Below are 55,428 nucleotides of genomic sequence, written 5' to 3' on the forward strand. Positions count from 1 at the left end.
CCGAGCACGGTGCCGACGATGTTGACGTCGCACATGCGGCGCGCGTCCTCGGCCTTGATCTCGGCGACCAGCGAGGTGATCTCGATGCCGGCATTGTTGATCAGGATGTCGTAGCCGCCCAGCGTTTCGACCGTTGCGGCGACGGCCCGCTCCCATTGCGCGTCGTCGGTGACGTCGAGCTTGACGAAGCCGGTTTTCACCCCGGCCTTGGCGATCTCGGCGGCGCTGGCCTTGCCGGCGTCGTCGAGGATGTCGCTGATCATGACCGCGGCACCGGACCGCGCCAGCGCCTGCGCGATTGCTGCGCCAATCCCCCGGGCGCCGCCGGTGACCAGGGCTTTCCTGCCTTCAAGGCTCTTCGCACTCATGACGTAATCCTCCCTTTGCTTGGTGATTGATCGGTGCTTTGGCGATCGACAGCACGCTCGGCGGCCTTGCGCATTCTGAGCGCATTGGTGGTCACGGCCGGCGTCGGCGGGGCGCAGCATTGGCGCGCCCGGCAGTGCATTTCCTCCTTGATGTCGTTAGGTCAGCCGTCTTGACGGTTGTCCAAATTATTGCGCCAACCCTCGTCCAGGAACTTGACACTTGTCAAGCCTGAATTTGACAAGTGTCAAAGAGGATGATTGTGAAGAGATGGAGCGCGCTGCGGTTCGCGCGGTATAAGTTGCTGCAGGGAAGAGACAGGAAAGGCACGAGATGGCGCGGCAAGCGACAGGAGCGGCCCAACGCGTGGCGGTGGCGGCCGAGACGCTGCGCGACGAGAAGTTCAACGCACGCCGCATCGAGCTTGCGGAAGCCGCGCTGGAAACGCTCGGCGAACTCGGCTTTGCGCGCACCAGCCTGCGCGAGATCGCACAGAACTCCGCGTTCACGCACGGCGTGTTTCACTACTACTTCAGCGACAAGCTCGATCTGATCTGCTGCTGCGTCCGTCACTACAAGGCGAAATGCGTCACGCGCTACGACGAGGTGGTGACGACGGCACGAAGTCGCGACGAATTGACCGAAGGCTTCCTCGCCAAGCTCGCGGCGACGTTGCAGGACGAAGCCCGCATGCACCGGCTCTGGTACGACCTGCGCTCGCAGGCGATGTTCGAGCCCGCGTTTCGCAAGGACGTGCTCGAGATCGACAAGAGCCTGGAAGCGATGATCTGGCGCATCGCCACGCGCTACGCAGAGTTGGGCAACAGGAAGCCGGCATCGTCTCCGGCTGCGCTCTACGCGCTATTCGACGGCCTGTTCCAGAGCGCGCTGCTCAGGCACCTCGCCAGTGACGAGAAGGCGATCCCCGATCTGCTCGACGAAGTCCGCCGCCTGCTGCCGACGATCTGTTGAGAGAGTCGCGAACGAAGCGCAACGAAATTCGGGATTTGCGCGGCTTGCGAGATTTTCCCCGGATTGCGCTTCGCTTCATCCGGGCTACGGCGATCGAAATGATCGCGCGGTGTCGCGCGCCATCGCGTGACGAACGAACTATGTCTTGATGACAGTTGCGCGAACGAATTCGCGAATGCGGGAGATTAGGCCGCGCTCGCCGGCGGCAGCGCGAGCACCGAGTAGATCGCCTGCGCGTCGCGCGAGGCACGCAGCTTCTTGGCGACGTCCTGGTCGCGCAGCAGGCGGGCGATGCGCGCCAGCGCCTTGAGGTGATCGGCACCGGCGCCTTCCGGCGCGAGCAGCAGGAAGATCAGATCGACCGGCTGGCCGTCCATCGCCTCGAAATCGATCGGGCGCTCGAGGCGGGCGAAGAAGCCGAACAGCTTCTCCAGCTTGGGCAGCTTGCCGTGCGGAATGGCGACGCCATAACCGACCGCCGTGGTGCCGAGCTTCTCGCGCTGCAGCAGCACTTCGAACACCGCGCGTTCGTTCTGCCCGGTCAGCGCGGACGCGCGCGCCGCGAGTTCCTGCAGCGCCTGCTTCTTGCTGATGACTTTCAAAGCCGGGAGAATCGCCTCGGGTGCGACCAAATCGGTAATCGGCATTGGGACGTTCCGAGGTGAATGAACCGTCAGGTTGCGAAATAGGCTTTACAGCGGCGGCGTCAAGAAGTTGAGGTGGGATGCGGGCTTAGCCCGGGTCCAGTTGGCAGGGCTTCTACTCCAACGTATCGGCGGTGCCAACACCTGCGAACCCTGTTCCGCCCCCTTATTCCTGGAGGCGGCGGACCATAAGCAGGGCTAGCTTCGGACGTCAATGCCATGGGCCAACTATCCTCAGGGGCTCACCGCCGGCGGATCGACCCAGCCGACATTGCCGTCCGTACGGCGGTATATGATGTTCAACCGGCCACTGCCGCCATGCTGGAATACCAGGCAGGAGGCGCCGGTCAGATCGAGCTCCATGACGGCTTCGCTGACCGACAGCCGCTTCAGCGCGGTGGTCGCCTCGGCAATGATTACCGGGCTGTATTCGGTGACCTCGTCCTCGTTCTCGGGCGCCTCGATGACGTAGCTCGGCGCGTCGAGCCCGACGCCGTTCAATTCGGCAAACGCAGCGTTCGCGGTGTAGGTCTTACGGGCCGAGCGGTCCTTGAGCCGGCTCTTGTAGCGGCGCAGGCGCTTCTCGATCATCAAGAGCGCGGCATCCGCGCTGGCATAGGCATCGGCGGCGTTGGATTCGGCTTCCAGCGTGATGCCAGAATCCAGATGCAGCGAGCAGTCGGTTCGGAAGCCGAAGCCATCCTTGCTCAGCGTGATGTGACCGGAATAGTTGCCATCAAAATACTTTCGCAGGACCTCGTCGGTGCGCTCGCTGACGCGCGCGCGAAGCGCCTCGCCGATGCTGATGCTCTTTCCCGAGATTCGAAGGGTCATTTGATGCCTCAATTGCTGGATGCCTCGATCACTCTTGCAGGAGCATGATGTTTGCTGGGCTTCCGTCACCTCCCTTGCTGGACGACGCTTCGCCAGGAAAGATTGAGACTATCGCGATTTGACGCGAACGCAACGAGGGCATGATCCTGCCCGTACTCGGACGGGGTCGCACCCAAGAAGTAACCTAAACGGGGGCTGTATCGCGCGAGCGGTCGGGCGAGGAGGCAGGAGCCGATAGGGCATTACCGAGCATGCTCTGTTTGTCACGGCGGCGCTGCACCGAGGATGGTATCCGCATCGCCTCGCGGTACTTCGCGACGGTGCGGCGGGCGATATCAATGCCTGAAGCGCGCAAACGTTCCACGATCGTGTCGTCGGACAGGATCGCCGACGCCGCCTCGCCGTCGATTAATTGCTTGATGTGGTGACGCACCGCTTCGGCCGAATGCGCCTCGCCGCCGTCGGCGGAGGCGATCGACGCGGTGAAAAAATACTTCAATTCAAAACTGCCGCGATTGGTCGCCATGTATTTGTTGGCGGTGACGCGCGACACCGTCGATTCATGCATTTGGATCGCATCCGCCACCGCCTTCAGATTGAGCGGCCTTAGGTGCGCGACGCCATAGGTGAAGAATCCGTCCTGCTGGCGGACGATCTCGGTTGCGACCTTCAGGATGGTGCGGGCGCGCTGATCGAGCGCGCGGACCAGCCAGGTCGCGTTCTGCAGGCAGTCGGTGAAGTACGACTTGTCACCGTCCTTGCGGATCGTCTTCGACAGCTCAGAGTAATAGGTCTGGTTGACCAGGACGCGCGGCAGAGTGTCGCTGTTGAGCTCGACATGCCAGCCGCCGTCGGGGCCCGGACGCACATAGACGTCGGGCACCATGGTCTGCGTCCGCGCGGTGCCGAACTTCAGCCCCGGCTTCGGATCGAGCCGGCGGATCTCCGCGATCATGTCGGTGATGTCTTCGTCGTCGACGCCGCACAGCTTTCGCAAGGCCGCGATGTCGCGCTTGGCGAGCAGATCGAGATGCTCGACTCAGCGCCTGCATCGCCGGATCGTAGCGATCGAGCTCGCGCAGCTGGATCGCCAGGCACTCGCTCAGGTTTCGCGCGCACACGCCCGGCGGATCGAACTTCTGCAGCACCGCGACGACTTCGTCGACCGCCTGCTGCGACGCACCGAGCCGCTCGGCGGCCTGGCCGAGATCGGCCGGCAGGTAGCCGGCGTCGTCGACCAGGTCGATCAGATACTGCCCGATCATGCGCTGCGCCGGCGCCGAGAATGCCACGGCGAGCTGTTCGGCGAGGTGATCGGCGAGCGTCAGCTCGGCGGCCACGAAGGCTTCGAGATTGTATTCGTCGTCGCTGGAGGCGCCACCACCCCATTCGGTATAGACCGACGGCGGCGCGTCCTGCGCGGCGCGCGCGGCGGCTTCGGCCGGCTCTTCGGAGAACACGTTGTCGAGCCCGGTATCGAGCGTCTGCTCGATCTCGGCGCGGGTGCCGAGGTCGCGGTTCAGCCATTCCTCCTGGCCGGGCTCAAAGGCGGCCTCGCCGCCCGAGCCTGCGGTCATGTCGGACGCCTCGCCGTCGTCTCCGTAGCTCGAGGAACCATCGGAATCGCCGTAGTCCGGCCGCTCCATAGCCGGCTCGCCCGCCACCGGCGGTTCCGGCCCGTCGGCGGCCCGCTCGAGCAGCGGATTGCGCTCCAGCTCTTCCTCGACAAAGGCCGACAAATCCAGGTTCGACAGCTGCAGCAGCTTGATCGCCTGCATCAGCTGCGGCGTCATCACCAGCGACTGCGACTGGCGGAACTCTAGTCTTTGCGTCAGCGCCATGGAGGCAAGAACGATCCCAAAAATTGGCTCGATTCTTGCTTATCTTAGTCCGCTTGGGATGTACACGGCTTGACGGATGCAAAATTTGGGCTACAGGCGGAATTCCTCGCCAAGGTAAAGCCTGCGTACATCCGGGTCGTTAACGATCTCCTCCGGGCTTCCCTCAGTCAAGATCTCACCGGCATAGACGATATAGGCACGGTCGGTCAGGCCGAGCGTCTCGCGGACGTTGTGGTCGGTGATGAGCACGCCGATGCCGCGGTTGGTGAGATGGCGGACGAGGTCCTGGATGTCGCCGACCGCGATCGGGTCGATGCCGGCGAACGGCTCGTCGAGCAGCATGTAGTTCGGGCGCGTCGCCAGCGCGCGCGCGATCTCGACGCGGCGGCGCTCGCCGCCGGACAGCGCGATCGACGGGCTCTTGCGCAGCCGCGTGATGTTGAACTCGTCGAGCAGCGAATCCAGCTCGTGCTCGCGCTTCTTCTTCGAGGGCTCGACGACCTCGAGCACCGCGCGGATGTTCTGCTCGACCGTCAGGCCGCGGAAGATCGAGGCTTCCTGCGGCAGATAGCCGATGCCCAGCCGCGCGCGCTGATACATCGGCAGCTTGGTGACGTCGTGGCCATCGAGCTCGATCGCGCCGCGATCGGCCTTGATCAGGCCGGTGATCATGTAGAACACGGTGGTCTTGCCGGCGCCCGTTGGGCCCGAGCAGGCCGACCGCCTCGCCGCGGCGCACATAGATGCTGACGCCGCGCACGACCTGGCGGCTGCCAAAACTCTTTTCCACGCTATGCACAGCCAGATAGCCCGGCCGCTTGATGAGCTGCGGCGCAGAAGCGACGTTGTTCTTAGCCGGATTCTTGGCCGGCCTCGCCCGCGCTGGGGCGGACGCTGCCGCGGGTTGAGATCGCGGCAGCTCGACGGCGGGAACCGGAGCGGCGCGCGCCATCGGCGGCGCGTCGCGCACCGGTGACGTCAGCATCTCGCCGAACTGGTCGCCGAGCGCCGTGATGTCGTCATGCGCGCGCGCAAATCCGGAACTGCGTTTCGCAGGGCGCCGCCGGAACATGCCGAGAAAATCCACCATCCCCGCTTCGCTTCAGCCTTTCACGGTGATCCCGCGACCTTGCCTGCGCACCAATCGATTCGCACGCCAAGGCGCCAGCATGCGCCGGAAAACTGGATACCGGCCTTTCCTCGCGACAAAAGCGGACGCGTCTGCGCGGAGATCATGCTCAAACAACATGGCAAGGCGCGATCACCCGCGCCTTGAATGAATGGATGCCCCTGTCCCGGCCAATATAACTCCCCCTCAAAGGCACATCGTCCGGCCGGGCCGCTGGAGTAGATACAGTCTCGCCCCGCGCGCTTCAACCTCGCGGTCGCAAAATATTATCTAACTTATTGATTCTACTTCACCTTACGTGAAGCTTACTTTGTGAAGCCTATTTCGACTTGCTACCCGGAAGCAGTTGGAGCGGCGACGGGGCTGCGCCGGGGGCAGCCGCCGTTCCGCAGCCGCCCTTGCCGTTCTGTCCGCCCTGCGACTGGATGAACAGGCCCTGCACCTTGCCGCTGTCGGATTCCACCCGCGAGACGCCGGTGGTCATGTCGACCAGCAGACGGTCGCCGCGCAGCACGTTCTGGCACTGGGTCAGCACCACCTGGCCGCCGCCACCGCCGAGCATGGTGATCAGATTGGTCTTGGTGTCGAAGATCGCGGTCTCGCCGGTAACGACCTGATCCTTCTGGGTGACGACGACATTGCCCTTCGCCTCCAGCCGCTTGATCGAGGAGGCGCCGCCGGGGCCCGGGGTCGCCGATTGCATCGGCGCACTCTTGGGCGCGGCGGCAGCCTTGGTGCCGCCCGACGTACCGCCACCCGTGGCCGACGCTGGCGCCGGCGTCGACTTATCCTCGTAGAACACCACCAGCACCTTCGAGGTCATGGTGGTGTCGCCCTGCACGACCTTCACATTGCCGGCAAAGGTCGCCTCCTTCTTCTTGTCGCGCATTTCGAGCGAGGCCGCCTCGATCTGGATCGGCTGGTCGCGGTTCTGCGAAAAGCCCTGCATGGCGTTGGGAACGCCACTCATCGAGCCCTGCGCGGACGCAGCGCCGGCTGCGAACAGCGTGAGCAGAAAGGCCGCAATTGCTGAGCCGAGCGGAAAACGTCTCATCATCAAATTCATTTCGGGTTGGCGGACTTGCGCGGCTTCGGTGGCGGCGGAGGTGGCGCGGGCTCGGCGGGCGGGCTCGGATTGTTGTCGCCGAGCTTGTCCAGGTTCATCACGACATTGCCTTCGAACCGCACGAGCTCGCCGCTGTTGTAGATCCTGAGGCGGTCGGCGGTCAGCGTGCCTTCGAGCAGCTTGACGTCGACATGCTCGTCCGACGACACGTTGCCCTTGTTGATGTCGACAAAGGCCTGCGTCAGCTTGGCCTCATAGCCGGTGGACGACTGCAGGAAGATATCCTCGCGCAGGTCGAGCAGCTGCTTCTTGTTGTCGAAGAAGCCGGTGCGCGCATCCATCGTCACCGTCGACTGATCCTGCTGCGCCACCTTGGCGCGGATCGTCTTCAGCTCGGCATGATCAGGATCGGTGACGTCCTGGATCGCCGCCTTGGCCCACATCTCATAGGGCCGGCCGTCGGCCGAGAAGCCGGCGATATGCGGCGATTCCATCGTGATCTTGGTGCCTGACACCACGAGGTTGTCCATCTCGACCGGCAGCTTGGGGATCATCTCGCGGAATGGATTGTAGACCGAGACGAAGATGATCGAGGCCATCGACAGCCCGACCACCGCAGGCACCGCGATGCGCAGGATCCGCACCATGCGGCTGTGCCGCGCGGCGGCGGCAAAGCGCGCCTCGAGGCCCGTGACATAGGCTGGATTCTGAACCGAATTCACCTGAGCTCCAGAGGCGCGGAATTGCCCCTATTCTAGCCGGAGCCGCCCCAATATGCAGCCCGGACCTCGCGTCGCGCCCCCCAAGCCGACTTCAAGGCGGACCACGCGTGAACAGTTTGGCCGAAACGGGGCGGAACCGGCCCGGCTGCGACGAATTCGGCGCCCATCATGAACGGACGAAATCACGAATGGGCGAAGATGTCCTCGGCCTCCCAGCCGTCGAGATCGAGCCTGGCGCGGGCGGGGAGGAAATCGAAGCAAGCCTTCGCGAGATCCGTCCGTCCCTCGCGCGCCAGCATGACATTCAACTTGTCGCGCAGCGCATGCAAATGCAGCACGTCGGACGCGGCATAGGCGAGCTGGGCCTCGCTGAGGCTTTGCGCACCCCAGTCGCTCGACTGCTGCTGCTTCGACAATTCGACGTTCAGCACCTCGCGCACCAGATCCTTCAGGCCATGGCGGTCGGTATAGGTGCGCGACAGGCGCGAGGCGATCTTGGTGCAATAGACCGGCGCCGGCATCACGCCGAACGTGTTGTAGAGCACCGCGACGTCGAACCGCGCGAAATGGAAGATTTTGGTGATCGCAGGATTCGCGAGCAGCGCCTTCAGGTTCGGCGCATCGGTGTGCCCCTTCGGAATCTGGATCACGTCGGCGGTGCCGTCACCGTTCGACATCTGCACCACGCAGAGCCGGTCACGGTGCGGATGCAGTCCCATGGTCTCGGTGTCGATTGCCACGGAATCGGTGTAGCGGGACAGATCAGGCAAGTCGCCGCGATGCAGGCGGATGGTCATGCTGTCAAAAACCTCGTCGAATCGCTCTCGGGACAAGCTATCGTTCAATTCCCCGACAGGCGAGCGTGCATCAAGCCTCGCTGCGTCTCGGTGCAAAGCCCATCAAGGGCTGAGCACCGGCAACGCGAACCTCATCGTGCACGCACAGATGGTTCAGGGTTTAGCGCCGTTGTGCAGCGGAGACAATGGCTTGCGCAGTCCACAGCGCCCACGCAAGTGCGCCATTATTGCCAGCTGACGCGAAGCCCGAACCGGCCGGTGATGTCGTCACGGCGGGTGCTGTCCACCGACGTCGTGTAGCCCGCGCTCGCATAGGCGCTGATCGTGCGATTGAGCTGCGCGGAGACGCCGGCGCCGATCTCGACCGCGGTGCCACGGCTTTGCACGCCGATCAGGTCGGTCGTCGCGAAGGCGATGCTGCGGTCATTCGCAGCCGTGTGCCAGAGATTGGCCTCGAGATAGGGACGCAGTTCGGCGGTGCCGACGGTGAAGGTCGCGGGAACGCGCACGCCGAGCCGGCCGGTCAGCGTATCGGCGCTGCCGGGCGCGACGCTCGAGAAGATGTCGTTGAAGCTGTCGAACGACTGGCGCTGCCAGATCAGTTGCGCCTGCGGCTCGATCGAGAGAAAGCGGTTCAGTGGGATCGGCACGCCGGTTTCCAGCGACGCCGCGACGCCGGTGCCGGACACGAGCGCGCCGACCTGACGATCCGACTGCGGACTCGCACCATAGAAGCTGCCCATCAGCACGGCGTCGACGTACCAGCCTGAGGGACCGATATGGGTCCAGTAGCCGCCGACATTCTGACTGTTGATCGAGAGCGCCCCGGTGCGGACGTTGTTCATGCCGAGCGCGAAGCCGTTGACGGTGCCGCTGGCCCAGCCATACGCATAGAACAAGCCCGCGCGATCATGATGCCCGGGCGCGGACTCAAAGCGCAGGATATCGACGCCGACCTGTACGCCGGCCATTGTGCCGTCGAAGGACGGGCTGACCGTGCCGGCCCAGCCCTGCGAGCTGTGCGAACCGTACGCGCGCGCCCACGCCGCCGGCTGTTCGCCGCCGCCGGTCAGCATGGCCTGATCGCCCTGGCGCTGATGGAAGGTGCCGAGCGTTGCGAGCCCGAGCTTCTGCGCGACCTGCGGCAGTGCCGAATAGACTGCGACTTCCTCGCGGTAGAGCTCGACGGGCGCTGCGCCTGCCGGCGGCGGCGTCAGCGACGACAGGTCCTCGGCGGGCAGCATCGCGGGCGGGGGCACCACGTTGGGCGATGCCGGCGGCGTTGGTGCGGGTGCAACCGGCGGCGCCGGCGACGATGTGCCGGGCAACAGCTGCGAGCGCAGATACCAGTTGTCGGCGCTGCCCGCCGACACGCCACCGCGAAACAGCAGATATTCGTGCGCGCCGGCCACAACGGCATTGGAGAGGCCGAATGCACCTGCGGCCGTGCTGCCGCCGTTGACGGCCTGCACCACCATGATGCCGTCGGCGTTGGTCAGCGCGCCCGCGCCGCCGGCATTGGTGACGGTCACCGCGGTCGAGCCCGACGCATTGCCGCCGGAAATCACGAGCCGATCCGACGGCGAACCGTCGCCGCCGAGCACACTGCGCAGATAAAGCCCGCCGCCAGTGCCGACATAGTTGCCCGCTATCGTCAGGCTGTTCGCTGCGGAGGCGCCGCCATTGGTGAGATTGATGACGCCGGCGTTGGTGACGGTGATCGGCGGCCCGCCCGGAAACGACGTGATCGACGGATTGGCGCCGTTACCGGCCAGCAGGCTGGTGCCCGCCGCGATCGAGACATTGCCGGTCAGCGAGGTCTGCAGCGCCAGCGAACCGCTGTTGATGAAGGTGTTGGCGAAGGTGCCGGTGCCGGCCCAGGTCCAGTCAGTGCCTTCCATCGTCAACGTCTGGAAGCGCGCGAACGCATTGTCGGCCGTGCCGCTGCCTTGCAGCCGCACCTGGTTGCTGCCGCCGCCGCCATCGGCAAGGCCTGATATCTGCGAGCCGGTTTGCAGGATCATCGTCACCGCGCCGCCGCCGCCCGCGAGCGCCGTGCCGCTGTTGCCGGCGATCAGGCCGGCATTGACGATGGTGGTGGCGCCGTTGAGTGTGCGGATCGCGGGCCCGTTCTGGCTGATGATCTTGCCGCCGGCGAGGTTCTCGATGCGCGCGGTGAACGACGATCCCGCGGTGTTGGAGAACACACCGTCGGCATTGACGCCACGCGCCTCGATGGTGCCGCTGTTGCGCAGGACGGCGGCATTGCCTTGCATGAAGACGGTGTTGTTGGCGGTGCCGCCCGCATCGCCGCCGGTCGTCAGCAGCGTGCCGGTGTTGGTGACGGTCATGAATTGTCCGGCGGAGAAGATCGCACGCGCACCTGCGCCGGCCGTGGTGATGGTGCCGCTATTGGTGAAGCTGTTGCTGTCGCCGGTCTGCACATAGAGGCCGTGCGACTGCGGGCCCTGTGTCGTGATGGTACCGGTATTGATCAGCGTATTGTTGTTGTGTTGCGTGAGACCGGTGATGGCAAGCCCGCGCGAGGTACCGTTCTGGGTCGTGATCGTGCCGTTGTTGATCAGCGTGTTGCCGTTGCTGCTGGCGGCGACCGCATTGCTGCCGGCGCCCGTGGTCATGATCACACCCGACGCAGCATTGGTGAAGACATTGCCGTCGCCGCTGCCGAAGATTCCGGTGCCGCCGCCGCTGATGGTCAGCGTGCCGTTGTTGGTGGCGGCGCTGCTGGAGACAAGGCCGATCGCGGTCGCACCGGCGCCCGGTGTGATGCCGGCGCCCCGCAGCACGTTCACAGTGACGTTCGAGCTGCCGGCTGCGGCTTGCACGCCAGCGGGCGAGGGATTCGGCGCTGTGGTCGAGCAGGTCACCGTCTGACCGCTCACTGGTGCGAGACTGTCGCAGGCGGCAAACGCCTGCGAGACGGATAGAAGACAGCCGCCACCCAACGTGCACGACAGGATCGCCGCGAGCCGCGATGAAACCATGCCCTTACTCCAACCTCGGCGCGAGCCCGACCCCCGGCCTCACGCCACCCGTTACCCCCTGCCCCGCTCTCAGCGTCGGCTGATCCGCCCCGTTCAAGCTTGAGACGATTTGCGACGATCTGTTGCTGGATCGCCACAGACGGAACCTTCAGCTGTATTGCTTCGATTCACATCCTTTGCGTGCATACGCTTCTGTGTCCGTGATGTACAGAGCGCCCGCATTGCAAGTCTCCCCGGCCACAAGCCGGTACGCGCTTCACCTCTCGCGAAGCCGCTCGGACACAGATTTGCTGGCGCGATGGCCCGCCGACCGGGCCGATTCCGGTGGAACTTGTGACGTGCAGCCCCTGAAATCGGACCAGGCGATCCCTATTTGTTGCCGGCCCGCACTTACCCTTCAGTGAAATGAGCCTCATGTCAGAACAGACCATCGCCGCGCCGATCGACGAGCCGCAGGAACGCGGCTTCTCGCGCTACCAATCGTTCCTGATCGCGCTGCTTGCGTTCACGCAGTTCACCCTGATCCTCGACTTCATCATCATGTCGCCGCTCGGCGCCATCCTGATGCCGTCGCTCAACATCACGGCGGGGCAGTTCGGCGTCGCGGTCTCGGCCTACGCCTTCGCGGCCGGCATTTCCGGCATCCTCGCCGCCGGCTTTGCCGATCGCTTCGACCGCAAGCGGCTCTTGCTGTTCTTCTATGTCGGCTTCACGTTCGGCACCGTGCTGTGCGCACTGGCGCAGAATTTCCATGTGCTGCTGCTCGGCCGCATCGTCACCGGCCTGTTCGGCGGCGTGATCGGCTCCGTCGTGCTTGCCATCGTCACCGACCTGTTTCCGCTGCATCTGCGCGGCCGGGTGATGGGCTTCATCCAGACGGCGTTCGCCGCGAGCCAGGTGCTCGGCGTGCCCGCCGGGCTTTTCCTCGCCAATCACTGGAACTGGCACATCTGCTTCGTCGCCATCGTCGGCCTGTCGATCGCGGCAATCGCCACCATCGCGCTGGTGATGGAGCCGGTCGACGGGCACCTCAAGCTGCAGCACGACAGCAACCCGTTCCAGCATTTGATCTCAACCGTCGCGCAGCCGCGCTACACGCTAGCCTTCCTGGTGACGACGCTGCTGGCGACCGGCGGCTTCATGCTGATGCCGTTCGGCAGCGCCTTCACCGTGCACAATCTCGGCATCGACATCGTCCATCTGCCGACGATCTACCTGGTCTCCGGCCTGTTCAGCATCCTGATGGGACCGCTGGTCGGACGCGCCAGCGATGCGTTCGGCAAATACCCGACCTTCATCTTCGGCTGCGTGGTGTCGGCCATCATGGTGCTGATCTACACCCATCTCGGCCACGTCTCGCTGCTGACCGCGATCATCGTCAATGTGCTGATGTTCGTCGGCATCTTCTCGCGCATGATCCCGTCGCAGGCGCTGATGTCGGCGATCCCCGATGCGAGCCAGCGCGGATCGTTCTGCGCGATCAGCGCGTCGGTGCAGCAATTGTCGGGCGGGCTCGGCTCGGTGGCTGCAGCCGCGATCGTCGCGGAGAATGCGGACGGCTCGCTGCTGCATTTCGACCGGATCGGCTATGTCGTCGTAGCGAGCTCGATGATCTCGCTGATCGCGATGTATTTTGTGCAACGGCCGATTGCGCGGCGGGCCGGACGACGCGTCGTGTGAGGGGTGGGCGTTGGAATGAAGATTGGGGATAGGGTTGAAGTTGTGGCAATTCCGGAAGCGCTGCCGGAAGACATGGAAACGCGGGCACTATTCATGAGGTGCCTCGGCCGTCACTTCCCGATCGTCGATCTCAAGGGACGCCTGGTCGAGCTCGAAGTCGGCGAGGTCGTCCAGGAGCCAAGCTACATGCACTCCATTTGGATCGAACAAGATTACGTCCGTCTCGCCTAACGCTGGAAAATGCGCAAACGATCGCGATCACCGCAAACTGAGGCCGATGCGGCCGAACTCGGTTTGCACGAGCTGAATACCTGGATCAGCGGCGCCGAATTTCGGGCATTGCACCTTAAAGCCTTCTGCCTCGCTAAAGCAGTCGGCAATGAAACGCTTGGTGTGGCTCGAAGCCCAACGGGAAAAGGCTTCACGGTGTGCCTGCCCCCGATCGAGGCCCAGTCTGATTTTCCCCAACGCTAGGCGGGAAACCAATTACCCCAAATCGGGGATTCGGCGCACAGGACGAGGCGAATGATCGCCGTCGCGCCGCGCCCCCGGCGGGTCACGGCTTCGCGCACCCCCTTACGGATGCTGAGCGATTTCAATCGCTTAAAAAGGAGGTGGTGCCCAGGAAAGGACTCGAACCTTCACGGCCGTTAAGCCACTGGCACCTGAAGCCAGCGCGTCTACCAATTCCGCCACCTGGGCATGTGGAGCGGCTTAGTAAGGATCGGTTACGCGCTTGTCAAATTCGCGATTGGAAATTCAAATAGCCTGTACAGGATTGGGCTGATGGCGTATCGCGAAAGGCTGTAAATACGCCCAATCGCTCTCGAATCCGGCAGGAATGGACCTCATGGCATCGAACCTGGAAACGCTCGTCACGGTCTTCGGCGGATCGGGTTTTCTGGGACGGAACGTGGTCCGGGCGCTCTGCAAGCGCGATTACCGCGTGCGAGTCGCGGTGCGGCGGCCTGAACTGGCCGGCCATCTGCAGCCGCTCGGCCGCGTCGGGCAGATTCATGCGGTGCAGGCCAATGTGCGCTACCCGGCCTCGGTCGAGGCGGCGATGCGTGATTCGCATATCGCCATCAACCTGGTCGGCATCCTGGCCGAGGGCGGCGGGCAGAGCTTTGACGCCGTGCAGGTGAAGGGCGCCGAGACCATCGCCAAGGCGGCAGCCGCCGTGGGCGGGCGGATGGTCCATGTCTCGGCGATCGGCGCCGATAAGGATTCGCTGTCGGGTTATTACCGCGCCAAGGCGGAAGGCGAGCAGGCGGTGCAGGCGGCCCTGCCGCAGGCCACCATCATGCGGCCGTCGCTGCTGTTCGGGCCCGAGGATCAATTCACCAACCGCTTTGCGGCGCTGGCGCGGATGTCGCCGATGCTGCCGCTGGTCGGCGGTGGCGTCAACAAGGTGCAGCCGGCCTATGTCGCCGACGTCGCGGACGCCGTGGCCGATGCCGTCGACGGCAAGGCGAAGCCGGGCGCGACCTACGAGCTCGGCGGGCCGGAAGTGCTGACCATGCGCGAGGTGATGCAGATCATCCTTCGGATCACCCAGCGCGACCGCATGCTGGCGCCGCTGCCGTTCGGCCTCGCCAAGCTGCAGTCGTATGTCCTGCAATTCGCGCCGGGGCCGTTCACGCTGACCCCGGACCAGGTCGCGATGCTGCGCTCGGACAATGTGGTGTCCGACGCCGCCATGGCCGCCGGTCTCACTTTCGCGGGCCTCGGCATCACGCCCGATTCGATGGAAGCGATCGCCCCGCAATACCTCTGGCGCTTCCGCGCGACGGGGCAGTTCCAGAAGAAGAGCGCGTAAGCACTCTCCACCCGTCGTTCCGGCGAAGGCCGGGACCCATAGCCACAAATGTCCGCTTTGTGCGGAGCTGTGGCCCCATCTCGCGTAACCAACAAAGACTTGGGTTGATGGTGTGGACGGCCCCCTACGGCATCAGTGTGCCAGAATGAGGTTGTTGTAAATCTCAGACAAGGAGACCGTCCGTGAGAGAGATTATCCGTATTGGGATGGATACGTCGAAGCATATTTTTGTGCTGCATGGAGTTGACGCGGCGGAACAGCCGGTGTTGCGCAAGAAGCTGTCGCGCAAGCAGGTGCTTGAGTTTTTTGCCAAGCTTCCGCCGACGGTGATCGGGATGGAGGCCTGCGGGGCGTCGCAATATTGGGCGCGCGAGCTTTCCAGGCTGGGCCATGAGGTGAAGCTGATGGCGCCGCAATTGGTTAAACCCTACGTGATGCGGAACAAGAATGACGGGCGTGATGCAGAAGGCCTGTGTGAGGGCGATGAGCCGGCCGAGCATGCGCTTTGTGCCGGTGAAGACGGCCGAGCAGCAGGCTGCGCTGATGCTGATGGGGGTCCGCGACGGACTGATCGCCCGGCGCACCCAATTGACCAACACGATCCGCGGCCATGCGGCGGAGTATGGCCTGATCGCGCCCAAGGGACTGGAGGCGATCGAACCACTGCTGGCGCGGATCGCGCAGGACGAGACGCTTCCCGCTCTGGCGCGCGAGCTGTTTGTCGTGCTGGGTCGGGAGTGCGTCAGGCTCGAGGGCGAGTTGGAGGTGGTTGAGGCCAGGCTGATGGCCTGGCACCGCGGCGATGCCACGGGCCGGCGCCTGGCTCAGATCCCCTCGGTCGGTCCGATCATTGCAACGATGCTGGTGATGAAGACACCTGATCCGGGCGCGTTCCGCTCCGGTCGTCACTTTGCGGCTTGGCTGGGATTGACACCCAAGGACCATTCCACCGCAGGCAAGACCAGGCTCGGCAAGATTACCCGGGCGGGCGATGAGGACCTGCGCCGTCTGCTGGTCGTCGGGGCCACGGCGGTGATCCAGCAGGCCAGGCGGGGGCGCGGTCATCACTCGCGCTGGCTGCTGGCGCTGATCAAGCGTAAGCCGCCGAAGCTTGCGGCCGTAGCGCTCGCCAACAAGGTGGCGCGCATCGTCTGGAAGCTGATGGTGACGGGTGAGAGTTATGACGCCGCACGGCTGAATGCCGCGACGACGGGTACCGCTTAACAGATTGGCCGGCTGGCGGGCTCGCTCGTCAGCCGACCCGGAGCTGCAAGAGCAGATGGAGCGATCGATCGAGCAACGATGCGAGACAATCCGTGGGACCCATCGGCCGTCAACAGGTCGCGTGGTTGTTTGGAACTCGCATCGCGCAAACCATCTTGGCCAGCGATCCATTCGATCGCACTCAACAGGCCGGACATATGGATGCAAGCGATCCGATCAATCCCAGAAAGCTCTTGTGCCACGGGGGCCGTCCACATATGGGTCCCGGCCTTCGCCGGGACGACGAGCTAGGCCTTACCTTCCCATCGCCAGCGCGATCAGGCCGAGCGTGCCGACGATCACGCGCCACCAGGCGAAGAACGTGAAGCCGTGGCGGGTGACGTAGTTGAGGAACGTCTTCACCACGACCATTGCAACGATGAAGGAGACCACGAAGCCGACCGCGATGACGCTGAGATTGTCGGACGAGAAGTCGGCGCGGTTCTTGTAGAAATCATAGGCGAACGCGCCGACCATGGTCGGGATCGCGAGGAAGAACGAGAACTCCGCCGCCGAGCGCTTGTCGGCGCCGAGCAGCATCGCAGCCACGATGCTGGCGCCGGAGCGCGACACGCCGGGGATCATCGCCAGGCACTGCGCGACGCCGATCCAGAAATACATCAACAGCGGGAACCGGGTCGCGTCGTCCTCGTACACTTTGAGATCGAGCTGATCGACCCAGAGCAGGACGGCGCCGCCGACGATCAGCGTGAAGCAGACCACCCACGGATTGAACAGGAATTCCTTGATGTATTTGCCGGCGATCAGGCCGATCACGACGGCGGGCAGGAACGCCACCAGCACGCCGATGACGAAGCGGCGGTCGTCGGGATTGGAGAACATGCCGAGCGCGACGCGCCACAATCTGGTGAAGTAGAGCGCGAGGATCGCAAGGATCGCACCGAGCTGAATCAGGATCGCGAAGCTTTTCCAGAAATTGCCTTCGCCGAGATTGAAGAAGCGTTCCGCGAGCAGCAGGTGGCCTGTCGAAGAGACCGGCAGGAACTCCGTGACGCCCTCGACGATGCCGAGAATCACCGCCCGCAGCATATCCGTCATCATGATCTGATCTGCCCTGTGTGGAAAACCGAATTCTTCTCGCTTATTCGCAGATAGGCCGCAATCGCAAAGAATCGTCAAACAATGGGTTACCCGGCCGATTTGCTGGGCTATAGCGTTTTTGTGACCCGCACCATCTGCGGGGGTGGCTACCGGTTTGCGTGCCGACGCGACATAGAGACGAGCGGAACTGGTCTGGCCAAATCACAGGTTCAGGTCACACAGGTTGATGGTTTCTTAAGCGCCACGACACTACCAAGGGCTTCATGTATACGCTGTATCACCATCCGTTCTGTCCGCATTCGCGCTTCATTCGCCTCGTGCTCGGCGAGTATGGCCTCGATCTGCGCCTGGTGGAGGAACGGGTCTGGGAGCGGCGCGAGGCGTACCTCGCGCTCAATCCGGCGGCCAACACGCCGGTGCTGATCGCCGAGGGCTTTCCGCCGATTCCGGGGGCGCCCGTGATCGCCGAATATGTCGACGAGACGCATGGTCTCGATGCCGGCGAGCGTCGGCTGCTGCCGACGTCTTCGGCCGAGCGCGTCGAGGTGCGCCGGCTGATGGCGTGGTTCAACGAGAAATTCTTCGAAGAAGCCTCCAACCCGCTGGTGACCGAGCGGATCTACAAGCGCTTCATGAGCGAGGACAATGGCGGCCGGCCCGCCGGCCCCCGACATCATGCGCGCCGCCAAGGTCAATGTGCGCTATCATTTGAACTATATCGGCTGGCTGGCGAAGACGCGGAACTATCTCGCCGGCGACCGCCTGACCTACGCGGATCTCGCCGCCGCGGCGCACCTCTCGGCGATCGACTATCTGGGCGACGTGCCATGGAGCGAGGACGACGCGGCAAAGTCGTGGTACGCGCGGGTGAAATCCCGCCCGTCGTTCCGCCCGCTGCTCAGCGAATGGCTGGCGGGGGTGCCGGCGTCGCGCACCTATGTGGACCTCGACTTCTGAACCGGGCGGTCAGGCTCTCTCCGTCCGATCTCAAGGAAGCGCTTGGGCGCGAGGCGCGCGCGCTCGGCTTCGATGCCATCGGCTTTACCGATCCGGATGCGACGCGCGCGGCCGGACAATATTTTTTGGAATTCCTCGGCTCCGGCGGCCATGGCGAGATGGACTGGCTCGCGGCCAATCCGGAGCGGCGCACGGACCCACGCGTGCTGTGGGGTGGCGTGCGCTCGATCATCATGCTCGGCGTCAATTACGGGCCCGACGACGATCCGCTCAACATTCTCGCGCGCCGATCGCATGGCGCGATCTCGGTCTATGCGCAGGGCGACGACTATCACGACGTGATCAAAAAGCGGCTGAAGATTCTGGCGCGCTGGCTCGCCGCGATGACCGGCGACGAGGTGAAGGTGTTCGTCGACACCGCCGCTGTGATGGAGAAGCCGCTGGCGCAAGCCGCGGGCATCGGCTGGCAGGGCAAGCACACCAATCTGGTGTCGCGCGAATTCGGCTCGTGGCTGTTTCTCGGCGCGATCTATTCCGCCACCGAGCTGCCGCGCGATGAGGACGAAGCCGATCATTGCGGCAACTGCCGCGCCTGCCAGGACATCTGCCCGACCGCGGCGTTTCCTGCCCCCTACAAACTCGATGCGCGGCGCTGCATCTCGTATCTGACGATCGAGAACAAGGGCCCGATCCCGCACGAATTCCGCAAGGCCATCGGCAACCGCATCTATGGCTGCGACGACTGCCTCGCGGTGTGTCCGTGGAACAAGTTCGCGATGGCGGGACGCGAGCAGAAGCTTGCGGCGCGCGACGCGTTGCGCGCGCCCGCGCTCGCCGATCTCGCGCGGCTCGACGACGACGCGTTTCGCGCGCTGTTCACGAAATCACCGGTCAAGCGCATCGGCCGCGACCGCTTCATCCGCAATGTGCTGATCGCGATCGGCAATTCCGCCGATGCAAGTCTCGCCGCCGAAGCGCAGCGCTTGCTCGACGATGCGAGCCCGCTGGTGCGCGGCGCTGCGGTGTGGGCGCTGTCGCAGCTGATCGCCCACGATGCGTTCGCGGCGCTGGCGTCACGGGCCGGTGGCGAGCCCGACCTCACGGTGCAGCAGGAGTGGCGCGCGGCCGCCTCTTGATTTCATCGCGCCGTTCCCGTCATGGTCGACAACCATGACAAACCAGCCCTTCTTCACCAGACATCGCGACGGCTTCATGCCGACGTCAGTTGCGAACGGACCGTGGAGCCCGGAATCGATGCACGGCCGCGTCGTGATCGGCCTGCTCGGCTTCGTCATCGAGGAGCGCCACGGCTCCGACGACTTCGTCCCGGCACGGCTCACGGTCGACATGTTTCGGCTGCCCAACATCACGACGCCGGTCGAGGTCACGACCAAGCTGGTGCGCGATGGGCTCCGCATCAAGGTGATCGAGGCCGAGTTCGTCTCCGGCGGCACCAGCATGGCGCGCGCCTCCTGCCAGATGTTGCGCAGGACGGAAAATGCACCCGGCAGTGTGTGGTCGCCGCCGAACTGGAAGGTGCTGGCGCCCGCGGAGATCCCGAAGCCGGCCGATCCGAGGCTCGGCATGAACGGCAAATGGGAGACGCGGCCGATCATCGGCCACATGGGCTCGCTCGGCGAGCGCAGGCTCTGGATGAGCGAAGTCCGCGAGCTCGTCGCGGGCGTGAAGATGACGCCGTTCGTCCATGTCGCGACCGGCGCGGATTTCGCCAGCCCCTTCGCCAATGCCGGCGACCAGGGCCTCGGCTACATCAACAGCGACGTCACGATCTATCTGCATCGTTTGCCGGTGAGCAACTGGATCGGCTTCGAGGTCGTCAATCATCACGCCACCGACGGCATCGCGATCGGCGAATGCTGGCTCTATGACGAGCAGGGCCCGATCGGCACGTCTACCGTGGCGGCGCTAGCCCAGCGCAAGCCGATGAGCAATCCGCCGCCGCCCTAACCGTCATTCCGGGGCATCGCGCAGCGATGAACCCGGAATCCATCGGGCCACAGAGACGCACGGAGAAATGGATTCCGGGTTCGCGCTTCGCGCGCCCCGGAATGACGAGGGTGAGAGGCGATTACATCAAATGCCGCTTCATCTCCGGCCGCGCCCGCAGCGCGGCGCCCTGCTTGCCGACGATCTTCGCGATCCGCTCCGGCGCGAAATTCAAATCGACGAAGGCGGGCGCGGTGTTGGCGACCTCGTGATAACATGTGATCTTGCCGTCACGCAGCCGCATGATCGCGACGCCCTCGAACATCGCACGCGCCCCGTTTGCCTCCGGCAAGGTCGAGCGGTAGCTGAACGTGTAGCGCGCGTAGAGCGTCGCGCCGTCGGAGACCGGATCGTGCATGACCCAGCGGAAATCGGTCGCGGTCCGGTAGAACCAGTCGTCGATCATCTCGGCGATTTTGGCGTGACCCTCGAACGCGCCATAGAACACGTCGTGGTAGACGCCGTCCTCGGTGAAGAGGTTTGCGAAGGCCTTGCCGTCGCGCTGTTCGACCGCGTCGCAGAATGCGCGCAGCATGCTTGTTGTATTATCCATTGGCTTCTCCCTTTAAGGAGAGCCTAGCCGATCTCCGCCACCGCGGCGATGATCCGCGCGATGTCCTGCGGACGCGACAGGCGGTGATCGCCGTCCTGGATCATGGTCAGCACCACGTCCTCGGCCGGCAGCCGGTGCACCAGCGCGAACGCATGCTTCCACGGCACGTCGGGATCCTGCGCGCCCTGCAGAATGCGTACCGGACAGCCGACGTCGATCTTGCTGCCGAGCAAGAGGTGGTTGCGGCCCTCCTCGATCAGATTGCGGGTGATCGGATAGGGCGAGCCGTCGCCATATTCGGATGGCCTGAGCCAGACGCCCTTGGTCTCGATCTCGGCGCGGATCTCCGGCGAGAAGCCCTTCCACATCAATTCCTCGGTGAAGTCGGGCGCCGGTGCGATCAGCACGAGACCGGCGAGTTGCGCCTTCGCGTTCCCGCGACGCATGATCTCGCGCGCCAGCAGCAGCGCCATCCAGCCGCCCATCGAGGACCCGATCACGACCTGCGGCCCGCGGCAGAACTGCGAGAACATCGCGACGCTCTCCTCGAGCCAGCGGCCGATCGTGCCGTCGGCGAACTCGCCGCCGGATTCGCCGTGGCCGGAATAGTCGAACCTGACGCAGCTGCGGCCATGCTCGGCGGCCCATGCATCGAGCGCGATCGCCTTGGTGCCGGTCATGTCGGACTTGAAGCCGCCGAGCCAGACCAGGCCGGGGCCACTCCCAGCCCGGGCACGCACCGCGATCCGGCGTGCCCCGCGGCCCTCGCCGACCTCGATGAACGCGGGTTCCTGCTCGGATGTGGCGGTTTGGCTCATGGTTTGGTCACTCGCGTGTCAGATGTCCGCTTTTCAATCGTCGCGCGGCAGCGGTCAACGGCAGCAGGCCCGCCTTGCAGAGCAGGCGCGCCCGCTATATGTGCCGGGCGTGGCCAAAATGCCTCGCAATTGACGGTTTTGCCGCGTAAAAGAGCGAGTTCGCTTGCCCGTCGCAGCGTCTTGCTTCAAAATATCCGCCTTCCCTTTCACAACTTTGGAGAGTTACCCATTCGCCGTCCCAATAGAGCCCCGCCCACAGTCGCAAAAGACGGGCCGCGCACCAATGATGAGATTCGCAACGCGCAGATCCAGCTGATTGATTCAGATGGTGTCAACCAGGGCACCGTCGAAACCATGGTGGCCATCAAGATGGCCATGGAAGCCGGCATGGATCTCGTCGAGATTTCGCCGAACGTCAGTCCCCCGGTCTGCAAGATCATGGACTACGGCAAGTACAAATATTCCGCGCAGAAGAAGGCCGCCGAAGCTCGCAAGAAGCAGAAGGTCGTCGAGATCAAGGAGATCAAGCTCCGCCCGATGATCGACGATCACGACTATGACGTGAAGATGCGCGCGATGCAGCGCTTCTTCGAGGAAGGCGACAAGGTCAAGATCACCTTGCGCTACCGCGGTCGTGAGATGGCGCACCAGGAGATCGGCACCAAGCTCTTGGACAAGGTGAAGGCCGACGTTGCCGAGTTCGCCAAGGTCGAGCAGGACGCGAGGTTCGAAGGCCGCCAGGTCGTGATGGTGCTGGCGCCGCGCTAATTCGAGTTTGTCGCTTTGCTAAAAATGGAGCAGCCCGTCAGACCCTCTGGCGGGCCGTTTCGTGTCTGGGGGGCTCCATTCGGGCTACGGTTCCGTAGTTTAGCTACCTGAAACGTTGCAAAACCGCCGATCCTCTGTCATAAGCCGGGCCTTCGTCGCCCGGCTGATCAAGGGCTGCCGTGGCGACGTCCAGTGCAGGTTCTTTCAATTCGGAAAAAACCATAGCACTTTCAACGCTCTAACGAGCATTTTAGCCGACCGAACGCCTCTTTGGGCGATATTCGTGTTGGGCGACAGGAGAGCTAAATGCCCAAGTTGAAGACCAAGTCGGGCGCTAAAAAGCGCTTCAAGGTGACTGCCACTGGCAAAGTCATGCACGCCCAGCGCGGCAAGCGCCACGGCATGATCAAGCGGACGAAGAAGCAGATCCGTCAGCTCCGCGGCACCCGCGTGCTGTTCAAGACCGACGGCGACAACGTCAAGAAGTACTTCTTGCCGAACGCCTGATCGCGCTCATCTGCTTGAACCCGGCCGCGCCTGGCGCGGCGCCCCGTCACTTCTTCTAGATCTCAAGGATTTCCGTCATGTCTCGCGTCAAACGCGGTGTGACCTCTCACGCCAAGCACAAGAAAGTCTTCAAGGCCGCCAAGGGCTATTACGGCCGCCGCAAGAACACCATCCGCACTGCCAAGCAGGCCGTCGAAAAGGCCGGCCAGTACGCCTTCCGCGACCGCAAGCGCAAGAAGCGCACCTTCCGCGCGCTCTGGATCCAGCGCATCAACGCCGCGGTCCGTCCGTTCGGCATGACCTACAGCGTGTTCATCAACGGCCTCTCCAAGTCGGGCGTCGTGGTCGACCGCAAGGTGCTGTCGGATCTCGCGATCCACGAGCCGGTTGCGTTCCAGGCGATCGCCGAGAAGGCCAAGGCCGCGCTGGCTGCCTGATCCTAGCGGGCCTTCTGGCCCGCTTTCAGCGCCTTCTGCGAATAGCGCTGGGCGACCTGCGCCCGGCAGAACGCCGTAAACGAGATGTACATGGTGCCGGATTCATTCCGGTACTTGCGGTCGCAGACCTGCATCTCGTGCTGATACGCCCGCTTCGGCGCACCCTTGAGGCCGGACAGGAAGTCCGCCTCGCATTTCTTCTCTACGACAGCACCGAACTGGACGTCTCCGCTGGCGCCGTATTCGCACGCCTCGAAGATCTTCATCGCGCGGTTGCAGCTCGGCGCCTTCTCCAGCACCGCGATGATGTCGTCCATCTGGGTCGATTTGGCGGGACATTCCTCGGTCGCGGCATGCGCCGTGCCGAGCATGAACAGGACCGCTGGCACGGCCAGGCAAGATCGCAGCAACATCGCTTGGGTCTCCTTGAACTCCCCTTGGGTAGCCCGACCTCCGCGCGGGGTTCAATGCCGCCGGCCACAAGCCCGAAATGACCGGCTTTTTGCTTGACGTTACGGCCTTCGGGCGGCGACAACCCAGCCGAATTTTGGCGCATGGTTCGGAAGCCGGTTCTTCCCGCCGGATCATGCTCAGCGCAGGAATTGACCGTGTCCGACCTCGCAACGCTCGAAACATCCATCCTCGACCAGATCGCCTCGGCCGCTGACGAGCCCGCCCTCGAGGCGGTGCGCGTCTCGGCGCTCGGCAAGAAGGGCTCGATCTCGGCCCTGCTTGCCACCCTCGGCAAGATGTCGCCGGAGGAGCGCAAGACCGAGGGCGCCAGGATCAACCTCGCCAAGAACGCGGTGACGCAGGCGCTCGCGGCCAGGCGCGATGTGCTGAAAGCGGCCGCGCTCGATGCACGCCTTGCCGCCGAGACCATCGACGTCACGCTGCCGCTGCGCGAGACGCCGGCGGAGACCGGCCGCATCCATCCGCTGAGCCAGGTGTGGGACGAGCTCACCACGATCTTCGCCGACATGGGCTTTGCGGTCGCCGAAGGTCCCGACATCGAGACCGACGACTACAACTTCACCAAGCTGAACTTCCCGATCGGCCATCCCGCCCGCGAGATGCACGACACCTTCTTCTTCAATCCGAAGGAGGACGGCTCGCGCATGCTGCTGCGGACCCACACCTCGCCGGTGCAGGTGCGCACCATGCTGACCCAGAAGCCGCCGATCCGTGTGATCTGCCCGGGCCGCACCTACCGCATCGACTCGGATGCGACCCACACGCCGCAATTCCACCAGGTCGAAGGCCTCGTGATCGACAAGGGCTCGCATCTCGGCCACCTCAAGTGGATCCTGCACGAGTTCTGCAAGGCGTTCTTCGAGGTCGACCACATCAACATGCGGTTCCGGCCGTCGTTCTTCCCGTTCACCGAGCCCTCGCTCGAGGTCGACATCCAGTGCCGCCGCGACAAGGGCGAGATCCGCTTCGGCGAGGGCGAGGACTGGATGGAGATCCTCGGCTGCGGCATGGTGCACCCGAACGTGCTGCGCGCCTGCGGCATCGATCCCGACGTCTACCAGGGTTTTGCCTGGGGCATGGGCATCGACCGCATCGCGATGCTGAAATACGGCATCGCCGATCTCCGCCAGCTGTTCGAGAACGACATCCGCTGGCTCAACCACTACGGCTTCAAGCCGCTCGACATCCCGACGATCGCGGGAGGATTGAGTACGTGAACTTGGACTTCGTTCCCACCGTGAAGGCCCCCACCCTAACCCTCCCCCGCAAGCGGGGGAGGGAATGGATAGGACTCGCTCAAGTGGATACGAAGACTCCATCGCCGCGGATGGTCGGGCTCCCTCTCCCGCTTGCGGGGGAGGGCTGGGGTGGGGGTCTGTCCACAATGGGGCTGCCGATGGTCGATCCCGAACATCCGGATTGGAAGGTGTCCGGTACACTCCGGTCCAACGCCCGCGCACTTCGCAAGAACTCGACCGATGTGGAGCGAATGCTTTGGTCGGCGCTGCGCGGCAATCGCCTGAACGGCGCAACCTTCCGTCGACAAGTGCCGATCGACAACTACATCGCAGATTTCGTCTGCCATGCCGCAAAGCTGGTGATCGAACTCGACGGCGGCCAGCATTCTTCAGACCAGGGCGAACGCGCCGATGCCGCGCGCTCGGCCGTCATCGAAGCGAGAGGCTTCAAAGTGCTTCGCTTCAGCAATCTCGATGTCATGACAAACCGAGCAGGCGTCCTTGAAACAATCGCCGCTGCCATTGCGGAGAGAGCCCCCACCCTGACCCTCCCCCGCAAGCGGGAGAGGGGACCGGAGAAGTCATCGTCATGAAGTTCACCCTCTCCTGGCTGAAGGAACATCTCGAGACCGACGAGCCGCTCGACAAGCTCGCCGACAAGCTCACCATGATCGGGCTCGAGGTCGAGAACATCGAGGACAAGGCGAAGGCGCTCGCGCCGTTCACCATCGCGCGCGTGATCTCGGCCGAGCAGCATCCGAATGCCGACCGGCTGCGCGTCTGCATGGTCGACACCGGCGACGGCGGCACGCCGGTGCAGGTGGTGTGCGGTGCGCCGAATGCGCGTGCGGGGCTGATCAGCGTGTTCTCGCCGCCCGGCACCTACATCCCGGGCAAGGACATCACGCTCGGCGTCGGCACCATCCGCGGCGTCGAGAGCCGCGGCATGCTGTGCTCGGCGGCCGAATTGCAGATCTCCGAAGACCACGACGGCATCATGGAATTGCCGGCGGACGCGCCGCTCGGCAAGGGCTATGCCGACTGGGCCGGGCTCGGCGATCCCGTCATCGAGATCAATTTGACGCCGAACCGGCAGGACTGCACCGGCGTGCACGGCATCGCGCGCGATCTGTCCGCCGCCGACATGGGCAAGTTCAGGGAACCGGGCATCAGGCCGATCAAGGGCGAATTCCCCTGCCCGGTTCAGGTGAAGGTGGAAGACGCCGCGCTGTGTCCGGGCTTCGCGCTGCGACTGGTGCGCGGCGTGAAGAACGGTCCGTCGCCGGAATGGCTGCAGCAGCGGCTGACCTCGATCGGCCTGCGCCCGATCAACGCGCTGGTCGACATCACCAACTTCATGACCTACGACCGCGCGCGTCCGCTGCACGTGTTCGACGCCAAGAAGGTTAGGGGCAACCTCACCGTACGCCGCGCGAAAGACGGCGAGACCCTGCTCGCGCTCGACGGCCGCACCTACACGCTCGACAGCAACGTCTGCGTGATCGCGGATGAGCACGGCGTCGAGTCGCTCGCCGGCATCATGGGCGGCGAGGCCTCGGGCTGCGACGACAACACCACCGATGTGCTGATCGAATCGGCGCTGTGGAACGAGATCAACATCGCGCAGACCGGCCGTAAGCTCGGCATCAATTCGGACGCACGCTACCGCTTCGAGCGCGGCGTCGATCCGGCCTTCATGGTGCCCGGGCTCGAGCTCGCGACCAAGCTGGTGCTGGAGCTGTGCGGCGGCACGCCGTCCGAGAACGTCGTGGTCGGCAAGCAGTTCGGCGAGGATCGCGTGGTCGATTTCCCGCTCAGCGAGGTCAAGCGTCTCGCCGGCATCGAGGTGCCGCTGGTCGAAGTGAAGCTGATCCTGACCCGGCTCGGCTTCATGCTCGCCGGCAACGGCCCTGTGGTGAAGATCGCGATCCCGTCCTGGCGCACCGACGTGCAGGGCAAGGCCGACATCGTCGAAGAGATCGTGCGCATCGTCGGCGTCGACAAGGTGCCGATGACGCCGTTCGATCGCGGCGAGGAGCCGCGCAAGCCGGTGCTGACGCCGATGCAGCAGCGCACCCGCCGCGCCAAGCGCGCGCTCGGCGTCCGCGGCATGGTGGAGGCCGTGACCTGGTCGTTCATCACCAACGACGCGGCAAAACTGTTCGGCGGCGGCCAGAGCGAGCTGGTGCTTGCCAACCCGATCGCGGCCGATCTCTCCGACATGCGGCCGAGCCTGCTGCCCGGCCTCGTCGCGGCGGCTCAGGCCAACATCAACCGCGGCTATCCCGATGTCGCGCTGTTCGAGGTCGGCCAGGTGTTCCGCGGCGACAGACCCGAGGACCAGCTCGTGGCTGCCTCCGGCGTACGCCATGGCTACGCCTCGTCGAAAGGCATCGGGCGGCATTGGACCGGCTCGGCCACGGCGGACGCGATGGATGCCAAGGCCGATGCCTTCGCCGTGCTGGCGGCCGCCGGCGCGCCGATGCAGGCGCTGCAGATCGTCCCGGGCGGTCCCGCCTGGCTGCATCCGGGGCGCTCCGGCACCATCCAGATCGGCCCGCAGAACGTGCTCGGCACCTTCGGCGAATTGCATCCGCGTGCGGCCGAGGCGCTCGGCGCCGACGGCCCGATGATCGTGTTCGAGGTGATCCTTGATCGCGTCCCGCAAGGCAAGCAGCGGGCGACGCGCGCCAAGCCGGTGCTGGAGCTCTCGGCGTTCCAGCCGGTGTCACGCGACTTCGCCTTCATCGTCGATCGCAGCGTCAAGGCGGGCGACATTGTCCGCGCGGCGCAGAATGTCGACAAGGAGCTGATCACCGACGTCACCGTGTTCGACGTCTATGAAGGCAAGGGCATCGCTCCCGACAAGAAGTCGATCGCAATCGCGGTGACGATCCAGCCGCGCGAGAAGACGATGACCGACCAGGAGATCGACACGATCGCCGCCAAGGTCGTCGCCGAGGTGACGAAGAAGATCGGCGGCACGCTGCGGGCGTGATGTCGACGCAGACGATGGATTGCTCCCTCGCCCCGTTCTTACGGGGAGAGGGTTGGGGTGAGGGGCTTTCTCCACGTGTACGGTGATAGTTGCTCCCCCTCACCCGAAATTCAAGCTGTGCTTGAATTTCGACCTCTCCCCGCAAGCGGCTATCAGATTCACACATTCTGAAGCCTTAGATTGGCGCCGTATTTGATGGCGTGGAACTTGGCAAGGCCGATGCGGATGACTTTGGGACCCGGCTTGCCGTAGTAGCCGGTCCAGCCGCCGAGGCGTGCGATGACCCAAGCGACAAAGGCCAGGGATCCCTTCGGGTGCGGATTGCGTTGCCGCTCGGTCTTGCCTTCGAGCCGGGCGGAGACGGCTTCGAGGATGGGTTGGTCGTCTGGCTCGAAGGCATCGCTCAGGAGCTGATCCGTGTTGCCGTCGCGGGCCTGGACGAGTTGCTTGATGGTGATGGCCGCAACGGCTGCAGCAGCGACGAAGTTGATCATGGCCTGCGGGTCGCCGATATCGGCTTCCTCTATATCGAAGCCTGCCGTCTTGAGCGTACGGAAGAACTCCTCGATCACCCAACGCGTCCGGTAGAAGCCGACCACTTGACGCGCGTCGTTCAATGTAGCGACAGCGTGGGTAGTCAAAAGCCGCCAATGCACAGGTGCGCTACCGTCTTTCGGCTCCGATACCTCGCGGACATCGACCAGCGTCAGGTGAGCCGTCTCGGGCAACGTCGGATCGGCTCCATGGAGCGGCCGGCATACGGCCACCGGCGCGAAGCGCACTGCGAACTCGGTATCGCGCGCGCGCCGTCCTGGTGCGGCGGGGACCGTCATGGCAACGCGCCCTTGTTCGGCCTGGGCGTCGATGAAGGTGAACAGCAAATCCGGGTCTTCTTTCGGCCCCCTCGATCCGCCGATTCTGGCAGGCCCTCACAACCAATTCGACGTTTTGCGGACGCTTCACGAACAGTTCGTAAAAGTCGCTTTCGCGGTCCGATACCATCGTGACGCTGGCCGCCGCAGCCAGTACCTCACCCGCCCGTTCGCTGCTCTCGATCCATCGTTGCGATTCCTTAGCCGCCGTCGCCCGCTTGCGCCGTGGTGCCAACTCCTCTCGGTTACGGTTCCAAACCTGCATCGAGACCAGACCGAGCAACCCTTGCGTCTCGGCCTCTACCGCCAGTGCCACATGCAGCAACAAACCCGCGGCATTGCCTTTGGCGACCGGTCCGTAGCATTGTCGCGACCGCCGGCCGCCCAAGATCAATTCCGACGTGTCCTGTGCGACAACAACATGCCGACCAGCCGCTCGCTGCCCGGTGAGGTCTCCGGCATGCCGTGACATCTCTGCGGCCGTCACCGACGGATTGTGAAGAAGCCGGCGAAACTGCATCTCGCCCCGCACGGTCCTCACCGAGGCGGCGGATGCACGAGCCAGGTCGGGCCACCAGCGCCGCATGCAGCCGCGCCCCCCTTTTTCCAGGCGACGATCGCCAAATCGTCCCAGTCCATATGCCACCCCGGCCATCAAAACCTCCACCGGCTTGCCTACCGATAGAGAATCCCGCTTTACCGCTAGAGCATGATGTGTTTATACGGAAACGTACCCTGAATTTTTGAGATAGTTGGCGCACTCCTCCTTGGAGAAGACGTCGAGGAGTTCGCCGACCTTGCGCCAAGTCGCTTCGACATCACGCGGCTGCGCGGCTCGCATCAGGTGTTTGAGCTTGGCGAAGACCTGCTCGATCGGATTGAGGTCGGGGCTATAGGGCGGCAGGAAGAGCAGATGGGCTCCTGTGGCGCGGATGGCGTTGCGCGCCGCCTTGCCCTTGTGACTGCCGAGATTGTCGAGAATGACGAGTTCACCCTTTGCGAGGGTCGGCGCCAGCACCTGCTCGACATAGAGGGTGAAGAGCTCGCCATTGATGGGGCCGTCGATGACCCATGGCGCGCTGATCCGGTCGTGGCGCAGCGCCGCGATGAAGGTCATGGTCTTCCAATGGCCGAAAGGCGCAGACGCCTGGAGACGTTGCCCACTCGGTCCCCAGCCTCGCAGCGGCGCCATGTTGGTTTTGATCCAGGTCTCGTCGATAAAGACCAGGCGCGAGGCGTCGATCCTGCCCTGATGGGTCTTCCAGCGCGTCCGTTTACGCGCGATATCGGGACGATCTTGTTCGGCCGGCAGGATCGTTTTTTTTGAAGCTCAGCCCTTCGGCATGGACGAACGTCCACACTGCCCGCACGTCGGTCTTGATCCCGCGCGCAGCCAGTTCCTGCGTCAGCTTCCGCAAAGTGAATGGGCCGGAGCGAATGCGTTTGCGCAGCCAGTCGGCATTGGTGCCGGACAGAACCGGCTTCTTGTGACCGCCGATCTTGCCGGGAGAAACGCCTCCGGTCTCCCGCCGCAGATTCTTCCACTTTGTCACACAGGAAGGACTGATCTGAAGCGCTTCTGCAATCGAACGCACGGTCTCGCCCGCGTCAGCCCGCGCCAGAGCGAGTTCACGAAGATCTTCCGAATAGGGTCGCGTCATCCATGCTGGCCCCCGTTCCAGCATGGAGTTTGAATCAGAAATTGTCCCTTCTGGGAATCCCGATTCCGGCAAAAAACAACATGCTCTAATCGCAACCCAGATGTGTGAATGCGATAGCCGCAAGCGGGGCGAGGTAAGTGACGCCTCCCATGACCTCCCTCACCCTCCTCCCCTCCGACATCTCGACCGGCATCGCACTTGCGATCTGCGCGATTGCGTTCGTGTCGGGCACGGCGCGCGGCTTCTCGGGCTTCGGCTCAGCACTGATCTTCATGCCGCTCGCAAGCAGCGTGGCGGCGCCGAGGCTGGTGGCGGCGCTGCTGCTGATCATCGACTTCGTTGCGGCGGCGCCGCTGCTGCCGAACGCCTGGACCCATACCGACCGCAAGGCGACCGCGGTCATGGTCGCCGGCGCGCTGGTCGGCGTTCCCGTCGGCACCTATTTCCTGACGGTGCTCGAGCCGGTGACGACGCGCTGGATCATCTCCTGCTTCGTCGCGGCGCTGCTCACGCTGCTGCTGTCGGGCTGGCGCTATCACGGCAAGGATCACGCCGCGCTCTCGATCGGCGTCGGCGGCCTCTCCGGCTTCTGCAGCGGCCTCGCGCAGACCGGCGGCCCGCCGATCGTCGCCTATTGGCTGGGACGCCCGATCTCGTCGGTGATCTCGCGCGCCAACATCGTGCTGTTTTTCGGCGCCTCGGATTTCTTCTCGCTGGTCAGCTACTGGTTCACCGGATTGATCACGATCGAATCGGTCAAGTTCTCGCTGATCGTCGGCCCGATCTACGGCATCGGCGTCTGGTTCGGCGCTTCGCTGTTCGGCAAGGCCAGCGAGCAGGTATTTCGCGCGATCTGCTACGGGCTGATCGCGGCGGCCGTCATCGTCGGCCTGCCGGCGCTTGATGGCATTTTGCGCGGCGGCTAGGCGGACGCTGAACCACCTCGCCCCGCTTGCGGGGAGAGGTCGGATTGCGTAGCAATCCGGGTGAGGGGGCTCTCCGCATACTGACGTCTTTCGAATTTGCGGCGCCACCCCCTCACCCCTCCCCGCAAGCGCGGGGCGAGGGAGAAGAAAAGGGGAGGAACACCATGATCGATCGCCGCAATGCATTGAAACTGGCGCTCGGCAGCGCTGCCATGCTCGCGGCACCGGCGGTGCGCGCGCAGGGCACAAGGGCGCGCACGCGGATCGTGTTCCTCGGCACCAAGGGCGGACCGCGGGTCGGCATCGGCGCTTCCAATCCAGCCAATCTCGTCGTCGTCAACGACACGCCGTTCGTGATCGATTGCGGCATGGGAGTCAGCCGGCAGCTGGTCAACGCCGGCGTGCCGATCCCGTCCGTGAAGTACATCTTCATCAGCCACCACCATTCCGATCACAATCTGGAATACGGCAATTTGTTCTACAACGCCTGGGCGGCCGGCCTCTCGACGCCGATCCATTCGTTCGGTCCCAAGGGCATCGAGGCGATGACCAAGGAATATTGGGAGCTGAACAAGTTCGACGTCGAGACCCGGATCGCGGACGAAGGCCGGCCCGATCCACGCAAGCTGCTGATCGCCAAAGACATCACCGACGACGGCGTGGTGCTGAAGACGCCTGACGTCACCGTCACGGCGTTCCGCACGCCGCATCCGCCCATCGTCGACAACTTCGCCTACAAGTTCGAGACGCCGGATGGCACGATCGTGTTCTCCAGCGACACCGCCTACAATCCGAAGCTTGCCGAGTTCGCTAAGGGTGCCGACGTGCTGGTGCACGAATGCCTGTACATTCCCGCGGTCGATCGCTTGGTGGCGAAGACCAGAAACGGCGCGACGCTGAAGAAGCATCTGCTCGACAGCCACACCTCGACTGAAGACGTCGGCCGCATCGCAGCCGCCGCCGGCGTGAAGACACTGGTGCTGAGCCACTTCGTCCCCGGCGACGACCCTGATGTCACCGACGACGACTGGACCAGGGACGTGAAGACGAATTTCAAGGGCCGGATCGTGGTGGCCAAGGATCTGATGGAGCTGAAGCTGCCGGTGTGAGCTCCCTTCGTCATTCCAGGGCTCGCGAAGCGAGAACCCCGGAATGACGGGAGGAGAGAGCGGCTACCCGAATCTCTGAGTTGCCCGACGGCGACGGGGATGGGCGGCTCAGGTGGCGCCACAGACTCGCCGTCGTCCCTGCGAAAGCAGGGAGATGGAGTCACGTTTGAAGTGCAACGGTTGATTTGAGTTTGGAGAATGCCTCGGCGGGGGTCTTGAAGTCGAGGCACTTGCGTGGGGTATCGTTGAGGCGCTGAGCGAGGCGCCTGAGGGCAGCTGCCGTGATGAACCTGAGGTCAGTTTTGCGTGGCAGAGAGCGTCGTAAGCGCCCGATGGAGTTTTCCACGCCGCCTTTTTGCCAGGGACTATGGGGATCGCAGAAGAAGGTTTGGACGCCGAGGGCGTTGTGAAGCCTGTGATGCTCGGCGAACTCGGTTCCGTTGTCGAAGCTGATGGTTTTACGGATCGCCTGTGGAAGCTTGCCGAGTTGACGGGCGATGGTCCGAGCGGTGAGGACAGCTTTCCGATCGCGTGGGTGCAGCACGATGCTGAAGCGGGTTTGTCGCTCGTGGAGAACCAGCAATCCTTGGCCATATCGCGCGAACAGCATGAAGTCGGCTTCCCAATGACCCGGCGTCCCGCGGCCTTCGACCTCGGAGGGGCGTTCATCGATCGAGCGCCGTTGTTTAATGAAGCCGGCAGGGCTGCCGCCTGGGCGTCGCCGGCGCCCTCGTCTGAGTTTATGGCGCGGCAGCAGGCGGTGCCAGTAATCCTTCTGGGCCGTACGATGATAGATGAAACGATAGATTGACTCGTGGCTGATCATGACGCGACCATGTTCTCGCGCCAGTCGACCAGCGATCTGCTCCGGCGAATGTCCCATCGCAAGGCTTTTGCCGACGCAGTCCCGCAGGGCCGGCTGGCGCGCCAGCTTGAAGCGGCCATCCTGCCGTCGCCGACATTCGGCCAATTGTTGAGCCCGGACCGGTTCGTAACCGCCCTTCCAGACCTTGGTAGGCCGCGAGTTGCGCTTCAGCTCCCGACTTATCGTCGACGTCGCGCGGTCAAGCGCAGACGCAATATCGTTTTGAGATTTACCGCCTGCATGCAGGCGGTAAATCTCAACGCGCCCTTCAAGGCTGAGCTGGCCATAACATTGTCCCATCGCCACAACACCCTAGCAGGTGTTGCACTTGTGTCGTGAACCCAAGGGACCCATAACCACGAATGGTGATGGTTACGCAATGCTCGAACGACGAGTCGCGTTCACACAACAGCGGCCGCGGAGTATGGGTCCCTGCGTTCGCAGGGACGACATCTGTCGTGCGGCAGCGCTCTACCCACACTCCACCAAGCTGCCTGATCTCACCCAGCCATCAATTCATCGGCCCGGCGGAGCGAGGCGCGCGGCGCTTGTGTTTTGCGGCGGGCGCTGCGGGCTCCGGCGTCGCATCCTTCACCCCCCCGATCCTGCGCAGCGCGGCGTCGGCGGCGCGCTCGCCGCTTTCCCAGGCGCCGTCGACCGTGCCCCACAGCGTGTCGTGCGTGGCCTCGCCCGCGAGATACATCGCGCCGATCGGCTCGGACAGGATCCTGCGGGAGAATTGCGCGCCGGGGACTGCTGCCGACATCGCGCCGAGAATGAAGGGCTGTGCATTCCAGCGCGTCGCGCTGATCTTCTTCACGGCAGCGCCGACCTCGCTGCCATAGAGCTTGGTCAGCCATTCCACCGCGAAGGCGGACATCGCCTTCTCGCCCTGCGCGGACAGGTCGCGGCCGAACGAGCCTGCAACGTCGATCGTGCACAGCGAGGAGCCCGCGATATTGCCGTAGAGCAGCGCCGTCCTGGTCGAATTGCTCTGCTCGATGATGACGTCGTCGCGCGACAGCCCGAGCGGATTGCCGGGGATCTGCAACGCGATGCGATCGTAGCTGCCGAGGTTGAGCTTGGCAGCGGCGTCGAGCGTGCGCTTCGGAATCTCGGGCGCAAACTTGATATTGCCGCTCGCGAGCACGTTGCTCGACACCGTGACGATGGCGGCGCGCGCCGTGATCTTGCCGGAGGGCGTCTCGACCATCACGTCGCGATTGCTCCACAGGATGCGCTGCGCGGGCGTCGACAGCGCCAGCGGAAGCTGCTCGCCGAGCTTCGCGATCAGCGCACCGAGCCCCTGCCGGCAGGCGATCGCTGTGTTGCGATCCTGCGCGCGCACCTTGTCGACGGCCGAAAGGTCCTTCAGATCCTTGCCGCTGAAATTGGCGCCGAGCAGGAATTCCGCAGTGCCGGCCCAATCGCCGAGATCCTTCGGCATTGCCGCGGCGCAGGCGATATCGGCCTTGCGCGAGGCGTCGTCGATGGCGCGATTGGCGCGCACCAGCGCCGCCAGAAACTCCTCGGTCTCGCCGGGGCGGGCGTAGCGCCGGCCGATGCGAATCTTCTGGCCTGCGGGCGCGGTGACGATGTCGAGGCCCGCGGAGCGCGCCAGCCGGATCATCGGATTGGTTTCGGGATTGTGCATCCAGCGCGCACCGCGGTCGAACGGCACGTCGAAGGTCGATGCATCGGTCTGGCAGCGCCCGCCGACCTGGCCGGACGCCTCCACCACAATCACCTTGCGGTTCGCGGCAACAATCCGTCGCGCCGCGGCAATGCCCGCGGCACCCGCGCCGATCACCACGATGTCGGCCTCGCGCGGCAGCGGCGCAGCGACAACCCGGCCGCCCAGCACGGGCGCCAGCGCCAGAGCTGCGGACGCCGACAGGAAATCGCGGCGGGTCACTGTCATGACATAGCTTCTGGCATGGTTTCCGGGGACTTGCAGAGAATGGGAACGCTTCGCGAACTGTGCCGCATCTCACCGATCGCAGCAACCATCATGGTAAATCAATCATGATTGATCCGCCGATGGCATGAACTAAATTGCAACGGCTTGCGACCATGATTAAGTGAACAGAAGCGGTCGTAGAACCGCTGGGGGGAATCCATGGGCGTAATGCTCGATACCGTCGGTAAATGGATCGCGGGGTACCTGCAGAAGGAAGTCCCCGGTTACGAGCCGTTCACACCGAGCGACCCGGACCATCTGCGGGGCATCATGCAGCCCGGCGATGTGCTGCTGGTCGAGGGCAACAACCGGATCTCCGGCATCATCAAATACCTCACGCAATCGACCTGGTCGCATGCCGCGCTTTTCGTCGGACCGATCGACGGCGCGTTCGAGCCTGACGGCGAACAGCATGTGCTGATCGAGGCCAATATCGGCGACGGCGTGACCTCCGCGCCGCTGTCGAAATACCTGTCCTATCACACCCGCCTCTGCCGCCCGGGTCGGGCTGTCCTTCGAGGACCGCACCACGGTGTGCCGCTACGCCATCAACCGCATCGGCTTCGGCTACGACACCAAGAACATCGTCGATCTCGCGCGCTATCTGTTTCCGCTGCCGATCCCGCAGCGCTGGCGGCGCCGGATGATCGCATTTGGCTCCGGCGATCCGACCAAGATCATCTGTTCGGCGCTGATCGCGCAGGCATTCGACGCCGTGCGCTATCCGATCCTGCCCAAGATCACGCGTGCTGCCAGCCGCAAGGCGCGCCGCGAGATCCTGCACATCCGCGATTCCTCGCTCTACATGCCGCGCGATTTCGACATCTCGCCCTATTTCGAGATCGTCAAACCCACCATCGTGCACGGTTTCGACTACACGGCCCTGCACTGGGCGGACAAGCAGAAGCCGCTCCAGGAGGTAGCGGGCGAATTCAGTGTGTTTCCAGAGTACAAGTCGCCGCCGCTTGCTCCTGAAGCGATTGACGAAGAGGCGACGCTTCCGCGGCTGCGGAAGTGACCGCGCCGGAAACCGCACCGGTGTGACGGCCGCAGGCGTCAGGCTCGACATATCGAGCGCTGGCCGCGTCGAGCCCGATCTGGAATTCGTCTCGTCATCCGGCTTCGTCGTTGAGTTCTCGCTCTCGCATCACTAGGGTGCGCGCGCTTCAAGCCTGCTTTCATTCGGTAGTTTTACGGTACTTTCGTTCATCAGTTTCTCGGCGATGGCTGCCGCGTCGGAGCAGGACCCGGCGCGCTGGCGCCGTCCATTGATCAAATGGCTGGAGGGAATCGAGACCGGGTGGTCGATCCCGATTCTGCTCGTCCTCTTTGTCGCGATCTGGACTGCGTATCTCGTCATCGCCTATCTCGGCGCCGGCCTGCACCCCGATGTGCTCGAGACCTGGACGCTCGGCCGGCACCTCGCATGGGGATACCCCAAGCATCCGCCGTTGATGGGCTGGATCACGCGGGGATGGACGGCGATCTTCCCCCTGACCGACTGGTCGCTGCAACTGATGGCGATGGTCAACGCAGCGGTGGCGCTGTGGGCGGTCGACCTGATCGCCCGCCGCTTTGTCCGTGGCGAGAAGCGGGCGATCGTGCTGCTGCTGTTGATGCTGCTGCCGGTCTATCAATTCCACGCCCAGCGCTTCAATGCGAACACGGTGCTGCTGGCAGCCTGGCCGCTGGCAACTTACCGCTTCCTGCGTGCGTTCGAGGCGCCCAGGCAGCTTGGCTGGGCGATCGCGGCGGGTGCGGCGTGCGCACTGGCGATGCTCGGCAAATATAATTCGATCTTCCTGGTCGCAAGCTTCGTCTTCGCAGCCGTGCTGCATCGGGATCGCCGCCGCTATCTGCTGTCGGCCTCGCCCTGGATCTCGGCGTTGGCCGGCATGCTCGTGCTTGGCCCGCATCTGCACTGGCTCGCCACCACAGGGGCAACGCCATTCGACTATGCGCTCGCGCATGCCGGCGCCGATCACGTCGCCGCGCTGTGGGAAATCACCTATTTCATCACGGGCCTGATCGCGGCGCTCGCGATCCCGGCGGTGACCTGGGTGTTCATTGCAGGCCCGCGGCTGGTGCGGCTGCCGGCCGATTTCCGCGCGATGAACCCCGGACTCCGTCTGCTGCTGCTGGTCGCAATCGGGACCATCCTGTTTCCGGTGATCGTCTCGCTCGCGATCGGCACCGACCTGCCGTCGCTCTGGGCGGTGCAGGGTCTCTTCCTGTTCGTGGTTCTGATCGTGTGCGCAACGAGCTACCCGATCGAGCGCTTCTACGCGGTCAACCCGGCCGTCATGGTGGCCGGGATCGCCGTTCTCGCCGTCACCGTCGGCGCTCCGATCCATCCCCTCTATCGCAACGCTTACGGCTATGAAGAAGGCCGCGACTTCTATCACGCCGCCGCGGCGGAGCTCACCGCGCGATGGCGCGATGCGGCCGGGACACCGCTCGCCGCCGTCAGCGGCGACGACGCGCTCGCTTTCGCTGCCGCCTTCTACAGTCCGGACCATCCGCACTATGCCCGACCGTTCGCCTATCAGTACACCTAGGGCTTGCCGCGCAAGACCACGCTCGATCGTGGCTGGGCCGCATTGTGCTTCGCCGACCAGACGGATTGCCTGAACTGGATGGAGCGGACGACGTTGCGCGCGACCGACGTCTTTCGCTCCGAGTTTGATGCCCAGGCGACGCTGCTGGGCAGGCCCGGCCGGATACGGCGGGTCGTGGTGCTGATCGTGCCGCCTTATCGCGAAACACCTCCTGTGCAGCCCGATGTCGAGGACTTCAGCTCGATCCGGCGCACGCGCGACTGATCAGAACGTCGTCGCCAGCGTCAGGCGCACGGCAAGCGGCTCGGCGGGATGATCGGTTCGCCGGGCAACCGCGCCGGTTGGAACGCAGCGCAATCCGGTCCTGTTATGGCTGCGGGGCGACCCGGATTTCGCTACGCTCCGCCCGGGCCAGTGTCCCGCTACGCCGCCTTCGCCTTGGCGCCGCGCGGCAGGCCCGCCCGGGCGAGGCCGCCATAGAGCTGCTCGTTCGGCATCTCGGATTTCAGGATCGCGCGCACCTCGATGAGGCGGTCGAGATCGATGCCGGTCGGAAATCCCTTGCTCTCGCAGAGGAAGACGAGATCCTCGAACACGACATTGCCGGTGGCACCCGGCGCGAACGGGCAGCCGCCGAGGCCACCGAGCGAGCCGTCGAACACGCGGGCGCCTTCATCGAGCGCGGCGGAGGCATTGGCGATGCCCATGCCGCGGGTGTCGTGCAGATGGACGCAGACCGGCTTGGAGCCGGCGATCTTCACCGCGCCGCGCGTCAGTTCGCCGACCTGCTTCGGCCCGGCATAGCCGACGGTATCGGCGATCGCGACCATGTCGACGCCAACCTCATAGAGCTTCTCGGTGAGGCGCAGCACCTCCTTCGGATCGACCGCACCCACGATCGAGCAGCCCAGTCCCATCGAGATCGCGGCATTGACCAGCGGCTTGTGCGCGCTGGCATCGCGCAATTCACAGAGGCGCTTGATGTTCTCGATCGCCGACTCGCGCGAGCAGTTGGCATTGGCCTGGCTGTGCTCCTCGGTCGCCGACACCACCGAGGCGATCTCGGCGACGCCGGAGGCCAGCGCTTCGTTGACGCCGCGCTCGTTCAGCGCCAGCGCGACACCGTGCGCGCCGGGCAGCGCGGCAATGGTTGCGATGACATCGCGGACATCGACGAATTGCGGGAAAGTCTTGGCCGGCAGGAACGAGCCGACCTCGAAATGCCTGACGCCGGCGGCATATTCGTCGCGCACCCAGCGCTGCTTCGCGGCGGTCGACGGGAATGTCTTCACGAGCTGCAGGCCGTCGCGCAGACCGACTTCGCGCAAGCTCACCTTGTCGTTGGGATAGATATCGTGGACGCGGGTCATGTCAGCCTCACGCAGCGTTTCCGGTTGATGAAATCTTCTGTTGTGCGAGTTCGGCGCGCACCGCATCGGTATCGGCGCCCAGCACCGGCACTTTCAGGCCTTCGCCGATATGGGTGCCGTTCCATTCGACCGGCAGCGCCGGAACGCGGAACGGCTTGCCGTCGGCGTTGACATTGTTGACGAGCCCACCCGGCCGCAGCACATGCGGATCCTGCAGCAGATCCTCCGGCCGGTTGATCGGCGAGAAGCAGATGTTGAGCGCGTCGAGCCTTGCCGAGAGGTCGGCCACATTCCAGCCTTTGATCACCTCGGCGACGCGCGGAATGATCCGGTCGCGCGCCATGATGCGGTCCGTGGTCGAGCGCAGCGTCGGATCGTCGGCGAATTCCGTCAGGCCGAACTCGCGGCAGAAGCTCTGCCAATGGCCTTCGGTGACGACGCCGATGAAGAGGCGGTCGCCGCCGGCGGCATCGAAGATGTCGTAGATCGGCCAGGCATGCTCGCGCTCCGGCATCGAGCGCGGCTTGCGCCCGGTCATCTCGTACTCGACCATGTGCTGGGCGACCAGGAACAGGCAGTTCTCGAACAGGCCGATGCGGATGTCGGCGCCATTCCGGTTGCCGCCACGCTTCTGATAGAGCGCGGCGAGGATCGAGATCACGCCGAACATGCCGCCCATGATGTCGTTGGCGGAAGAGCCGACGCGCTGCGGGTTGTCGCGCGTGCCGGTCATCGCCGCAAGCCCCGACATCATCTGCACGACCTCGTCGAGTGCCGGGCGATGATCGTAGGGGCCGGAGAGAAAGCCCTTGTGGCCGGCGATGATCAGATGCGGATATTTCGTGCGCAGCTCGTCTGCGCCAAGCCCCTGCTTGTCGAGCTGGCCATCACGAAAATTCTCCAGGAACACGTCGGCGCCGGCGAGCAGCCGATGCATGGTGTCGCGGTCCTCGGGCTTGGCGAAATCGAGCACGACGCTGCGCTTGCCGCGATTGAACAGCGGGAAGAAGGAGACGCCCATGCCGCCGAGCGAGCGGGTCTTGTCGCCGGCGGGCGGTTCAACCTTGATCACCTCGGCGCCGAGTTGCGCCAGGATCATTCCGCAGGTCGGCCCCATCACCATGTGGGTCATCTCGACGACCCTCACGCCTTCCAGCGGCAGTCCGCTCCCGGTCATCGGTTTCTCCGTGCTCGTTGCGCTCTTGTTCAGAGGCGTTTTCTTCACGCGAACCGGTACCCACTTCGCTCGAAAACGCTTTGTGATCGGCGCAGGTTAGGCTTCCGCACGCTATCTGAAAAATATAATCTGTCGAATAGTGCATTCGTCGTTCTAGAACGCAGAACCCCAATGGATTCGCGCCAGCTTCGCTATTTCATCGCGGTTTACGAGCAACGCAACCTGTCGCGGGCGGCGGATCAGGCCAATGTCGCGCAATCCGCGCTCAGCCACCACATCGCCAATCTCGAGGCGGAATTCGCCACGCCGCTGTTCGAGCGCAAGCCGCGCGGCATGGAACCGACCGCGGCGGGCGAGCGGCTCTATGAGCATGCCCGCATCATCCTGCGCGCGATGGCGGCGGCAGAGCGCGAGATCAAGGAAGGCGGCAGCGCAATTGCCGGCGAGATCTCGATCGGCATGGCCAATTCCGGCATGAAGGCGATCGGCGTGCCGCTGATGCGGACCGTGCTGGCGAAGTATCCGAACCTGAAGCTGTCGCTGACCGAGAGTCTCTCCGGCGCGACGCTACTGCATTTGATGAGCTCCGATGTCGACCTCGCGCTGGTCTACAATCCGCCGTCGGAAAAGGACCTGATCGCCGAGCCGGTGCTGGAGGAGCAGATGTTCTGCGTAGGCACCGAGAAGCTGATCGGCAAGAAGGGGCCGATCACGTTCGAGCAGGTGGCCCAACTGCCGCTGATCCTGCTGCGGCACGGGCTGTCGGCCCGCGCCCTGCTGGACGACCCCGTGCCGCTGAAGCGGCTGGAGGCCAATGCAATCCTGCACCTCAATTCAACCAGCGGGATGATCGGTGCCTTGACCGCGGGCCTCGGCTGCACGATCGCGACGACGCATTTCGTCAGCGAGCCATTGAAAGCGCGCTTGCTGGTCGCACGCGAGGTGATCGAACCCAGGCTGAGCCGCACGCTCTATCTCTGCCGCTTGCGCAACCGGCCGATGACCTATGTGATGGAGGAGATGTGCCGGCTCATCCGCTCCCTGATCGCTGAACAGGTCGGGCGTGGCGCGTGGGAAGCGACGCTGCTGATCTAAAGCGCTTTCACGCGCTTCAGAAATGGTGCTATCGAAAATATCGAACGATCCCTTCGATATGTTCGTCTGGATTTCTGACACCCGGCTGCCAAACATGCGCAACCGGCACGCCTTCGCAAGAAAGGCGGCCATTGGACCATTCGGGGAGGACCATCATGAGCGCCGTCGAACTCGGCTCGGTTGCCGATCTTGCCAACACGACAAGCGGGCCGGACGGGATCTCGCGGCGGCTCGAGACGCTGCCCACCTCCGGCTACGTCTGGCGGCTGGTGATCCTGCTCTCGCTCGGCGGCTGCTTCGAAATCTACGATCTGTTCTTCACCGGCTATATCGCGCCGGGCCTCGCCCGTAGCGGGCTGATGACCACGACGACGCAGGCCTTCTTCGGCTTCTCCGGGATCGGCGCCTTCGTCGCGGCGACTTTCGCCGGCCTGTTCATCGGCACCTTCTGCCTCGGTTTTCTCGCCGATCGCTACGGGCGCAAGGCCGTCTTCACCTATTCGCTGCTGTTCTACAGCGCGGCGTCGGTGATCATGGCGTGCCAGACCACCCCTGGCGGCGTGCTGGTGTGGCGCTTCATCGCCGGAATCGGGATCGGCATCGAAGTCATCACCATCGACGCCTACATCACCGAGCTGGTGCCGAGCTGGATGCGCGGCCGGGCCTTTGCGATCAACCAGGCGGTGATGCTGTCGGCGGTGCCGATCGTCGCCGCGCTGTCGTGGTGGCTGGTGCCGCTCTCGCCTTACGGCATCGATGGCTGGCGCTGGGTGGTGCTGATCGGCGCCGCCGCCAGCATGATCATCTGGGTGCTGCGGCTCTACGTGCCGGAGAGCCCGCTCTGGCTGGCCCGGCATGGCCGCCTTGCCGAGGCCGAGAAGACCATGCGGACGCTCGAGGCCTCATCGCCTGCGGCCGCGCCACGTCCTGCCGTTAAAGCCGCGATGGCGCCGGCACGTGCGCCGGTCGAGACCGGCTATGCCGATTTGTTCCGGCCCCCCTACGCCTCGCTCGTCGTGCTCTTCATGATCTTCAATCTGTGCCAGGCGTTCGGCGTCTACGGCTTCTCCAACTGGGTTCCGGCGCTGCTGGTCGAGAAGGGCATCAACGTCACCAAGAGCCTGCAATATTCCTTCATCATCGCCTTCGCCTATCCGCTCGCGCCGCTACTGGCCGCAACCTTCGCTGACCGTTTCGAACGCAAATGGATCATTTGCGGCGCGGCCGCCGCGATCTCGGTGTTCGGCCTCGCGTTTGCGCAGCTCACCGAGCCGATGCTCCTGATCGCCAGCGGCGTGCTGGTGACCGGCGCCAACATGACGCTGTCCTATGCCTATCACGCCTATCAGACCGAGGTGTTCCCGACCGCGATCCGGGCGCGCGCGGCGGGCCTCGTCTATTCGATGAGCCGGCTCAGCGCGACCTTCTCCGGCTTCATCGTGGCGTTCATGTTGAAGGAGGCCGGCGTCAGCGGGGTGTTCGGCCTGATCACCGCGGCGATGGTGATCGTAATTATTACGATCGGTGTCTGGGGGCCCAACGTCCGCGGCAAGCCGCTCGACGCCTAAAGCGTTTCTTGACGCGAACCGGCGTCCACCCCGCATCGAGTGCGGGCGGACTTCGCTCGAAAAGGCTGTGACCGCGACACAAGCGGCACTTGCCGAAGCCATATTGGGTGGCTACCTCTCGCTCGTCATTTTGCAGAGGTAACCCGGTCATGTTCGACGCCGCCGTCAAGGCGCTTTCGCAAATCCTGTCGCCGCCAATGCGCACGATCCTGTGGCGTTCGATCGGACTTGCGCTGGTGCTGATCACCGTGCTCGCGATCGGATTGCAGCGGCTGCTGGGTTGGTTTGCCGACGCCGGCGAGGTCTGGGCCGAAGGCATGCTCGGCCCCAACTTCCATTCCACGCTGCACGTGCTGTCGTGGATCATCTCGATCTCGGCGGGCCTTGGCGTCGTGCTCGGCGGCATCTTCCTGATGCCCGCGATCACCTCGCTGGTGGCGAGCCTGTTTGTCGACGACGTCGCCGACCATGTCGAGCGCGAGCACTATCCGGCCGACCATCCCGGCACGGCGCTGCCGGTCACGCTTGCGACCATCGAGGGCGTCAAGACCGCGCTGCTGACGATCCTGGTTTACCTCGTCGCGCTGCCGTTCGTGCTGTTCGCGGGTGCGGGCTTCATCATCTTCTTCATCGCGACCGCCTGGCTGCTCGGCCGCGAGTATTTCGAGCTCGCCGCGATGCGCTTCCGTTCGCCAGAGGATGCCAAGGCGATGCGCAAGGAGAACGCGGCGACCGTGTTCACCGCCGGTCTGTTCATCGCCGCCTTTGTGTCGATCCCGATCGTCAATCTGGCGACGCCGCTGTTCGGGATGGCGTTCATGGTGCACATGTACAAGCGCCTGTCAGGCCCGCGGCGCGAGCTGATCGAGCCGGCGCGGCGAAGCAACGTATCCTCGATCTAGCGCTTGATCCGGAAAGGTGTGGAAGCGGTTTTTCCGAAAGATCATTGCTCAAGCAACGAGCTAAGGCGCGATGATGATTCAAGCCAATCTCATCGCGCTTTAGCCGAGGCACTTTCTGACCGCGGACGTCAGCTCGATGGCACGCGGATCGATCAAGGTGGCCGCCCAGAGATTGGTAACGTAGCCGAAGCTGACCCGGGAGTCGGGGTCGGCAGCCCCCAGCGACCCTCCGCTGCCCGGATGGCCGAATGACGCTGGGCCGAGCAGGGGGCTGATGGGCGGGGTAGCCTGCCAGAAGCCCTGCGACATGTTGAACAGGTTCTTCGTGTGGGGCAGCAACTCCGGGGGGACGCCATGCATGCGCGTGCGGTCGGTCTGAACCACCGTCATCGCCGCCACCGTATCGGGCTGGAGAAGACGAAAGCCGTCGACGTCGCTCACCGTTGCAGCGTACATGCGGGCGATGGAGTGGGCGTTGGCAAACATGTTCGCGGCGGGAAACTCCGCTGCCCGATAAGTCCGCGAGTGCATGTTCTCCTGGGTGACGCCGCCCACTGCCCCAGCCTTCATGAAGGCCGAACCCGGTCCGTAAACATCCTTCACCAAGGTCGCCGCCACGGCGGGGTCCAACCTGATGAGCCTGGCGAAGTCAGTCACCAGGTCTTCGGGGGAGTCGTATGGGAACGGAGCCACCTCGAGCCGGGCAACCCGCGGCTCGATCTCTTCGGGTAGACCGATCCATGCGGAGAGCTCGAGAGGGCGGGCGATTTCCTCGGCGAAGAATGTGCCCAGGGATTTGCCCGTGATGCGCCTGACGACCTCTCCGACGAGGAAGCCGAACGTCATGGCGTGGTAGAGGTGCTCCGTCCCGGGCGTCCAGAGCGGCTTCTGCACTTCCAGCGCGCGAACAAGCGGATCCCAAGCGCACGCCTCCTCGAATGTCAGCGGTGTGTCGACATACGGCAGACCGGCTTGGTGAGAGAGCAAATACCTGACCGGCATCTTCTCCTTGCCCGCCGCGCCGAACTCCGGCCAATATCGGGTGACGGGAGCATCGAGATCGAGCTGTCCACGCTGGACAAGGAGGTGAGCGCACATCGCGGTCGCACCCTTCGTAGTCGACGCGACGAGCGCGATCGTGTCCTTTACCCATGGGCGATTCCCGGCGCGGTCGGCCAGACCGCCCCACAGATCGACCACAGCACGCCCATCGACGTAGACGCAGCATGCCGCGCCCAGGTCCTTTCCTTCTTTGAAGTTGGCGCGGAAGGTGTCCGCCACCTGCTCCCAGCCGTGCTCGACTACGCCATTGACGTCACTCATTGCCTTGTGGCCTCCCGTCGGCCGCTCTCTGTTTCGTTACGGTTGGTTGCCCGCGACGCCATCGATGGCTTGGGTCAGCCGTTCGCGCTCCCGGATGATCCACTGGCCCACCGGATAGTTCCGACGAAATGCCTCGGCGAACTCCACGGGGTCTTCACCCACGATCGCGCGGATCGGAGTTCCGCTCGCGGCGCTCTCGTCGAAGAGATCGGCAAGATCCTCCAGCATCGCCAGCAACTCGTCGCCCTTCCCCGGCCCGAAGTACATGAGGTACCGCTCCAGCGCATCGATCGCGGTGTGATAGTTTGCGGGAAGCTGCTCCGTGCGCGCCTTGTACTTCCAGTAGCGTTTCTTCTCATCGATCATCCGTGCGATGAACATGTTCATGCCTTTCTTTCCCGGAGCTGTTCGAGACGTTCCGCGAGGAAGCTCCATGTCCTCCAAAACTCCTCGAGATATTCGTGTCCCTGAGCGTTGAGCGAATACACCTTGCGCGGTGGTCCCTTTTCGGACGGGACCCTCTCAACGGCGACGAAGCCCTTTTGCTCGTTCCTGACGAGCAATGCGTAGACGGTGCCTTCGGCGATGTCGGAGAAGCCCTGCTCCCGCAAACGCGCCGTGATCTCGTAACCGTACGCGGGCCGCACGGAGAGGATTGCGAGGACGATGCCCTCCAGCGTGCCCTTGAGCATCTCCGTCATCTGCTTGCTCACGGAACATCTCCTCATCCTACTTAGCGTTACTGACTACTAGTACATAGCATCACTGACTAGCTGCCGTCAAGCTCGACGAGGCGGCGGGAGGCGGGGGCTGTTCGGAAGGAAGCGGGTGGCGATTTCGGCCATCGCCTCCGATGAGAAAGGCGCGTGAAGGAGCACGGCCGCAGCTAGACCGGGTCTGAAGGCACCGACGGTGAAGAAGGCGTCCGATCGCGCGCGAATAACACCAGCAGAATCCCGATGATCGCGACGCAAGCGAGCATCGCCCATGCCTCGTTGACGCTGAGTGCGAGCGATGCCCGCTCGACCAGCGGCCGGATAAACGCCACCGTCGCTTCGTCCGGCGGACCTGGTGGACGGTTGATCAGCAACATTGGATCGAGGCCGATCGCCTGTGCCGCGTTGAGATCACCTGCCAGCAGGCGTGCACGAAAATCCTCACCATAAATCGGGCTTCGGCCGTAGAGGATGGTGTCGATCAAGGCGATCCCGATCGCGCCACCCAGATTACGCATCAGGTTGAACAACCCGCTGGCGTCGGCAACCTCCGCCTCCGGCAGAGTGCCCAGCGCAATGCGTGTCGGCGGCAGCAGGCAGAACATGATCGCGACACCGCGCACGATCTGCGGCCACAACATCTCGCCAAAATCCGCGGTGCGCGGCTGAAAGGCGCTCAAGCCGAGACCGAGCGCGAACAAGGCGAAGCCTGTAGCAGTCAACAAAAGCGCGCCGACGCGGCTTTCGAGGATTGCCGCCAATGGCGCGGCGATGAGCTGCGCAACCCCCGTGACCAGCATGATGGTGCCGATCTCGAAGGCATCATGGCGGCGAACGAAGCCGAGGAAGACCGGCATCAGATAGGTCGATCCATACAGGCCGGTGCCGAGGCAGAAGCTCAGGGCGCAACCGATCGCGAACGAACGCCGCCTGAACAGGGTCAATCGCGCGATCGGATACGCCGCGCGGAGCGTGCGACGGATCAGCAGCCCCATCCCGGCCATGCTTCCGATCAGCAGGCTCAGGCAAGGCATTGAGGCCCAACCGCGCTGCGGCGCTTCCTTCAAACCGATCATGAGGCTTGCGAGCGCCGCTGCAAGCAGGATCAGCGACCATGTATCCAGCCTGGCGAAGGCGCGGAGATGCACGCCCTCCTTCGGAAGCAGCAACGGCGTGACCGTGGCCGCAATCGTTCCCGGAACCAGGTTGATCAGGAACAACCACGGCCACGACCAGGTCTGCGTGATCCAGCCACCGACGACCGGTCCAACGGTCGGTGCGAGCACCGCGACGACGCCGCCGATCGTGGTCGCCACGGGATGAAGCCGCGCCGGAAACAACATGAACACGGCGGAAAACACCGCTGGGATCAGGACACCGCCGGAAAATCCCTGCAGCACGCGAAATGCCAGCAGCACGGCAAAGCCGCCACTGATGGCGCAACCGACCGAGGCGATGGTGAACAGGCTCACGGCGATCGCGAACAGCCAACGCAACGATAGCGCGTGGGTGAACAGTCCGGTCAGTGGGATCGCGATCACCTCGGCGATCAAATAGGCGGTCTGGATCCAGCTCATCGCGGAAGGCGAGATCGCGAGCGCGCGCTGGATCGTCGGCAATGACGTCGCGACGACCTGGATGTCGAGGATCGCCATGAACATGCCGAAGCACATCAGGAGGAAGCCTGCCCAGGTCGCAGCCGATGGGCTGTCGGTGCGATGCTCCGCCCGGTCGCTCACGGCGTGCTGACGCGCGGCCAGTCCGCAACCGAGAGCGCGCGGCTCTCGGCGCGAATCCGGATCGCAAGCACCGCGAGATTGAGCACGGTGAAGAGCAGCGCCAGCACCGGCAGATGCAGTGCGAGCGGGAGCAGCGCGATCTCACCGACGACGACGACATAGTTTGGATGAGGGAAATATCGGTACGGCCCGGATGCGACCAGCGGCGCGCCCGGCAAGACGATGATCCGCGTGGTCCATCGCGGTCCGAGCGCAGCGAGGATCCACAGCCGCAGGCCTTGCAACAGCAGAAAGGCCGCCAATATGGCCAGGTTGACATCCTGGTTGCGGCCCCAGATCCACAGCGCGGTCAGCCAGCCGGCGTGAACCAGCACAATGAGCGGGTAATGCCTGGCGCCGACCTCGATCGCGCCGCGCGCCAGCAGCCGCTCCGTGTTGCGACGGGACAGCACGAGCTCGCCGAGACGCTGCAGCGTCACCAGCGCAAGGATGACCGAAGCGAAGTTCACGCCGTGTGCCTGAGCGCGACGCAGCTGAGCGTGAAGCCAGGGCCGAGCGCCGTAAGCAGCGAGCGCGGCGGCAAGCCCTTGGCGCGGGCGCGTTCGAGGACGAAGAGAACCGTCGGGGCCGACATGTTGCCGCACGCCGCGATGACGTCGCGCTCGTGATCGAGCGTGCCCTGGTCGAGCGCGAGCGCCCTCTCCAGCGCGGCGATGACCTTGGAGCCGCCGGGATGGCAGAGGAAGCGATCGATGTCATCGACCGTCAACTCCATCCGTGCCAGAATTTCGGCAACGGCCGGGCCAACATGGTCGCGGACAAAATCGGGAATGGTGCGCTGAAAGACGACGCCGAATCCTTCCGGATCGACCGTCCAGCCCATGATGCCGAGTGTATCCGGCCACAGCTTTTCGCCGGTCGCCTCGATTCGCGTCGCACCGCCGTCGCCGGCGCGCAGCACGATCGCAGCGGCGCCATCGCCGAACAGGCTGGCCGCGACGATATTCGCCTTGGTGAGCTCATCGTGGCGGACCGCGAGCGTGCAGAGCTCGAGCGCGACCAGCAGCACGTTCGCACCGGGGTGCGCCTGCGCCAGCCGCGCCGCGATCGACAGGCCCGACACGCCGCCCGCGCAGCCGAGGCCGAACACCGGCACGCGCGACACATCGGTCCGCAGACCGAGTTGGCCGGCGACGCGCGCCTCCAGCGTCGGCGTAGCGATGCCCGTCGAGCACACCGTGACCACGACGTCGATGTCGCTGCCGGTCAAATCGGCACGCGCAATCGCCTTGCGGGCGACCTCGACGAACAACGCCTCCGCGCCTTCCAGAAACGCCTGCGTCCGCTCCGGCCAACCGCGCCGTTCGAGATACCATTCGATCGGCTTCACGCCATAGCGATGCTGAATGCCGGTGTTGGCGAACAGGCTGGAGAGCGTCTCGAACTCCGGATAGCGGTCGGCGAGAAGGTCGCGCGCGGCCTGCAGGATTTGTCCCTGATGGAATAGATGCGGTGGAACCGCCGTCGCCATGGAAACAAGCGCGGCCGTCTGCTTGGTCTCGATCATCGTGGCTCCCGTTCCCCCGCTTGTGGAACCACGCGGCGTGCAAAATATTTCAGGCGCCCGCGAGATAGCTGGAGCGCCGCATTCACTATAAATTGACCCCGGCAGCAGCAAGCCCCCGGCGATATCCGCGCCGTTCGCAAGTCAGGAAGCGGCGGCGCCCAACCTGCGCAGCACGTTCTTTACGAAGCCAAGCGGCACCGGCGACAGCGGACCCTGCGGCGCGCGCGTGATCAGGGCGACCAGGAACAGCGCCAGGATCGCGATCCAGAAACACAGCCAGAAGCCGTCAATGTAGGCGAGCGTGTTGGCCTCGCGCTGCACCAGCGCCGCGAGCGTGCCGATGGCGCGCCCCGCCGCCGCCCCGATGCCGTGGCCGGAAAATTCACCCGCCAACCGCTTCAGCAGGTTCACGACGTCGACATCGCCGTTCTGGACGTGCTGGCCGAGATAATTCGAATGGATCTGCTCGCGGACCCGCAGCCAGGTGCCCATCAGAGCGATGCCGATCTCGGCGCCGCCGAGCCGCATGATCTGGATATAGGCCGCGAATGCCGTCGCCCGCGACGGATCGGAATTGGACAGCGCCATGATGATGATCGGCAGCAGCGTGAACGCCTGCCCGACCGACGTGAGCAGGACGATGCCGACGAAGTCCTCGCGTGCCCAGACATGGCTCAGCTGCGTGCCCCAGAGATTGGCCGCTGCGAATGCCGAGAATCCCAGCACCACGACGATGCGCGGATCGAGGTGACGCAACAGGACAATCGAGATCGGCACCAGCACGAACATCGGCAGCGCGCCGTAGGTGAACAGCAGCACGCCCGACTGCTCCGGCCGCAGCGCGCCGATGGTGCCGAGGAAATTCGGCACCAGCGACGAGTTCGACAGGCTGGTCAGCGTGTACAGCAGGATCACGATCAGCGAGAGCCCGATATTGCGCGAGAACAGCACGTTGAAATGCGCCCACGGCCGGCGCGCGACCGTCTCGTTGATCATGAAGGCGATGATCAAAAGCCCGCCGCCGATCAGGAGCGCCATCACGGTGCCCGACGACAGCCAGTCCAGCCGGTTGCCCTGATCGAGCCCGGCATAAACCATCCCCAGGCCGGCGCCGAGCAGCAGCATGCCACCCCAATCGGCATGGTGCAGCAGGTCGCGATTGACCGGCTCATTCGGCGTGCCGAGATACACCATCAGCCCCATCAGCGGCGCGATCACGACACCCTGCCAGTACAGCCACTGCCAGCCGAGATGCTCGACATAGAATCCGACCAGCGAGCTCGACGAGTCCAGCGCGAAGCCGACACGGATCGAATACATCGCGATCGCCGGCAGCCACCAGCGGATCGGCAGGTTGCGCAGGATGATCATCAGCGTCGCGGGCACGAAGGTGCCGAGCAGCATGCCGTGGGCGATGCTGAGCACGATCAGCGTCGTGTAGTCATGCACGAACGGGATGATCAGCGAGACCACGGCATAGACCAGGCTCGGAATCCCGAGCACGCGGCGCAGACCGAACGCGGTGGCGAGCCAGGCCACCGCGGGCGCGATGAAGATCTGCGAGCCGATCGCGGCGGTCGAGAGCCAGGCCCCCTCGTCGAAGGTGAGCGAGAACGCGCCCCGCAGGTCGGGCAGGCCGACCGAGGTCAGGCGGCTGTCGAAATTCGCGAGGAACGCGCCGAGCAGCACGGCGACGACGGCAAACACCGGATAGCGCGCGACGTCGCCCCGCGAGACCGGACCGCGCTCGCGCTCGTCATTTTCCGCCATTGGCGACCGCCTCGCCGGTGTTGATCCGCGTGACGACCGACATGCCCGGCAGCAGTCGCTCGAGCAACGGCTGGCCCTTGTCGAACTGGATACGCACCGGAATGCGCTGCACCACCTTGGTGAAATTGCCGGTGGCGTTGTCGGGCGGCAGCAGCGCGAATTGCGAGCCGCTCGCCGGCGCAATGCGCTCGACAACGCCGCGCAGCGTCTGGCCGGAGAATGTGTCGACGGTGACCTCGACCGGCTGGCCCGGCTTGACGTTGGTCAGCTGGGTTTCCTTGTAGTTGGCGATCACATAAACGTTCGGCAGCGGCACGACATTGATCAGATTGGTGCCGATGTTGACGTAGTCGCCCGGCTGCACCTGGCGCTCGCCGGTCACGCCGTCGAACGGCGCGGCGATCCTGGTGTATCCAAGCTTGAGCTTGGCCGATGCCAGCAGCGCCTTGGCGGCGTCGAGGTCGGCGGCACGCTGCTTCTTGGTGCCTTGCAGGACCTCGAGCTGATGGCGCTGCGCGGCGATCACCGCGCGGCTGGCGCGCACATCGGCTTCCGCCTTGGCGCTGGCCGCGGTGGTCTGCTCGAGCCGCTGCCGCGTGCCGGCGTCGGTTTGCGACAGTGACTGCTGACGCTCTTCCTCCTGGCGCGCCAGGGTCTGCTGCGCCTCCGCAGACAACCGCGAGGCCTCGGCCTGCGCGATGGTCGCATATTGCAGCTCGACCTGGTTGTTGAGGTTATCGAGCGCGGCCTGCGCACCGACCACACCGGCCTCGGCCTGCGCGACCTGTGCCTGATAGTCGGCAAGATCGATCTGCACCAGGAGATCGCCGGCCTTGACGCGCTGGAAATCGGAGACGGCGACGGTGAGCACTTCGCCGGACACGCGGCTGCTGAGCTGGGTCAACTCGGCGCGCACATAGGCATCATTGGTGCTCTGGATGGTGGCACTGCCGACCCAGGCGTCCCAATGCGTGGTCGCCACCGCGACGAACACAAGCGCGGCCAGCACCGCAAACAGCGGAATGGCGAAACGGCTCCCGAAGCCGCTCCCCGCAGGCTGCGGCTTGGCTGGTGTTGCCACTGGTGCGGGCGCGGTCGGGCTGACTTGTGACGGACCGTCTTGAACCTGCTCTGCCACACCACACTCCCCTCAATCACACGCGCCGAACGCCGGGCGCGTCACTTAGCACATGACGATCATGGCTCAGATGGTCTTCTCCGGCCACCGGCAAAGATCATTGATCAGGCACACGTCGCAACGCGGACCGCGGGCGAGGCAAGTATAGCGGCCATGCAGGATCAGCCAGTGATGGGCGTGCAGCATGAACTCCGTCGGGATCACCTTTTCCAATCCCAGCTCGACATCGAGCGGCGTCTTGCCGGGCGCGAGACCGGTGCGATTGCCGACGCGAAACACATGGGTGTCGACCGCCATCGTATGTTCGCCGAATGCCATGTTGAGCACGACATTCGCAGTCTTGCGGCCGGCGCCGGGCAATGATTCGATTTCGGCGCGGGTGCGCGGCACCTCACCGCCGAATTCGGCGATCAGCTTCTCGGAGAGTGCGATGACGTTTCTGGCCTTGTTGCGATAGAGCCCGATGGTCTTGATGTACTCGCGTACTCTGTCTTCGCCGAGCTCAAGCATCTTCTGCGGCGTGTCGGCGATTTCAAACAGCGGCCGCGTCGCCTTGTTGACGCCGGCATCGGTTGCCTGCGCCGACAACACCACCGCAACCAGCAGCGTGTAGGGGTTGAGGTGCTCTAGCTCGCCCTTCGGCTCGGGATTGGCTTTGCGGAACCGGTCGAAGGCCTCGTAGACCTCCTCCGCCGTCCATGGCTTCGGCTTTGCAGCCTTCTTGACGGCCTTGGTCGCCGGCTTCTTTGCCGCGCCTTTGGGCAGCGGCTTTGCCGCCTTCGCGGCTTTCTTCTTCGGCGCGGACCGAACGCTTGAGGTGCTGGCGCGTTGAGAGCGGATGATTTTGGCCATGAACGGGATATACTGATACGTCATGACCGCAGGCAACGACTTTGATCCGGGCGAAGACCCCAGGGCCAATGACCTCGACGTCGATGCGCCCGAAGCGGAGCCGAAACTGTTCTCGGCGCTGCTGACGCCGCACCGCTCGCTGAATCGCACCGGCTTCATCGTACTGATGTCGTTCGTCACCGTGGTCAGCTTCATCGCCGGCGCGGTGTTCTGGTGGCTGGGCGCCTGGCCGATCTTCGGCTTCTTCGGCCTCGACGTGCTGGTGATCTACTGGGCGTTCAAGGTCAATTTCCGCACCGCCAAGGCGAGCGAAGAGATCACCGTCACGCCGTCGGAACTGCGGGTGCGCCGGATCAGTCACCGCGGCCATGTGGTCGAATGGGTGCTCAACCCGCTCTGGGTGCGGTTCGAGAAGATCTCGCATGAGGAGTTCGGCATCGAGCGCCTTTACCTGGTGTCCCGGGGCCGCCGGGTCAGCGTCGGCAGCTTCCTGAACCCGGACGAAAAGGCAAGTTTTTCCAAGGCATTGACTGCGGCCCTGAACACCGCGAAACGCGGCCCGACTTACAATCCCATCGCTTGATAGAGTTTGTTTTTGAGCATGATCTCGTCGGAAATCCGGTCCCCACTTTTCCAGATCGTGCTTGTCGGAAATCGGGTGGTTTGGACGCGCCATGGCCCCTAAATCAGACACCATGATGACACTCGCCATACACGACCAGCGCCTGGCCAAGCCGGGCCTTCAGAGCGCCGCGCTGCGCGACTATGACTCGGTGCGGCGCGCCATCGCGTTCATTTCGGAGCACTGGCGCGCGCAGCCGACCATCGAAGCGATGGCCGATGCCGCCGCCGTGACGCCGGATGAACTGCACCATCTGTTCCGCCGCTGGGCCGGGTTGACGCCGAAGGCCTTCATGCAGGCGTTGACCCTCGACCACGCCAAGAACCTGCTGCGCGATTCCGCCAGCGTGCTCGACGCCGCACTCGACTCAGGTCTCTCGGGACCGGGACGGCTGCACGATCTGTTCGTCACGCATGAGGCGATGTCTCCAGGCGAATGGAAGACCGGCGGCGGCGGCATGACGCTGCGCTTCGGCTTCCACCCCTCGCCGTTCGGCACCGCGATCGTGATCGCAACCGACCGCGGGCTCGCGGGGCTTGCCTTCGCCGACCCCGGAGACGAGCAGACCGCGTTTGCCGACATGAAGCGCCGCTGGCCGAACGCGACCTTTGTCGAGGACACCGACGGCACCACCGCACTGGCGCAGCGCGTGTTCGATACACGGTTGTGGCGGGCAGACCAGCCGCTGCGCGTCGTCTTGATCGGCACCGACTTCGAGGTGCGGGTGTGGGAAACGCTGCTCAAGGTCCCGATGGGCCGCGCCGTGAGCTATTCCGACATCGCCAACAAGATCAGCAGCCCGAAGGCCTCGCGCGCCGTGGGCGCCGCGGTCGGCCGCAATCCGGTGTCGTTCGTGGTGCCCTGCCATCGCGCACTCGGCAAGAGCGGTGCGCTGACCGGTTATCACTGGGGCATCACCCGTAAGCAGGCGATGCTGGGCTGGGAAGCCGGCCAGGTGGGATTGCACTAAAGCGAACGCGCTGCTGGACCGTCACCCTGAGGTGCTCGCGCAAGCGAGCCTCGAAGGGTCGACGGCCACCAGCGGGGCCGTGCATCCTTCGAGACGCGCTTCGCGCTCCTCAGGATGACGGGTCGACGATCCAAACCGATTTGCCTAGCCCGCCAAATCGACCTTGGAGGCAACGGTGGAGTCGGCGTTGAGCCGATAGACCACCGGCGCGCCGGTCGCGAGTTCGCGCTTGAGGATCTGCTCCGGCGAAAGCTTCTCCAGCACCATGATCAGCGCGCGCAGCGAATTGCCGTGGGCGGCGATCAGCGTGCGCTGGCCGCGCAGCACGCCGGGCAGGATCTCCTGCACGTAATAGGGCAGCGTGCGCGCCAGCGTATCCTTCAGGCTTTCGCCGCCGGGCGGCGGCACGTCGTAGGAGCGGCGCCAGACCAGGACCTGGTCCTCGCCCCACTTCTTGCGGGCGTCGTCCTTGTTGAGGCCCGAGAGATCGCCGTAGTCGCGCTCATTGAGCGCGAGATTCTTCGTCGTCGGCAATCCGGTCTGGCCGATCTCGGCGAGCATCAGCTTCAGCGTGTGCTGCGCGCGCGTCAGGTCCGACGTAAAGGCGACGTCGAACGACAGGCCCTGCGCCTTCAGCTTGCGTCCGGCGTCCTTGGCCTCGGCGATGCCCTGCTCGGTGAGATCGGGATCCTTCCACCCGGTGAACAGGTT

The 55,428-nt window shown here is 64.4% G+C and carries 51 protein-coding genes, 1 tRNA gene and 5 pseudogenes (2 of these 57 cut by a window edge); 27 read left to right on the top strand and 30 right to left on the bottom strand.

Features of this window, described 5'->3' with window-relative positions; genetic code table 11:
* Positions 1 to 368, bottom strand: the start of a protein-coding gene (locus tag ACVWW1_RS30000; RefSeq protein WP_456658377.1) for an SDR family NAD(P)-dependent oxidoreductase. The gene continues 436 nt to the left of window position 1, outside the view; the window shows 368 of its 804 coding nt (coding positions 1–368); its start codon is at positions 366 to 368; its stop codon lies beyond the left edge, outside the window.
* Positions 369 to 699: 331 nt separating this feature from the next.
* Between ACVWW1_RS30000 and ACVWW1_RS30005 the strand changes: the two genes are divergently transcribed.
* Positions 700 to 1,338 (top strand): TetR/AcrR family transcriptional regulator, encoded by a 639-nt coding sequence (locus tag ACVWW1_RS30005; protein ID WP_176534628.1) that lies wholly within the window; start codon positions 700 to 702, stop codon positions 1,336 to 1,338.
* A 185-nt stretch (positions 1,339 to 1,523) separates the two neighbouring features.
* Here ACVWW1_RS30005 and ptsN read toward each other — a convergent pair whose 3' ends face one another.
* From ptsN to lptB, 4 genes and pseudogenes are all read right to left on the bottom strand, one after another.
* Positions 1,524 to 1,985 carry a PTS IIA-like nitrogen regulatory protein PtsN gene (ptsN, locus tag ACVWW1_RS30010; RefSeq protein ID WP_029082506.1) on the bottom strand — a complete coding sequence of 154 codons (462 nt, stop codon included), beginning with the start codon at positions 1,983 to 1,985 and terminating at the stop codon, positions 1,524 to 1,526.
* A 231-nt stretch (positions 1,986 to 2,216) separates the two neighbouring features.
* A complete protein-coding gene (gene hpf, locus ACVWW1_RS30015; RefSeq protein WP_176534627.1) occupies positions 2,217 to 2,816 on the bottom strand; it encodes a ribosome hibernation-promoting factor, HPF/YfiA family in 600 nt (199 codons plus the stop codon).
* A 184-nt stretch (positions 2,817 to 3,000) separates the two neighbouring features.
* Positions 3,001 to 4,657, bottom strand: a pseudogene (rpoN, locus tag ACVWW1_RS30020) (RNA polymerase factor sigma-54).
* Between the two features lie 90 nt (positions 4,658 to 4,747).
* Positions 4,748 to 5,747 (bottom strand): annotated as a pseudogene (lptB, locus tag ACVWW1_RS30025) (LPS export ABC transporter ATP-binding protein).
* Between lptB and ACVWW1_RS30030 the strand changes: the two are divergent.
* Entirely contained in the window at positions 5,679 to 5,933 is a 255-nt protein-coding gene (locus tag ACVWW1_RS30030) for a hypothetical protein (protein WP_456660850.1), read from the top strand. The pseudogene lptB and the gene ACVWW1_RS30030 overlap by 69 nt on opposite strands.
* Positions 5,934 to 6,105: 172 nt before the next feature.
* On the opposite strand, the gene ACVWW1_RS30035 is transcribed toward ACVWW1_RS30030, so the two are convergent.
* The 4 genes from ACVWW1_RS30035 to ACVWW1_RS30050 all read right to left on the bottom strand — a co-directional run bounded on the left by ACVWW1_RS30035 (position 6,106) and on the right by ACVWW1_RS30050 (position 11,376).
* Positions 6,106 to 6,843 carry an LptA/OstA family protein gene (locus ACVWW1_RS30035; protein WP_456658378.1) on the bottom strand — a complete coding sequence of 246 codons (738 nt, stop codon included), beginning with the start codon at positions 6,841 to 6,843 and terminating at the stop codon, positions 6,106 to 6,108.
* A gap of 5 nt (positions 6,844 to 6,848) precedes the next feature.
* The gene (gene lptC, locus ACVWW1_RS30040; RefSeq protein ID WP_207834226.1) at positions 6,849 to 7,574 is read right to left on the bottom strand and encodes an LPS export ABC transporter periplasmic protein LptC; all 726 of its coding nucleotides are present in this window, start codon (positions 7,572 to 7,574) and stop codon (positions 6,849 to 6,851) included.
* Between the two features lie 182 nt (positions 7,575 to 7,756).
* A complete protein-coding gene (locus ACVWW1_RS30045) occupies positions 7,757 to 8,371 on the bottom strand; it encodes a ribonuclease H-like domain-containing protein (RefSeq protein WP_173639784.1) in 615 nt (204 codons plus the stop codon).
* A 224-nt stretch (positions 8,372 to 8,595) separates the two neighbouring features.
* Positions 8,596 to 11,376, bottom strand: coding sequence for an autotransporter family protein (locus ACVWW1_RS30050; protein ID WP_456658379.1), 2,781 nt, complete (start codon positions 11,374 to 11,376; stop codon positions 8,596 to 8,598).
* A gap of 414 nt (positions 11,377 to 11,790) precedes the next feature.
* Here ACVWW1_RS30050 and ACVWW1_RS30055 point away from each other — a divergent pair, with 414 nt between their 5' ends.
* The 3 genes from ACVWW1_RS30055 to ACVWW1_RS30065 are packed head-to-tail and all read left to right on the top strand — an operon-like array spanning position 11,791 to position 13,530.
* Positions 11,791 to 13,056, top strand: a complete 1,266-nt coding sequence (locus ACVWW1_RS30055; protein ID WP_456658380.1) for an MFS transporter — start codon at positions 11,791 to 11,793, stop codon at positions 13,054 to 13,056.
* Positions 13,057 to 13,098: 42 nt separating this feature from the next.
* Complete coding sequence (locus tag ACVWW1_RS30060; protein ID WP_456658381.1) at positions 13,099 to 13,287, top strand: hypothetical protein; 189 nt, start codon at positions 13,099 to 13,101, stop codon at positions 13,285 to 13,287.
* A gap of 9 nt (positions 13,288 to 13,296) precedes the next feature.
* A complete protein-coding gene (locus ACVWW1_RS30065) occupies positions 13,297 to 13,530 on the top strand; it encodes a hypothetical protein (RefSeq protein ID WP_456658382.1) in 234 nt (77 codons plus the stop codon).
* 141 nt (positions 13,531 to 13,671) lie between these two features.
* Here ACVWW1_RS30065 and ACVWW1_RS30070 read toward each other — a convergent pair.
* Positions 13,672 to 13,758, bottom strand: a tRNA-Leu gene (locus tag ACVWW1_RS30070).
* 148 nt (positions 13,759 to 13,906) lie between these two features.
* On the opposite strand from ACVWW1_RS30070, the gene ACVWW1_RS30075 reads away from it, so the two are divergent.
* Together ACVWW1_RS30075 and ACVWW1_RS30080 are read left to right on the top strand one after the other, a co-directional pair.
* A complete protein-coding gene (locus tag ACVWW1_RS30075) occupies positions 13,907 to 14,875 on the top strand; it encodes a complex I NDUFA9 subunit family protein (protein ID WP_456658383.1) in 969 nt (322 codons plus the stop codon).
* A gap of 182 nt (positions 14,876 to 15,057) precedes the next feature.
* A pseudogene (locus ACVWW1_RS30080) lies at positions 15,058 to 16,099 on the top strand (IS110 family RNA-guided transposase).
* 294 nt (positions 16,100 to 16,393) lie between these two features.
* On the opposite strand, the gene ACVWW1_RS30085 reads toward ACVWW1_RS30080, so the two are convergent.
* The gene (locus ACVWW1_RS30085) at positions 16,394 to 17,200 is read right to left on the bottom strand and encodes an undecaprenyl-diphosphate phosphatase (RefSeq protein ID WP_097671347.1); all 807 of its coding nucleotides are present in this window, start codon (positions 17,198 to 17,200) and stop codon (positions 16,394 to 16,396) included.
* Between the two features lie 263 nt (positions 17,201 to 17,463).
* Here ACVWW1_RS30085 and ACVWW1_RS30090 point away from each other — a divergent pair.
* From ACVWW1_RS30090 to ACVWW1_RS30100, 3 genes and pseudogenes are all read left to right on the top strand, one after another.
* Positions 17,464 to 18,157, top strand: a pseudogene (locus tag ACVWW1_RS30090) (glutathione S-transferase family protein).
* Complete coding sequence (gene queG / locus ACVWW1_RS30095) at positions 18,106 to 19,293, top strand: tRNA epoxyqueuosine(34) reductase QueG (RefSeq protein ID WP_456658384.1); 1,188 nt, start codon at positions 18,106 to 18,108, stop codon at positions 19,291 to 19,293. Before ACVWW1_RS30090 ends, queG begins: the two are co-directional and overlap by 52 nt.
* 34 nt (positions 19,294 to 19,327) lie before the next feature.
* On the top strand, positions 19,328 to 20,125 hold the full coding sequence (locus ACVWW1_RS30100) for an acyl-CoA thioesterase domain-containing protein (RefSeq protein ID WP_456658385.1): 798 nt from the start codon (positions 19,328 to 19,330) through the stop codon (positions 20,123 to 20,125).
* 121 nt (positions 20,126 to 20,246) lie between these two features.
* On the opposite strand, the gene ACVWW1_RS30105 is transcribed toward ACVWW1_RS30100, so the two are convergent.
* The gene (locus ACVWW1_RS30105; RefSeq protein WP_456658386.1) at positions 20,247 to 20,717 is read right to left on the bottom strand and encodes a nuclear transport factor 2 family protein; all 471 of its coding nucleotides are present in this window, start codon (positions 20,715 to 20,717) and stop codon (positions 20,247 to 20,249) included.
* 23 nt (positions 20,718 to 20,740) lie between these two features.
* Entirely contained in the window at positions 20,741 to 21,535 is a 795-nt protein-coding gene (locus ACVWW1_RS30110) for an alpha/beta hydrolase (protein ID WP_456658387.1), read from the bottom strand.
* 228 nt (positions 21,536 to 21,763) lie between these two features.
* Between ACVWW1_RS30110 and infC the strand changes: the two genes are divergently transcribed.
* The 3 genes from infC to rplT all read left to right on the top strand — a co-directional run bounded on the left by infC (position 21,764) and on the right by rplT (position 23,247).
* On the top strand, positions 21,764 to 22,303 hold the full coding sequence (gene infC, locus ACVWW1_RS30115; RefSeq protein ID WP_092126381.1) for a translation initiation factor IF-3: 540 nt from the start codon (positions 21,764 to 21,766) through the stop codon (positions 22,301 to 22,303).
* 306 nt (positions 22,304 to 22,609) lie between these two features.
* Complete coding sequence (gene rpmI, locus ACVWW1_RS30120; RefSeq protein ID WP_008539890.1) at positions 22,610 to 22,810, top strand: 50S ribosomal protein L35; 201 nt, start codon at positions 22,610 to 22,612, stop codon at positions 22,808 to 22,810.
* Between the two features lie 77 nt (positions 22,811 to 22,887).
* The gene (gene rplT, locus ACVWW1_RS30125) at positions 22,888 to 23,247 is read left to right on the top strand and encodes a 50S ribosomal protein L20 (RefSeq protein ID WP_029081033.1); all 360 of its coding nucleotides are present in this window, start codon (positions 22,888 to 22,890) and stop codon (positions 23,245 to 23,247) included.
* 2 nt (positions 23,248 to 23,249) lie between these two features.
* On the opposite strand, the gene ACVWW1_RS30130 is transcribed toward rplT, so the two are convergent.
* The gene (locus ACVWW1_RS30130; RefSeq protein ID WP_456658388.1) at positions 23,250 to 23,660 is read right to left on the bottom strand and encodes a hypothetical protein; all 411 of its coding nucleotides are present in this window, start codon (positions 23,658 to 23,660) and stop codon (positions 23,250 to 23,252) included.
* A 195-nt stretch (positions 23,661 to 23,855) separates the two neighbouring features.
* On the opposite strand from ACVWW1_RS30130, the gene pheS reads away from it, so the two are divergent.
* From pheS to pheT, 3 genes are all read left to right on the top strand, one after another.
* Entirely contained in the window at positions 23,856 to 24,938 is a 1,083-nt protein-coding gene (gene pheS / locus ACVWW1_RS30135) for a phenylalanine--tRNA ligase subunit alpha (protein ID WP_456658389.1), read from the top strand.
* Positions 24,939 to 25,117: 179 nt separating this feature from the next.
* Positions 25,118 to 25,552, top strand: coding sequence for an endonuclease domain-containing protein (locus tag ACVWW1_RS30140; RefSeq protein WP_456658390.1), 435 nt, complete (start codon positions 25,118 to 25,120; stop codon positions 25,550 to 25,552).
* Positions 25,549 to 27,957 (top strand): phenylalanine--tRNA ligase subunit beta, encoded by a 2,409-nt coding sequence (gene pheT, locus ACVWW1_RS30145; protein WP_456658391.1) that lies wholly within the window; start codon positions 25,549 to 25,551, stop codon positions 27,955 to 27,957. The genes ACVWW1_RS30140 and pheT overlap by 4 nt, the downstream gene beginning before the upstream one ends.
* 158 nt (positions 27,958 to 28,115) lie before the next feature.
* Here the strand turns inward: pheT and ACVWW1_RS30150 are convergent, their stop codons facing one another.
* On the bottom strand, positions 28,116 to 28,838 hold the full coding sequence (locus ACVWW1_RS30150; RefSeq protein ID WP_456657698.1) for a transposase: 723 nt from the start codon (positions 28,836 to 28,838) through the stop codon (positions 28,116 to 28,118).
* On the opposite strand from ACVWW1_RS30150, the gene ACVWW1_RS30155 reads away from it, so the two are divergent.
* On the top strand, positions 28,822 to 29,298 hold the full coding sequence (locus ACVWW1_RS30155; protein ID WP_456658392.1) for a hypothetical protein: 477 nt from the start codon (positions 28,822 to 28,824) through the stop codon (positions 29,296 to 29,298). The two genes, ACVWW1_RS30150 and ACVWW1_RS30155, sit on opposite strands and share 17 nt — an antisense overlap.
* A 249-nt stretch (positions 29,299 to 29,547) precedes the next feature.
* On the opposite strand, the gene ACVWW1_RS30160 is transcribed toward ACVWW1_RS30155, so the two are convergent.
* Positions 29,548 to 30,490 (bottom strand): IS630 family transposase gene (locus ACVWW1_RS30160; RefSeq protein ID WP_456655323.1). Its coding sequence is split into 2 segments (ribosomal slippage): positions 29,548 to 30,153 and positions 30,155 to 30,490, totalling 942 coding nucleotides; the frame shifts between segments, so codons are not numbered across the junction.
* A 149-nt stretch (positions 30,491 to 30,639) separates the two neighbouring features.
* On the opposite strand from ACVWW1_RS30160, the gene ACVWW1_RS30165 reads away from it, so the two are divergent.
* Together ACVWW1_RS30165 and ACVWW1_RS30170 are read left to right on the top strand one after the other, a co-directional pair.
* Positions 30,640 to 31,416 carry a sulfite exporter TauE/SafE family protein gene (locus tag ACVWW1_RS30165; protein WP_456658393.1) on the top strand — a complete coding sequence of 259 codons (777 nt, stop codon included), beginning with the start codon at positions 30,640 to 30,642 and terminating at the stop codon, positions 31,414 to 31,416.
* 164 nt (positions 31,417 to 31,580) lie between these two features.
* A complete protein-coding gene (locus ACVWW1_RS30170; RefSeq protein ID WP_456658394.1) occupies positions 31,581 to 32,525 on the top strand; it encodes an MBL fold metallo-hydrolase in 945 nt (314 codons plus the stop codon).
* 160 nt (positions 32,526 to 32,685) lie between these two features.
* On the opposite strand, the gene ACVWW1_RS30175 is transcribed toward ACVWW1_RS30170, so the two are convergent.
* Positions 32,686 to 33,690, bottom strand: coding sequence for an IS30 family transposase (locus ACVWW1_RS30175; protein WP_456658395.1), 1,005 nt, complete (start codon positions 33,688 to 33,690; stop codon positions 32,686 to 32,688).
* A gap of 211 nt (positions 33,691 to 33,901) precedes the next feature.
* Positions 33,902 to 35,311: a flavin monoamine oxidase family protein gene (locus ACVWW1_RS30180; protein ID WP_456658396.1), complete on the bottom strand. Its 1,410-nt coding sequence runs from the start codon at positions 35,309 to 35,311 to the stop codon at positions 33,902 to 33,904.
* A 198-nt stretch (positions 35,312 to 35,509) separates the two neighbouring features.
* On the opposite strand from ACVWW1_RS30180, the pseudogene ACVWW1_RS30185 reads away from it, so the two are divergent.
* The 3 genes and pseudogenes from ACVWW1_RS30185 to ACVWW1_RS30195 all read left to right on the top strand — a co-directional run bounded on the left by ACVWW1_RS30185 (position 35,510) and on the right by ACVWW1_RS30195 (position 38,172).
* Positions 35,510 to 36,368, top strand: a pseudogene (locus ACVWW1_RS30185) (YiiX/YebB-like N1pC/P60 family cysteine hydrolase).
* 205 nt (positions 36,369 to 36,573) lie between these two features.
* Positions 36,574 to 37,908: a glycosyltransferase family 39 protein gene (locus tag ACVWW1_RS30190; RefSeq protein ID WP_456658397.1), complete on the top strand. Its 1,335-nt coding sequence runs from the start codon at positions 36,574 to 36,576 to the stop codon at positions 37,906 to 37,908.
* Positions 37,909 to 37,911: 3 nt separating this feature from the next.
* Entirely contained in the window at positions 37,912 to 38,172 is a 261-nt protein-coding gene (locus tag ACVWW1_RS30195; RefSeq protein ID WP_456658398.1) for a hypothetical protein, read from the top strand.
* 158 nt (positions 38,173 to 38,330) lie between these two features.
* Here the strand turns inward: ACVWW1_RS30195 and ACVWW1_RS30200 are convergent, their stop codons facing one another.
* Together ACVWW1_RS30200 and ACVWW1_RS30205 are read right to left on the bottom strand one after the other, a co-directional pair.
* On the bottom strand, positions 38,331 to 39,278 hold the full coding sequence (locus tag ACVWW1_RS30200) for a hydroxymethylglutaryl-CoA lyase (protein ID WP_456658399.1): 948 nt from the start codon (positions 39,276 to 39,278) through the stop codon (positions 38,331 to 38,333).
* Between the two features lie 7 nt (positions 39,279 to 39,285).
* Positions 39,286 to 40,455, bottom strand: coding sequence for a CaiB/BaiF CoA transferase family protein (locus ACVWW1_RS30205; protein ID WP_456658400.1), 1,170 nt, complete (start codon positions 40,453 to 40,455; stop codon positions 39,286 to 39,288).
* A gap of 171 nt (positions 40,456 to 40,626) precedes the next feature.
* On the opposite strand from ACVWW1_RS30205, the gene ACVWW1_RS30210 reads away from it, so the two are divergent.
* The 3 genes from ACVWW1_RS30210 to ACVWW1_RS30220 all read left to right on the top strand — a co-directional run bounded on the left by ACVWW1_RS30210 (position 40,627) and on the right by ACVWW1_RS30220 (position 44,020).
* Positions 40,627 to 41,550, top strand: coding sequence for a LysR family transcriptional regulator (locus tag ACVWW1_RS30210; RefSeq protein ID WP_207834204.1), 924 nt, complete (start codon positions 40,627 to 40,629; stop codon positions 41,548 to 41,550).
* Positions 41,551 to 41,705: 155 nt separating this feature from the next.
* Positions 41,706 to 43,118, top strand: coding sequence for an MFS transporter (locus ACVWW1_RS30215; protein ID WP_456658401.1), 1,413 nt, complete (start codon positions 41,706 to 41,708; stop codon positions 43,116 to 43,118).
* A gap of 149 nt (positions 43,119 to 43,267) precedes the next feature.
* On the top strand, positions 43,268 to 44,020 hold the full coding sequence (locus ACVWW1_RS30220; RefSeq protein WP_456658402.1) for a sulfate transporter family protein: 753 nt from the start codon (positions 43,268 to 43,270) through the stop codon (positions 44,018 to 44,020).
* Positions 44,021 to 44,119: 99 nt separating this feature from the next.
* Here the strand turns inward: ACVWW1_RS30220 and ACVWW1_RS30225 are convergent, their stop codons facing one another.
* From ACVWW1_RS30225 to nth, 9 genes are all read right to left on the bottom strand, one after another.
* A complete protein-coding gene (locus ACVWW1_RS30225) occupies positions 44,120 to 45,343 on the bottom strand; it encodes a serine hydrolase domain-containing protein (RefSeq protein WP_456658403.1) in 1,224 nt (407 codons plus the stop codon).
* Positions 45,344 to 45,379: 36 nt separating this feature from the next.
* The gene (locus tag ACVWW1_RS30230; RefSeq protein ID WP_207834198.1) at positions 45,380 to 45,730 is read right to left on the bottom strand and encodes a DUF1048 domain-containing protein; all 351 of its coding nucleotides are present in this window, start codon (positions 45,728 to 45,730) and stop codon (positions 45,380 to 45,382) included.
* A complete protein-coding gene (locus ACVWW1_RS30235) occupies positions 45,727 to 46,056 on the bottom strand; it encodes a PadR family transcriptional regulator (RefSeq protein ID WP_224924145.1) in 330 nt (109 codons plus the stop codon). The genes ACVWW1_RS30230 and ACVWW1_RS30235 overlap by 4 nt, the downstream gene beginning before the upstream one ends.
* Positions 46,057 to 46,229: 173 nt before the next feature.
* On the bottom strand, positions 46,230 to 47,732 hold the full coding sequence (locus tag ACVWW1_RS30240; RefSeq protein ID WP_456660708.1) for a DHA2 family efflux MFS transporter permease subunit: 1,503 nt from the start codon (positions 47,730 to 47,732) through the stop codon (positions 46,230 to 46,232).
* 62 nt (positions 47,733 to 47,794) lie between these two features.
* Complete coding sequence (locus ACVWW1_RS30245; protein WP_456658404.1) at positions 47,795 to 48,307, bottom strand: isoprenylcysteine carboxyl methyltransferase family protein; 513 nt, start codon at positions 48,305 to 48,307, stop codon at positions 47,795 to 47,797.
* Positions 48,304 to 49,365 carry a type III polyketide synthase gene (locus tag ACVWW1_RS30250; RefSeq protein WP_456658405.1) on the bottom strand — a complete coding sequence of 354 codons (1,062 nt, stop codon included), beginning with the start codon at positions 49,363 to 49,365 and terminating at the stop codon, positions 48,304 to 48,306. The genes ACVWW1_RS30245 and ACVWW1_RS30250 overlap by 4 nt, the downstream gene beginning before the upstream one ends.
* Before the next feature lie 141 nt (positions 49,366 to 49,506).
* Positions 49,507 to 51,135 carry an MFS transporter gene (locus tag ACVWW1_RS30255; protein WP_456658406.1) on the bottom strand — a complete coding sequence of 543 codons (1,629 nt, stop codon included), beginning with the start codon at positions 51,133 to 51,135 and terminating at the stop codon, positions 49,507 to 49,509.
* A complete protein-coding gene (locus tag ACVWW1_RS30260) occupies positions 51,122 to 52,273 on the bottom strand; it encodes an HlyD family secretion protein (protein WP_456658407.1) in 1,152 nt (383 codons plus the stop codon). The genes ACVWW1_RS30255 and ACVWW1_RS30260 overlap by 14 nt, the downstream gene beginning before the upstream one ends.
* Before the next feature lie 66 nt (positions 52,274 to 52,339).
* Positions 52,340 to 53,125, bottom strand: a complete 786-nt coding sequence (gene nth, locus ACVWW1_RS30265; RefSeq protein ID WP_456658408.1) for an endonuclease III — start codon at positions 53,123 to 53,125, stop codon at positions 52,340 to 52,342.
* Positions 53,126 to 53,147: 22 nt separating this feature from the next.
* On the opposite strand from nth, the gene ACVWW1_RS30270 reads away from it, so the two are divergent.
* Both ACVWW1_RS30270 and ACVWW1_RS30275 read left to right on the top strand, forming a co-directional pair.
* Positions 53,148 to 53,708 carry a DUF2244 domain-containing protein gene (locus ACVWW1_RS30270; RefSeq protein WP_456658409.1) on the top strand — a complete coding sequence of 187 codons (561 nt, stop codon included), beginning with the start codon at positions 53,148 to 53,150 and terminating at the stop codon, positions 53,706 to 53,708.
* Positions 53,709 to 53,820: 112 nt separating this feature from the next.
* Positions 53,821 to 54,717: a methylated-DNA--[protein]-cysteine S-methyltransferase gene (locus ACVWW1_RS30275; RefSeq protein WP_176534560.1), complete on the top strand. Its 897-nt coding sequence runs from the start codon at positions 53,821 to 53,823 to the stop codon at positions 54,715 to 54,717.
* A 144-nt stretch (positions 54,718 to 54,861) separates the two neighbouring features.
* On the opposite strand, the gene ACVWW1_RS30280 is transcribed toward ACVWW1_RS30275, so the two are convergent.
* Positions 54,862 to 55,428, bottom strand: partial view of a 2,3-bisphosphoglycerate-dependent phosphoglycerate mutase gene (locus tag ACVWW1_RS30280; protein ID WP_207834193.1) — the 3' portion only. 57 nt of this gene lie beyond the right edge of the window; the window shows 567 of its 624 coding nt (coding positions 58–624); its start codon lies beyond the right edge, outside the window; its stop codon occupies positions 54,862 to 54,864.

It is taken from the genome of Bradyrhizobium sp. JR3.5, from assembly GCF_054057015.1.

Excerpts from the sequence above, each read along its gene's own strand:
- hpf (WP_176534627.1), bottom strand. The coding sequence starts at position 2,816 with ATGACCCTTCGAATCTCGGGAAAGAGCATCAGCATCGGCGAGGCGCTT.
- queG (WP_456658384.1), top strand. The coding sequence starts at position 18,106 with ATGGCTGGCGGGGGTGCCGGCGTCGCGCACCTATGTGGACCTCGACTT.
- ACVWW1_RS30170 (WP_456658394.1), top strand. The coding sequence starts at position 31,581 with ATGATCGATCGCCGCAATGCATTGAAACTGGCGCTCGGCAGCGCTGCC.
- ACVWW1_RS30055 (WP_456658380.1), top strand. The coding sequence starts at position 11,791 with ATGTCAGAACAGACCATCGCCGCGCCGATCGACGAGCCGCAGGAACGC.
- ptsN (WP_029082506.1), bottom strand. The coding sequence starts at position 1,985 with ATGCCGATTACCGATTTGGTCGCACCCGAGGCGATTCTCCCGGCTTTG.
- rpmI (WP_008539890.1), top strand. The coding sequence starts at position 22,610 with ATGCCCAAGTTGAAGACCAAGTCGGGCGCTAAAAAGCGCTTCAAGGTG.
- ACVWW1_RS30230 (WP_207834198.1), bottom strand. The coding sequence starts at position 45,730 with ATGAACATGTTCATCGCACGGATGATCGATGAGAAGAAACGCTACTGG.
- ACVWW1_RS30130 (WP_456658388.1), bottom strand. The coding sequence starts at position 23,660 with ATGTTGCTGCGATCTTGCCTGGCCGTGCCAGCGGTCCTGTTCATGCTC.
- ACVWW1_RS30220 (WP_456658402.1), top strand. The coding sequence starts at position 43,268 with ATGTTCGACGCCGCCGTCAAGGCGCTTTCGCAAATCCTGTCGCCGCCA.
- ACVWW1_RS30275 (WP_176534560.1), top strand. The coding sequence starts at position 53,821 with ATGATGACACTCGCCATACACGACCAGCGCCTGGCCAAGCCGGGCCTT.
- ACVWW1_RS30190 (WP_456658397.1), top strand. The coding sequence starts at position 36,574 with ATGGCTGCCGCGTCGGAGCAGGACCCGGCGCGCTGGCGCCGTCCATTG.
- nth (WP_456658408.1), bottom strand. The coding sequence starts at position 53,125 with ATGGCCAAAATCATCCGCTCTCAACGCGCCAGCACCTCAAGCGTTCGG.
- ACVWW1_RS30255 (WP_456658406.1), bottom strand. The coding sequence starts at position 51,135 with ATGGCGGAAAATGACGAGCGCGAGCGCGGTCCGGTCTCGCGGGGCGAC.
- ACVWW1_RS30045 (WP_173639784.1), bottom strand. The coding sequence starts at position 8,371 with ATGACCATCCGCCTGCATCGCGGCGACTTGCCTGATCTGTCCCGCTAC.
- ACVWW1_RS30240 (WP_456660708.1), bottom strand. The coding sequence starts at position 47,732 with ATGTGCTTCGGCATGTTCATGGCGATCCTCGACATCCAGGTCGTCGCG.
- ACVWW1_RS30210 (WP_207834204.1), top strand. The coding sequence starts at position 40,627 with ATGGATTCGCGCCAGCTTCGCTATTTCATCGCGGTTTACGAGCAACGC.
- ACVWW1_RS30165 (WP_456658393.1), top strand. The coding sequence starts at position 30,640 with ATGACCTCCCTCACCCTCCTCCCCTCCGACATCTCGACCGGCATCGCA.
- ACVWW1_RS30215 (WP_456658401.1), top strand. The coding sequence starts at position 41,706 with ATGAGCGCCGTCGAACTCGGCTCGGTTGCCGATCTTGCCAACACGACA.
- ACVWW1_RS30085 (WP_097671347.1), bottom strand. The coding sequence starts at position 17,200 with ATGATGACGGATATGCTGCGGGCGGTGATTCTCGGCATCGTCGAGGGC.
- ACVWW1_RS30175 (WP_456658395.1), bottom strand. The coding sequence starts at position 33,690 with ATGGGACAATGTTATGGCCAGCTCAGCCTTGAAGGGCGCGTTGAGATT.
- ACVWW1_RS30110 (WP_456658387.1), bottom strand. The coding sequence starts at position 21,535 with ATGAGCCAAACCGCCACATCCGAGCAGGAACCCGCGTTCATCGAGGTC.
- ACVWW1_RS30035 (WP_456658378.1), bottom strand. The coding sequence starts at position 6,843 with ATGATGAGACGTTTTCCGCTCGGCTCAGCAATTGCGGCCTTTCTGCTC.
- ACVWW1_RS30105 (WP_456658386.1), bottom strand. The coding sequence starts at position 20,717 with ATGGATAATACAACAAGCATGCTGCGCGCATTCTGCGACGCGGTCGAA.
- ACVWW1_RS30075 (WP_456658383.1), top strand. The coding sequence starts at position 13,907 with ATGGCATCGAACCTGGAAACGCTCGTCACGGTCTTCGGCGGATCGGGT.
- ACVWW1_RS30100 (WP_456658385.1), top strand. The coding sequence starts at position 19,328 with ATGACAAACCAGCCCTTCTTCACCAGACATCGCGACGGCTTCATGCCG.
- ACVWW1_RS30180 (WP_456658396.1), bottom strand. The coding sequence starts at position 35,311 with ATGACAGTGACCCGCCGCGATTTCCTGTCGGCGTCCGCAGCTCTGGCG.
- pheT (WP_456658391.1), top strand. The coding sequence starts at position 25,549 with ATGAAGTTCACCCTCTCCTGGCTGAAGGAACATCTCGAGACCGACGAG.
- ACVWW1_RS30270 (WP_456658409.1), top strand. The coding sequence starts at position 53,148 with ATGACCGCAGGCAACGACTTTGATCCGGGCGAAGACCCCAGGGCCAAT.
- ACVWW1_RS30050 (WP_456658379.1), bottom strand. The coding sequence starts at position 11,376 with ATGGTTTCATCGCGGCTCGCGGCGATCCTGTCGTGCACGTTGGGTGGC.
- ACVWW1_RS30250 (WP_456658405.1), bottom strand. The coding sequence starts at position 49,365 with ATGATCGAGACCAAGCAGACGGCCGCGCTTGTTTCCATGGCGACGGCG.
- ACVWW1_RS30205 (WP_456658400.1), bottom strand. The coding sequence starts at position 40,455 with ATGACCGGGAGCGGACTGCCGCTGGAAGGCGTGAGGGTCGTCGAGATG.
- ACVWW1_RS30140 (WP_456658390.1), top strand. The coding sequence starts at position 25,118 with ATGGTCGATCCCGAACATCCGGATTGGAAGGTGTCCGGTACACTCCGG.
- ACVWW1_RS30005 (WP_176534628.1), top strand. The coding sequence starts at position 700 with ATGGCGCGGCAAGCGACAGGAGCGGCCCAACGCGTGGCGGTGGCGGCC.
- ACVWW1_RS30065 (WP_456658382.1), top strand. The coding sequence starts at position 13,297 with ATGCGCAAACGATCGCGATCACCGCAAACTGAGGCCGATGCGGCCGAA.
- ACVWW1_RS30030 (WP_456660850.1), top strand. The coding sequence starts at position 5,679 with ATGCGCGCGCGCAAATCCGGAACTGCGTTTCGCAGGGCGCCGCCGGAA.
- ACVWW1_RS30155 (WP_456658392.1), top strand. The coding sequence starts at position 28,822 with ATGAAGGTGAACAGCAAATCCGGGTCTTCTTTCGGCCCCCTCGATCCG.
- rplT (WP_029081033.1), top strand. The coding sequence starts at position 22,888 with ATGTCTCGCGTCAAACGCGGTGTGACCTCTCACGCCAAGCACAAGAAA.
- ACVWW1_RS30200 (WP_456658399.1), bottom strand. The coding sequence starts at position 39,278 with ATGACCCGCGTCCACGATATCTATCCCAACGACAAGGTGAGCTTGCGC.
- ACVWW1_RS30225 (WP_456658403.1), bottom strand. The coding sequence starts at position 45,343 with ATGAGTGACGTCAATGGCGTAGTCGAGCACGGCTGGGAGCAGGTGGCG.